Origin of the sequence: Sphingobium indicum BiD32, assembly GCF_000382885.1 — a bacterium.
GTDB lineage: Bacteria > Pseudomonadota > Alphaproteobacteria > Sphingomonadales > Sphingomonadaceae > Sphingobium > Sphingobium japonicum_C.
Genome location: NZ_CAVK010000057.1, coordinates 1 through 55,497, shown reverse-complemented (window position 1 = coordinate 55,497; position 55,497 = coordinate 1). Strand labels below are relative to the sequence as shown.

The 55,497-nt window shown below is 65.1% G+C and carries 53 protein-coding genes and 1 tRNA gene (1 of these 54 only partly in view); 32 read left to right on the top strand and 22 right to left on the bottom strand.

What is annotated here, in order from left to right; all coding sequences use genetic code 11:
- Both EBBID32_RS05840 and EBBID32_RS23470 read right to left on the bottom strand, forming a co-directional pair.
- Positions 1-191: the 5' end (the start) of a hypothetical protein gene (locus EBBID32_RS05840; protein WP_037489087.1), read on the bottom strand. It extends 253 nt beyond the left edge of the window; the window shows 191 of its 444 coding nt (coding positions 1-191); the start codon lies at positions 189-191; the stop codon falls past the left edge of the window.
- 160 nt (positions 192-351) lie between these two features.
- The gene (locus EBBID32_RS23470; protein ID WP_006952334.1) at positions 352-525 is read right to left on the bottom strand and encodes a DUF1674 domain-containing protein; all 174 of its coding nucleotides are present in this window, start codon (positions 523-525) and stop codon (positions 352-354) included.
- A 140-nt stretch (positions 526-665) separates the two neighbouring features.
- Here EBBID32_RS23470 and EBBID32_RS05835 point away from each other — a divergent pair, with 140 nt between their 5' ends.
- The 9 genes from EBBID32_RS05835 to EBBID32_RS05795 all read left to right on the top strand — a co-directional run bounded on the left by EBBID32_RS05835 (position 666) and on the right by EBBID32_RS05795 (position 11,395).
- Positions 666-1,955: an RsmB/NOP family class I SAM-dependent RNA methyltransferase gene (locus EBBID32_RS05835; protein ID WP_006952333.1), complete on the top strand. Its 1,290-nt coding sequence runs from the start codon at positions 666-668 to the stop codon at positions 1,953-1,955.
- Between the two features lie 184 nt (positions 1,956-2,139).
- Positions 2,140-2,631 (top strand): hypothetical protein, encoded by a 492-nt coding sequence (locus EBBID32_RS05830; protein ID WP_006952332.1) that lies wholly within the window; start codon positions 2,140-2,142, stop codon positions 2,629-2,631.
- A 78-nt stretch (positions 2,632-2,709) separates the two neighbouring features.
- Entirely contained in the window at positions 2,710-3,372 is a 663-nt protein-coding gene (gene rpe, locus EBBID32_RS05825) for a ribulose-phosphate 3-epimerase (protein WP_006952331.1), read from the top strand.
- 14 nt (positions 3,373-3,386) lie between these two features.
- On the top strand, positions 3,387-5,138 hold the full coding sequence (locus EBBID32_RS05820; protein WP_006952330.1) for a heparinase II/III family protein: 1,752 nt from the start codon (positions 3,387-3,389) through the stop codon (positions 5,136-5,138).
- 112 nt (positions 5,139-5,250) lie between these two features.
- Positions 5,251-6,840: a bifunctional phosphoribosylaminoimidazolecarboxamide formyltransferase/IMP cyclohydrolase gene (purH, locus tag EBBID32_RS05815; protein WP_006952329.1), complete on the top strand. Its 1,590-nt coding sequence runs from the start codon at positions 5,251-5,253 to the stop codon at positions 6,838-6,840.
- Positions 6,841-7,222: 382 nt separating this feature from the next.
- Entirely contained in the window at positions 7,223-7,555 is a 333-nt protein-coding gene (locus EBBID32_RS05810) for a UrcA family protein (RefSeq protein ID WP_006952328.1), read from the top strand.
- Between the two features lie 175 nt (positions 7,556-7,730).
- The gene (locus EBBID32_RS05805) at positions 7,731-9,254 is read left to right on the top strand and encodes an NAD(P)/FAD-dependent oxidoreductase (RefSeq protein ID WP_006952327.1); all 1,524 of its coding nucleotides are present in this window, start codon (positions 7,731-7,733) and stop codon (positions 9,252-9,254) included.
- A gap of 16 nt (positions 9,255-9,270) precedes the next feature.
- Positions 9,271-9,654, top strand: a complete 384-nt coding sequence (locus EBBID32_RS05800; RefSeq protein WP_037489084.1) for a GtrA family protein — start codon at positions 9,271-9,273, stop codon at positions 9,652-9,654.
- Entirely contained in the window at positions 9,632-11,395 is a 1,764-nt protein-coding gene (locus EBBID32_RS05795) for a hypothetical protein (protein WP_231382111.1), read from the top strand. Before EBBID32_RS05800 ends, EBBID32_RS05795 begins: the two co-directional genes overlap by 23 nt.
- Here EBBID32_RS05795 and msrB read toward each other — a convergent pair.
- The 3 genes from msrB to EBBID32_RS05780 are packed head-to-tail and all read right to left on the bottom strand — an operon-like array spanning position 11,376 to position 14,023.
- Entirely contained in the window at positions 11,376-11,852 is a 477-nt protein-coding gene (gene msrB / locus EBBID32_RS05790) for a peptide-methionine (R)-S-oxide reductase MsrB (RefSeq protein WP_037489081.1), read from the bottom strand. The two genes, EBBID32_RS05795 and msrB, sit on opposite strands and share 20 nt — an antisense overlap.
- An 18-nt stretch (positions 11,853-11,870) precedes the next feature.
- Entirely contained in the window at positions 11,871-13,061 is a 1,191-nt protein-coding gene (locus EBBID32_RS05785) for an ABC transporter permease (RefSeq protein WP_037489065.1), read from the bottom strand.
- Positions 13,058-14,023 (bottom strand): ABC transporter ATP-binding protein, encoded by a 966-nt coding sequence (locus tag EBBID32_RS05780; protein WP_006952313.1) that lies wholly within the window; start codon positions 14,021-14,023, stop codon positions 13,058-13,060. Before EBBID32_RS05780 ends, EBBID32_RS05785 begins: the two co-directional genes overlap by 4 nt.
- Positions 14,024-14,057: 34 nt before the next feature.
- Between EBBID32_RS05780 and queG the strand changes: the two genes are divergently transcribed.
- Positions 14,058-15,092: a tRNA epoxyqueuosine(34) reductase QueG gene (gene queG, locus EBBID32_RS05775; protein ID WP_037489062.1), complete on the top strand. Its 1,035-nt coding sequence runs from the start codon at positions 14,058-14,060 to the stop codon at positions 15,090-15,092.
- Here queG and EBBID32_RS05770 read toward each other — a convergent pair.
- Positions 15,089-15,463 carry a hypothetical protein gene (locus tag EBBID32_RS05770; protein WP_006952310.1) on the bottom strand — a complete coding sequence of 125 codons (375 nt, stop codon included), beginning with the start codon at positions 15,461-15,463 and terminating at the stop codon, positions 15,089-15,091. The two genes, queG and EBBID32_RS05770, sit on opposite strands and share 4 nt — an antisense overlap.
- Positions 15,460-16,128, bottom strand: a complete 669-nt coding sequence (locus tag EBBID32_RS05765; RefSeq protein WP_006952309.1) for an EI24 domain-containing protein — start codon at positions 16,126-16,128, stop codon at positions 15,460-15,462. The genes EBBID32_RS05770 and EBBID32_RS05765 overlap by 4 nt, the downstream gene beginning before the upstream one ends.
- Positions 16,129-16,238: 110 nt before the next feature.
- Here EBBID32_RS05765 and EBBID32_RS05760 point away from each other — a divergent pair, with 110 nt between their 5' ends.
- Positions 16,239-17,252, top strand: a complete 1,014-nt coding sequence (locus EBBID32_RS05760) for an adenosine kinase (protein WP_006952297.1) — start codon at positions 16,239-16,241, stop codon at positions 17,250-17,252.
- Here EBBID32_RS05760 and EBBID32_RS05755 read toward each other — a convergent pair whose 3' ends face one another.
- The 3 genes from EBBID32_RS05755 to tsaD are packed head-to-tail and all read right to left on the bottom strand — an operon-like array spanning position 17,253 to position 20,819.
- Positions 17,253-18,794, bottom strand: a complete 1,542-nt coding sequence (locus EBBID32_RS05755; protein ID WP_440590956.1) for a lipopolysaccharide biosynthesis protein — start codon at positions 18,792-18,794, stop codon at positions 17,253-17,255. It lies immediately after the preceding gene.
- A gap of 22 nt (positions 18,795-18,816) precedes the next feature.
- Positions 18,817-19,788, bottom strand: coding sequence for an NAD(P)H-dependent glycerol-3-phosphate dehydrogenase (locus tag EBBID32_RS05750; protein ID WP_006952290.1), 972 nt, complete (start codon positions 19,786-19,788; stop codon positions 18,817-18,819).
- Complete coding sequence (gene tsaD, locus EBBID32_RS05745; protein WP_037489078.1) at positions 19,785-20,819, bottom strand: tRNA (adenosine(37)-N6)-threonylcarbamoyltransferase complex transferase subunit TsaD; 1,035 nt, start codon at positions 20,817-20,819, stop codon at positions 19,785-19,787. Before tsaD ends, EBBID32_RS05750 begins: the two co-directional genes overlap by 4 nt.
- Before the next feature lie 44 nt (positions 20,820-20,863).
- Between tsaD and hemC the strand changes: the two genes are divergently transcribed.
- The 4 genes from hemC (at position 20,864) to EBBID32_RS05725 (ending at position 24,222) form a co-directional block, all read left to right on the top strand.
- Entirely contained in the window at positions 20,864-21,790 is a 927-nt protein-coding gene (gene hemC / locus EBBID32_RS05740; RefSeq protein WP_037489058.1) for a hydroxymethylbilane synthase, read from the top strand.
- On the top strand, positions 21,787-22,470 hold the full coding sequence (locus EBBID32_RS05735) for a uroporphyrinogen-III synthase (RefSeq protein ID WP_006952286.1): 684 nt from the start codon (positions 21,787-21,789) through the stop codon (positions 22,468-22,470). The genes hemC and EBBID32_RS05735 overlap by 4 nt, the downstream gene beginning before the upstream one ends.
- Positions 22,467-23,363 (top strand): hypothetical protein, encoded by an 897-nt coding sequence (locus tag EBBID32_RS05730; RefSeq protein WP_006952284.1) that lies wholly within the window; start codon positions 22,467-22,469, stop codon positions 23,361-23,363. The genes EBBID32_RS05735 and EBBID32_RS05730 overlap by 4 nt, the downstream gene beginning before the upstream one ends.
- Positions 23,364-23,472: 109 nt before the next feature.
- Complete coding sequence (locus tag EBBID32_RS05725) at positions 23,473-24,222, top strand: esterase/lipase family protein (protein ID WP_006952282.1); 750 nt, start codon at positions 23,473-23,475, stop codon at positions 24,220-24,222.
- Here the strand turns inward: EBBID32_RS05725 and gltX are convergent.
- Both gltX and EBBID32_RS05715 read right to left on the bottom strand, forming a co-directional pair.
- Positions 24,206-25,540, bottom strand: a complete 1,335-nt coding sequence (gltX, locus tag EBBID32_RS05720) for a glutamate--tRNA ligase (RefSeq protein ID WP_006952281.1) — start codon at positions 25,538-25,540, stop codon at positions 24,206-24,208. The genes EBBID32_RS05725 and gltX overlap by 17 nt on opposite strands.
- 95 nt (positions 25,541-25,635) lie before the next feature.
- The gene (locus EBBID32_RS05715) at positions 25,636-27,297 is read right to left on the bottom strand and encodes an NAD+ synthase (protein ID WP_006952280.1); all 1,662 of its coding nucleotides are present in this window, start codon (positions 27,295-27,297) and stop codon (positions 25,636-25,638) included.
- Positions 27,298-27,432: 135 nt separating this feature from the next.
- On the opposite strand from EBBID32_RS05715, the gene EBBID32_RS05710 reads away from it, so the two are divergent.
- Positions 27,433-28,368 (top strand): ribose-phosphate pyrophosphokinase, encoded by a 936-nt coding sequence (locus EBBID32_RS05710; protein ID WP_006952279.1) that lies wholly within the window; start codon positions 27,433-27,435, stop codon positions 28,366-28,368.
- 4 nt (positions 28,369-28,372) lie between these two features.
- On the opposite strand, the gene EBBID32_RS05705 is transcribed toward EBBID32_RS05710, so the two are convergent.
- Positions 28,373-28,609: a hypothetical protein gene (locus tag EBBID32_RS05705; protein ID WP_006952278.1), complete on the bottom strand. Its 237-nt coding sequence runs from the start codon at positions 28,607-28,609 to the stop codon at positions 28,373-28,375.
- Positions 28,610-28,657: 48 nt separating this feature from the next.
- Complete coding sequence (locus tag EBBID32_RS05700) at positions 28,658-29,080, bottom strand: VOC family protein (RefSeq protein ID WP_006952277.1); 423 nt, start codon at positions 29,078-29,080, stop codon at positions 28,658-28,660.
- A gap of 65 nt (positions 29,081-29,145) precedes the next feature.
- Between EBBID32_RS05700 and EBBID32_RS05695 the strand changes: the two genes are divergently transcribed.
- From EBBID32_RS05695 to pheT, 6 genes are all read left to right on the top strand, one after another.
- A complete protein-coding gene (locus tag EBBID32_RS05695) occupies positions 29,146-29,958 on the top strand; it encodes an inositol monophosphatase family protein (RefSeq protein ID WP_006952275.1) in 813 nt (270 codons plus the stop codon).
- Between the two features lie 132 nt (positions 29,959-30,090).
- On the top strand, positions 30,091-30,294 hold the full coding sequence (rpmI, locus tag EBBID32_RS05690; RefSeq protein WP_004208916.1) for a 50S ribosomal protein L35: 204 nt from the start codon (positions 30,091-30,093) through the stop codon (positions 30,292-30,294).
- Between the two features lie 13 nt (positions 30,295-30,307).
- Positions 30,308-30,670 carry a 50S ribosomal protein L20 gene (gene rplT / locus EBBID32_RS05685; protein WP_006952270.1) on the top strand — a complete coding sequence of 121 codons (363 nt, stop codon included), beginning with the start codon at positions 30,308-30,310 and terminating at the stop codon, positions 30,668-30,670.
- Between the two features lie 217 nt (positions 30,671-30,887).
- Positions 30,888-31,502, top strand: a complete 615-nt coding sequence (locus EBBID32_RS05680; protein WP_006952268.1) for a LysE family translocator — start codon at positions 30,888-30,890, stop codon at positions 31,500-31,502.
- A gap of 67 nt (positions 31,503-31,569) precedes the next feature.
- The gene (gene pheS / locus EBBID32_RS05675) at positions 31,570-32,661 is read left to right on the top strand and encodes a phenylalanine--tRNA ligase subunit alpha (RefSeq protein ID WP_006952266.1); all 1,092 of its coding nucleotides are present in this window, start codon (positions 31,570-31,572) and stop codon (positions 32,659-32,661) included.
- Positions 32,658-35,075 (top strand): phenylalanine--tRNA ligase subunit beta, encoded by a 2,418-nt coding sequence (gene pheT, locus EBBID32_RS05670; RefSeq protein WP_006952265.1) that lies wholly within the window; start codon positions 32,658-32,660, stop codon positions 35,073-35,075. The genes pheS and pheT overlap by 4 nt, the downstream gene beginning before the upstream one ends.
- Before the next feature lie 18 nt (positions 35,076-35,093).
- Here pheT and EBBID32_RS05665 read toward each other — a convergent pair whose 3' ends face one another.
- Positions 35,094-35,993, bottom strand: a complete 900-nt coding sequence (locus tag EBBID32_RS05665; RefSeq protein ID WP_006952264.1) for a DMT family transporter — start codon at positions 35,991-35,993, stop codon at positions 35,094-35,096.
- Positions 35,986-37,005, bottom strand: a complete 1,020-nt coding sequence (locus EBBID32_RS05660; RefSeq protein ID WP_006952263.1) for a threonine aldolase family protein — start codon at positions 37,003-37,005, stop codon at positions 35,986-35,988. Before EBBID32_RS05660 ends, EBBID32_RS05665 begins: the two co-directional genes overlap by 8 nt.
- Positions 37,006-37,143: 138 nt before the next feature.
- On the opposite strand from EBBID32_RS05660, the gene EBBID32_RS05655 reads away from it, so the two are divergent.
- Both EBBID32_RS05655 and EBBID32_RS05650 read left to right on the top strand, forming a co-directional pair.
- Positions 37,144-38,235 (top strand): branched-chain amino acid aminotransferase, encoded by a 1,092-nt coding sequence (locus tag EBBID32_RS05655; RefSeq protein WP_006952261.1) that lies wholly within the window; start codon positions 37,144-37,146, stop codon positions 38,233-38,235.
- A 188-nt stretch (positions 38,236-38,423) separates the two neighbouring features.
- Positions 38,424-39,632 carry an FAD-dependent monooxygenase gene (locus EBBID32_RS05650; RefSeq protein WP_006952260.1) on the top strand — a complete coding sequence of 403 codons (1,209 nt, stop codon included), beginning with the start codon at positions 38,424-38,426 and terminating at the stop codon, positions 39,630-39,632.
- 320 nt (positions 39,633-39,952) lie between these two features.
- Here the strand turns inward: EBBID32_RS05650 and EBBID32_RS05645 are convergent, their stop codons facing one another.
- Together EBBID32_RS05645 and acs are read right to left on the bottom strand one after the other, a co-directional pair.
- Positions 39,953-40,465, bottom strand: coding sequence for a cytochrome b (locus EBBID32_RS05645; protein WP_006952254.1), 513 nt, complete (start codon positions 40,463-40,465; stop codon positions 39,953-39,955).
- Between the two features lie 22 nt (positions 40,466-40,487).
- Positions 40,488-42,431, bottom strand: coding sequence for an acetate--CoA ligase (gene acs, locus EBBID32_RS05640; RefSeq protein ID WP_006952252.1), 1,944 nt, complete (start codon positions 42,429-42,431; stop codon positions 40,488-40,490).
- Between the two features lie 185 nt (positions 42,432-42,616).
- Between acs and EBBID32_RS05635 the strand changes: the two genes are divergently transcribed.
- Positions 42,617-43,288 carry a glutathione S-transferase family protein gene (locus tag EBBID32_RS05635; protein ID WP_006952249.1) on the top strand — a complete coding sequence of 224 codons (672 nt, stop codon included), beginning with the start codon at positions 42,617-42,619 and terminating at the stop codon, positions 43,286-43,288.
- A 23-nt stretch (positions 43,289-43,311) separates the two neighbouring features.
- Here EBBID32_RS05635 and EBBID32_RS05630 read toward each other — a convergent pair whose 3' ends face one another.
- Positions 43,312-44,469 (bottom strand): GGDEF domain-containing protein, encoded by a 1,158-nt coding sequence (locus EBBID32_RS05630; RefSeq protein WP_006952248.1) that lies wholly within the window; start codon positions 44,467-44,469, stop codon positions 43,312-43,314.
- A gap of 104 nt (positions 44,470-44,573) precedes the next feature.
- Positions 44,574-45,452: a LysR substrate-binding domain-containing protein gene (locus EBBID32_RS05625; RefSeq protein ID WP_006952246.1), complete on the bottom strand. Its 879-nt coding sequence runs from the start codon at positions 45,450-45,452 to the stop codon at positions 44,574-44,576.
- A gap of 335 nt (positions 45,453-45,787) precedes the next feature.
- On the opposite strand from EBBID32_RS05625, the gene EBBID32_RS05620 reads away from it, so the two are divergent.
- From EBBID32_RS05620 to EBBID32_RS05595, 6 genes are all read left to right on the top strand, one after another.
- Entirely contained in the window at positions 45,788-48,085 is a 2,298-nt protein-coding gene (locus tag EBBID32_RS05620) for a CDC48 family AAA ATPase (protein ID WP_006952244.1), read from the top strand.
- A gap of 126 nt (positions 48,086-48,211) precedes the next feature.
- Positions 48,212-48,856: a class I SAM-dependent methyltransferase gene (locus EBBID32_RS05615; protein WP_006952241.1), complete on the top strand. Its 645-nt coding sequence runs from the start codon at positions 48,212-48,214 to the stop codon at positions 48,854-48,856.
- 115 nt (positions 48,857-48,971) lie between these two features.
- Positions 48,972-50,072, top strand: coding sequence for a helix-turn-helix transcriptional regulator (locus EBBID32_RS05610; protein WP_037489054.1), 1,101 nt, complete (start codon positions 48,972-48,974; stop codon positions 50,070-50,072).
- Positions 50,073-50,208: 136 nt separating this feature from the next.
- Positions 50,209-51,594: a porin gene (locus EBBID32_RS05605; RefSeq protein WP_006952237.1), complete on the top strand. Its 1,386-nt coding sequence runs from the start codon at positions 50,209-50,211 to the stop codon at positions 51,592-51,594.
- 120 nt (positions 51,595-51,714) lie between these two features.
- Complete coding sequence (locus tag EBBID32_RS05600; protein WP_006952236.1) at positions 51,715-53,733, top strand: TonB-dependent receptor plug domain-containing protein; 2,019 nt, start codon at positions 51,715-51,717, stop codon at positions 53,731-53,733.
- Positions 53,734-53,784: 51 nt separating this feature from the next.
- Positions 53,785-54,819, top strand: a complete 1,035-nt coding sequence (locus EBBID32_RS05595) for a LacI family DNA-binding transcriptional regulator (RefSeq protein ID WP_006952235.1) — start codon at positions 53,785-53,787, stop codon at positions 54,817-54,819.
- A gap of 56 nt (positions 54,820-54,875) precedes the next feature.
- Here EBBID32_RS05595 and EBBID32_RS05590 read toward each other — a convergent pair.
- A tRNA-Thr gene (locus EBBID32_RS05590) sits at positions 54,876-54,950 on the bottom strand.
- A gap of 113 nt (positions 54,951-55,063) precedes the next feature.
- On the opposite strand from EBBID32_RS05590, the gene EBBID32_RS25090 reads away from it, so the two are divergent.
- Complete coding sequence (locus EBBID32_RS25090; RefSeq protein WP_006952234.1) at positions 55,064-55,192, top strand: hypothetical protein; 129 nt, start codon at positions 55,064-55,066, stop codon at positions 55,190-55,192.
- Here EBBID32_RS25090 and EBBID32_RS05585 read toward each other — a convergent pair.
- Positions 55,189-55,497: M24 family metallopeptidase C-terminal domain-containing protein (locus tag EBBID32_RS05585; RefSeq protein ID WP_037489052.1), on the bottom strand; the 309-nt coding region annotated here is incomplete at its 5' end. The two genes, EBBID32_RS25090 and EBBID32_RS05585, sit on opposite strands and share 4 nt — an antisense overlap.

The following is a 55,497-nucleotide window of genomic DNA, read 5'->3' as shown; positions in this document are numbered from 1 at the left end:
GTCATCAACTTGGCCATGGACGGGCGGGTGCGTGCGCCCACTGTGCGGATGTCGCCCATCTTCTCGCGCATCAGCCCGATCTTGGTTTCCAGGCTTTGTTCCAGCATCGTCCAGGCGCAGACCAGCCGCCCGATCGCGCACAGCAACGCCGCATCCTCGGGCGCATAATCCGAAACCGCTTTTCCACTCATATCCGCAACCAGATGTACGCCCACGCCCCATTCTCCTTATTGCCCCTGTCCTGCGCAGGCGGGGACGGATAGGCCAGAGCGGCGGGCACCATCGCTCGCGGCGGTGGCACGGGACATCGGAAATTGTGCAATATAGGCGGCGAGTCGAAAGCGCTACGCCTCAGAAATCAATCGCTAAACCCTTGCGCTCCCAATCGCCGTAGCGGACCGGGCTAAGCTCTTCCTGCTGCTGGGGCGGGTTGTCGATCGGGTCTGGCTGCGGCACAGGCGGGCTTTTGGAAAGATGGGCAGGCGGCTGCACATGCGCGGGGCGCTTGCCGTTATAATGTCCCATCAAGCCGCCTTTCGATTGCGGAGCGCCATGGCAGCGCCCTTGTCCACAACCCGTCATTTGGGCGGCAACAGGCCCAAGCGCAAGGGTATGTAGGGGAGGCAAGCTTTCTTATCCCTGCAAAATGGCCTAGGCGCTGCCCCATGGCTCAATCTCCCCGCCCCGCTGACGTCCCCGGCCTGCCTGCGCGTCGTTCCGCTCTCAAATTGCTCGACGCTGTGCTGCGGCGCGGCGATCCGCTTGAAATCGCGCTGCATGGCGCCTGTCAGGGGCTGGCCGACCGGGCCGACCGGGCGCTGGTCCATGCCATTGCCGCCGAAGTGCTGCGCCATCTGCCCGATCTCGATGCGCTGATCGACGGGGCGACCCGCTTGCCGCTGCCCGATGATGCCAAGGCGCGCATGGTGCTGCGCATCGCGCTGGTGCAGGTGCTGGTACTGGGCACCGCGCCCCACGCCGCGATCGCGACCGCGCTGCCGCTGGTCGATGGAGGGCCGCGCAAGCTGGTCCATGGCGTGTTCGGCACGGTGACGCGCAGCGCGCCGGTGCTGCCCGATCCGCCGACCCTGCCGCCCGCCGTCGCCGATCGCTGGGCCGCGCAATGGGGTGCGACGATGGTGGAGGCGGCCGCGCGCGCCTATGCCATCCGCCCGCCTGTGGACGTGAGCCTGCGCGATCCCGCAGCCACCGCCGACTGGGCGGCGCAGTTGGGCGGCACCAGCCTGGCGCCCGGCCATGTCCGCTTGCCCGATGGCGCCAATATTCCCGACCTGCCCGGCTTTTGCGATGGGGCATGGTGGGTGCAGGATGTCGCCGCCTCCTGCCCGGCGCGCCTGCTGGGGACAGGGGATGGCCGCCATGTGCTGGACCTGTGCGCCGCGCCCGGCGGCAAGACGATGCAGCTGGCCGCCGCCGGATGGCGCGTCACCGCGATCGACCAGTCGAAAAAGCGGCTGGAGCGGCTGACCGAAAATCTCGCCCGCACCGGACTGCCTGCCGACGTCGTGCAGGCGGACCTGCGCCAGTGGCAGCCGGACGAACCGGTCGATGCTATCCTGCTGGACGCACCCTGCACCGCGACCGGCATCTATCGCCGCCATCCCGACGTGCTGCACCGTATCGGCCCGCGCCAGATTGCCGAACTGGCCGAGCTTCAAGCCGAACTGCTCGCCCGCGCTGCCGACTGGCTGAAACCCGGCGGCAAGCTGCTCTACGCCACCTGCTCGCTGGAACAGGCGGAGGGGGAGGAGCAGATCGCCCGCTTCCTTGGCCAGCGCCCGGACTTCGCGCTCGTGGCGGCGCAGGCCGATGAACTGCCCGACGGCATGACCCCCACGCCGCAAGGCTGGCTGCGCACGCTGCCCGACACATTGGCGACTCAGGGTGGCGCGGACGGATTTTTTATCGCACGCCTTGCCAAGGCATCAAACTGATCCTTTGAAATGCGCGAAAGAGCGCATTTCAACCGCGCCAGCCCTCACCCCCATAAGATGCAGCCGCTGGCGTGGCCGGGTGCGGGTGAGGGCTGGTGCGACCGAATGTGCGATTGCACATTTTCAAACTAAGCCTTAACCATGAAGCACTTAAGATGATCATCCCTCGTCTTTAAGGTGCGCCGTGCGTCCGATCGAACCTTTGCCCCTGCACCATAGCTGGCCGCTCTACGACCTGCGTGAGCATCTCGCCCCTGTGATGCTGGACCCGTCGCTGGCGCGCAACGATGCGGCGTTGGCGGAGCGGGGGCTGGGCCTGTGGCATTGCGACCTGAGCGATGACAGCCTGACCTGGACCGCCGGCGTCTATGATATTTTCGGGCTGGAGCGGCATATATTGGTGCCCCGCGCCCTGTCGGTATCGCTCTATGCCCCGGACTCGCGCGAAGCCATGCAGCGGCTGCGCGCCTATGCCATTCGCCACAAGCGCGGCTTCACCGTGGACGTCGATATTCATCAGGCCGACGGCATGGGGCAATGTGCCATGCGGTTGATTGCCGCGCCCGTACTGAACGAGGCCCAAGAGGTGATCGGCCTGCACGGCGTCAAACAAATGCTCCCCCACGGCGCAGCGCCTTCCAAACGGCTCGATCCAACGATTTTCGTGATGTTATAAGGGTTTGGGTCGGTTCCAGACCCGACCACCAAATCACCCGTTGCCCTTGGACGGAGGCATGGCTAAGGCGAACGGTTAATGACACCCTCGATCTTGATCTCGCCCTCCATCCTCTCCGCCGACTTCGCCCGTCTGGGTGAGGAGGTGCGCGCCATTGACGAAGCGGGCTGCGACTGGATCCATATCGACGTGATGGACGGCCATTTCGTGCCGAACATCACCATCGGACCGGCGGTGGTCAAGGCGTTGCGCCCGCACACGAAAAAGACGTTCGACGTCCATCTGATGATCTCGCCGGTGGACCAGTATCTCGACGCCTTTGCACAGGCGGGCGCGGACATATTGACCGTCCATCCCGAAGCCGGGCCGCACATTCACCGCTCGATCCAATATATCAAGTCGCTGGGCGTGCAGGCGGGCGTGGTGCTGAACCCAGGCACCCCGGCCAAGATGCTCGATTATCTGATCGACGATGTCGACCTCATCCTCGTCATGAGCGTCAACCCCGGCTTTGGCGGCCAGAGCTTCATCGAAAACCAGCTGCGCAAGATTGAGGCCATTCGCAAGATGATCGACAAGAGCGGCCGCGACATCCGCTTGCAGGTCGATGGCGGCATTGATTTCACCACCGCGCCCAAGGCGATCGCCGCCGGGGCCGACGTGCTGGTCGCTGGCACCGCCACCTTCCGCGGCGGGCCGACGGCCTATGCCGACAATATCCGGAAGCTGCGGGGCGGGTGAACGAGGTCCGGCGCATGTCCGCCCGCAAGACGCCCGAACCCGCCACTCCAGAGAGTAGCGACGACGGCATCGAACAGGGCAAGCGTCTCATCCGCGTCGCGGATGACAAGGGGCTGTCGCTGGCGCAGAAAATCGCCAATCATTTCTATCTGCTCAGCTGGAAAACGCCGATCCACGGCCGCAAGCTGCGCGGCAAATATCCGCTCAAGCTGCTGGCCGTCCCCGACGATGAATTGCCCGGTGACACGCGCGCGGGGCAGGCGATCCGTGCGGGCTATTTCCTGTTTCGCGGCAAGAAACAGATCATCGACACACTCGATTTCGCCCGGATCGACCTCGACCCCGCCTTTGCCGACTATCTGCACAGCTTCCGCTGGCTGCGCGATCTGGCCAGTGCCGCCAGCCGCGAACAGGCCGCGCCGATTGCCGAAAGCGTCATGCGCAAATGGCTCGCCGCCCATGCTGAAACGCCCAGCGAACCGGCCTGGCGCGCCGACAATGCGGGCTGGCGGCTGTTCTTCTGGACCGCCCATGCGCCGCTGATCCTCTCGTCCAGCGATCTGGTCTATCGTTCGCTGGTTCTCAACTGCATTGCTCGCACCGCCCGTCATCTCGATCGTATCGCTGACAAGGCGCCGATGGGCCTGCCCCGCCTGATCGGTTGGAGCGCGATCGTCGCGGCCTCGATGCTGATGCCCGGCGGAGGGGCGCGCAAATTGTTCGGCGAAGCGGGTCTCAAGCGCGCGATCGACAGCGGCTTCTACCCCGATGGCGGCATCGTCTCCCGCTCGCCGCTGGCGCAGGTGGAAGCGGTGATGGCGCTGGCGATGCTGCGCGCGGTCTATGATGTGCGCCGCGAAGCCGCCCCGGCCTTCCTCAATGACGGCCTGACCCGCATCGTCCCCGCGCTGCTGGGCCTGACCCATGGGGATGGCGGTCTTGGCAGCTGGCAGGGTGCGGGCGCGATCGATCCCGTGATCGTCAACGCCGTCGTCGCGGCCAGTCGGATGCGTGCCCGGCCGCTGCGGCAGGCGCGCGACTGGGGCTATCAGCGGATCGCGGCGGGCGGCACCGTGGTGCAGATCGACGCCGCCCCGCCGCCGGTCGCGCGGCTCGCCGATGCAGGCTGCGCCTCCACCGGCGCGATCGAGATTAGCGACGGCGCGCGCCGCCTGATCGTCAATTGCGGCGGCGCAGGGCTGGAAGGGGCTTGGATACCCCGCGATCTGGCGCAGGGTCTGCGTACAACGGCTGCGCACAGCACGCTGGTGCTGGACGATTGCAACAGCACCGCGCTGATGCCCGACGGCACGCTGGGCCGGGGTGTGACCGAAGTGGAGCTGAACCGGCAGGAACTGGACAATGGCAGCCGGGTCGATCTGTCCCATGACGGCTATGTCCGCCGCATCGGCTATGTCCACCGCCGCCTGTTGCTGGTCAGCGGCGACGGCAAGGAAATTCGCGGCGAGGATATGCTGACGCCGGCCGAACGCCGCCGCAAGCCCGCCAAACTCCCCGCCCTGCTGCGCTTCCACCTCGCGCCGGGCGTCGAACCCACCCTGACCGCCGACAATCAGGGCGCGCTGCTGCGCATCGACATGGGTGCCCTTTGGCAATTCCGCACCGGCACTGGTGTCCTCACGGTCGAGGACAGCCTGTGGGTCGACGGCGACGGAAGGCCGCATCCGACCAAGCAGATGGTCGTGACCAGCGAAGCGCTGCCCGGCGGATCGAGCATCGGCTGGCTGTTCAAGCGGGTGGGGTGAGGGTGCGGCCTTAACCGGCTTTCGCAGTCATCCCCTTCCGGGGCTGTATTTTTCCGCCGTCAGCCCTTAAGGGACCGGCGCAAAGCCGTCCTGCAACCAGAAAGCCTCTCTTATGACCGATTATCCCATCAAGCGCGCCCTATTGTCCGTGTCGGACAAGGCTGGCCTTATCGAACTGGGGCAGGCGCTGGGGAAGCATGGGGTGGAACTGGTATCGACCGGCGGCACGGCCAAGGCGCTGCGCGACGCGGGCCTCACTGTCATGGACATTTCCGACCTCACCGGCTTCCCCGAAATGATGGATGGCCGGGTCAAGACGCTGCATCCCAAGGTGCATGGCGGTTTGCTCGCGGTGCGGAACAACCCGGATCATGTCGCGTCGATGGACGAGCATGAGATCGGCGCGATCGACCTGGTCGTGGTCAATCTCTACCCCTTCGCCGCGACCGTGGCCAAGGGCGCGGAGCGCGAGGAGATTATCGAGAATATCGACATTGGCGGCCCGTCGATGGTGCGCTCCGCGGCCAAGAATCATGAGAGCGTGGCGATCGTCACCGATCCGGCCGACTATGCCCGGCTGATCGCGGAAATGGACGAGAAGGGTGGGGCGACCAGCTACGACTTCCGCCGGATGCTGGCTGCCAAGGCCTATGCCGCGACCGCTGCCTATGATTCGATGATCGCCAGCTGGTTTGCCTTCGCCGATCAGGGCGTGATGTTCCCCGAAACGCTGGCCGTCGCCAGCACGCTTGGCACCACGCTGCGCTACGGCGAAAACCCGCACCAGTCCGCCGCCCTCTATCTGCCCACTGGCCCGACGGCGAACGGCATCGCGCAGGCGCGTCAGATCCAGGGCAAGGAACTGAGCTACAATAATTATAACGACGCCGACGCCGCGCTGGAGCTGGTCAGCGAATTTCGCGACGGCCCGCCGACCGTGGTGATCGTCAAGCACGCCAACCCCTGCGGCGTGGCGACCGGCGCGACCCTGATCGAGGCGTATGAAGCCGCGTTTGCCTGCGACAGCGTGTCGGCCTTTGGCGGCATCATCGCGGTCAACCGCCCGCTCGATGGCCCGACCGCCGAAGCGATCAGCGGCATCTTCACCGAAGTCGTCGCCGCGCCCGACGCCGATGATGCGGCGCGTGCCATCTTTGCCAAGAAAAAGAATCTCCGCCTGCTGCTGACCGGCGATCTGCCCGATCCCGCGCGCCCCGGTCTCCAGCTCAAGACGATCGCGGGTGGCGTGCTGGTGCAGAGCCGCGACAATGGCCGGATCAGCCGCGATGCGCTGAAAGTCATGACGAAGCGCGAACCGACGGAACAGGAACTGGCCGACTGCCTGTTCGCCTGGACCGTCGCCAAGCATGTGAAGTCCAACGCCATCGTCTATGCCAAGGGCGGCAGCACCGCAGGGGTCGGCGCAGGCCAGATGAACCGCCTGGAATCCGCACGCATCGCCGCGTGGAAGGCTAAGGATGCCGCCGAAAAGGCTGGCTGGAGCGAGCCGCGCACCATCGGTTCGGCCGTCGCTTCCGACGCCTTCTTCCCCTTTGCCGACGGCCTGCTGGCAGCAGTAGAGGCTGGCGCTACGGCGGTGATCCAGCCGGGCGGATCGATCCGCGACGACGAAGTCATCGCAGCAGCCGACGAAGCGGGCCTTGCCATGGTGTTCACCGGGATGCGCCACTTCCGGCATTAAGGGTCTTGTTGGAAGGCAAGAGAGCGAACTCACGGAGGCAATCGATTAAGGCATCCTCCCCTTGCAGGGGAGGTGTCAGCGCGAAGCGATGACGGAGGGGTGTCTAGCTATCGATAGCGTAACACCCCTCCGTCTGGCCTGCGGCCATCCACCTCCCCTGCAAGGGGAGGATGGCGAGCGTTGTGCAGTGGGCTGAATAGGAAGCGATCCTGACACAAGTGCGAAGCAAATCCCTTCGCACCCGCAAAATAACGGTTTTCCGCCACTTTTTGCCAACTGGCCTCTTTTCATTTTATCCGGTCAAGCCTATTTAGATGTGGACCCGGTGCCCAAGTCAGGTGTTGGGCAAAAGAACAGAAAAATGTTCGACAGGAGAAACAGGATGACTGCAAAGACGCTGGTGGCGCTGGCCGCCACGATGGCCCTTGCGCTGCCGGGTGTGGCGAGTGCGGGCAATGACAATATGGACGTGATCGTTGATGGTCGTTCGGGCACGGAAACCCGCTCGATCGCCGTATCGGTGGCGGACCTCAACCTCGCCAGCGCGGCCGGTCTGCGTCGCGCCGACTATCGCGTCACCCGCGCCGCCAAGCAGGTCTGCGGTTTCGTCAACGGCTCGATCATCCCGATCAGCGACGATTATCGCAATTGCTTTGGTGAAGCATTGACCGGTGCACGCAGCGATCTCAACGCCATGGCCCAGCGCCAGGGCTGACGATCTTCGCGAGTTCCCCTCACGAAGGGGACTGCAGGGGGCCGTTCCGCATCGCGGGACGGCCCTTTGTCATGCGGCTTGTTTCGTGTGCGATCCTTACCGCGCGTTAACCAGTCCTTAGAATATTTCCTTCACTCCCGAACCCACGAAAGACCATCCGGGGGAATTGCCTGTCATGCCGCGTACCGACCAAAGCGTGGACGTCGCCATCATCGGCGCTGGCCCGGCGGGCCTGACTGCAGCCTATCTGCTGACCAGGCAGGGCTATAGCGTCACGGTGATCGAGAAAGACCCGGTCTATGTCGGCGGCATCAGCCGGACGGTCGAACTGGACGGCTTCCGCTTCGACATTGGCGGGCATCGCTTCTTCTCCAAATCGCAACAGGTGGTCGACCTGTGGAACGAGATATTGCCCGACGACTTCATCCAGCGTCCCCGGATGAGCCGCATCTATTATGAGGGCAAATTCTACAGCTACCCCCTCCGCGCGTTCGAGGCGCTGTGGAACCTCGGCATCTGGCGCTCGACGCTCTGCATGGCCAGCTTTGCCAAGGCGAAGCTGCTGCCCAACCGCCATGTCCGCTCTTTTCAGGACTGGACCGTCAACGCCTTCGGCCACAAGCTTTTCTCCATCTTCTTCAAAACCTACACCGAAAAAGTGTGGGGGATGCCGTGCGATGAAATGTCGGCGGACTGGGCAGCGCAGCGGATCAAGGGGCTGTCGCTCTGGGGCGCTGTCACCGACGGGCTGAAGCGCTCGCTTGGCCTGAACAAAAAACCCAATGACGGCATGGCGACCAAGACGCTGCTGGAAAGCTTCCGCTATCCCCGGCTTGGACCCGGCATGATGTGGGAAAAGGCGCGCGACCATGTGGTCGATGGCGGCAATCAGGTGCTGATGGCGCACAGTTTCAAACGGCTGGAGCAGGATCAGGGGACCGATCGCTGGCGGCTGGTGGCGCAGGGGCCGGAGGGTGAGGTCATCATCAATGCAGGCCATGTCATATCGTCCGCGCCGATGCGCGAGCTGGCGGGCCGCATCCATCCGCTGCCCGCGACCCTGCCCGAAGCCATGGACCTGAAATATCGCGACTTCCTGACCGTCGCCCTGATGGTGAAGGGGGAAGATATTTTCCCCGACAACTGGATCTATATCCACGACAGCAAGGTGCAGGTCGGCCGCATCCAGAATTTCCGCAGCTGGTCGCCCGAAATGGTGCCGGACCCGACGCTGGCCTGCGTGGGCCTGGAATATTTCTGTTTTGAAGGCGATGGCCTCTGGGCCTCGTCCGACGCCGATCTGGTCGCGCTGGCGACGCAGGAAATGGCGTTGCTGGGCCTGTGCAACCCCGCCGATGTCGTGGGCGGCGCGGTGGTGCGACAGGAAAAGGCCTATCCGGTCTATGACGACGCCTATGCCGCCAATGTGCTGGCGATGCGCACCGAACTGGAGGCCCGCTATCCCACGCTGCACATGGTCGGGCGCAACGGGATGCACCGCTATAATAATCAGGACCATGCGATGATGACGGCGATGCTGACCGTCCGCAATATCGTTGCGGGCGCGCGCGTCCATGACGTCTGGTCGGTCAATGAGGATGCCGAATATCATGAGGCGGGCGAAGAGGGCCAGGACGCCGATGCGCAGGCCGCCCTTGCCAGCACCCGCGCCGTCCCGTCCCGCCTGAAGGCTGCCTGATCCGGTGCGCGTCCTGATGGCGCTGGTCGCGCGACTGATGTTCGCCCGCTATCTGCTGGCCAGCATCTGCGCGCTGTCCAGCGACATGGCCCTGTTCCTGATGCTGGACCATTTCGGCGCGGCCCCGATGCTGGCGGCGTTCGGCGGCTATGCCATCGGCCTCGCCGTCCACTGGACCATCAGCATCCGCTTCGTATTCGATACCGGGACCGGCCCGACCCATGCGCAGCGCGCCGGATTTGTGGCGAGCGCACTGCTGGGCATGGGTATCACGCTGGCCATGGTCGGCGGGCTGAGCATGGTCGGCGTTGCGCCGACGATCGCCAAATTGCTGTCCGTCCCGGTCAGCTTCCTCACCGTCTATGCGATCCGCAAATATGGCGTCTTTGCCCGCGTCTGACGGCAAGCGGGCGGCGCTGCTGGCGCTTCTCGCCTGGCTGCTATGCAGCGCGGCGATGCTATGGCTGTTCCGGGGCGATTTTTCGACGCTCGGCTTTCGCGACCCCGATGATGCGATGCGGCTGGCGCAGGTGCGCGACTGGATCGGCGGGCAGGCCTTCTGGGATGTGAGCCAGCATCGGGTGAACCCGCCCACAGGCGGCCCGATGCACTGGTCGCGGATCGTCGATATGCCGATCGCAGGACTGATCCTGCTGCTGCGCCCGCTGCTGGGCATGGCGACGGCAGAGCTGGTCGCTTGCGCCATTGTGCCGCTACTGCTGCTGGCCGGGCTGACGACAGCCTTGTTCATTGCAGCGAAACGGATTGCCGGGGCAGGGATTGCGCTGCTGGCTGTCGCATTGCTGCTGACTGCACCGTCCATTCTCGTCCAGTTCACGCCGCTGCGGATCGACCATCATGGCTGGCAGATCATGGCGGCCACGCTGGCGCTGTGCGGCGCGATGGACCCCCGCCCGTTGCGCGGTGGCATCGTTGCGGGGCTGGTGCTGGCGCTCTGGCTCCAGATTTCGAGCGAAGGCCTGCCCTATGCTGCCCTGTTTGCCGCCGTCTTTGCCCTGCGCCACTGGATCGACCGGGCCGAAACGCCGCGCTATGTCGGTTTCACTGTCGCCCTTGGCGCGTCCGCTCTCCTGCCGCTCATGCTGTTGCGTGGTCCCGCTGCGGTGCTGGCGCGCCACTGCGATGCGCTGTCCTTCGTTTATGTCTGGCCACTGGTAGCATTGGCCGCTGCAACGCTTCTGGCTGCGCGCCTGATCGGCCCGTTCAGCCCGCCGCGTCGTTTCCTGATCGCCGCCACAGGCGGCGGCGCGGCGCTGGTGACCTTCACGCTGACCGGCGGGCCATGCCTGTCAGGCGATCCCTTCGCCGCGCTGGGACCGCTCGCCTACAAGCTCTGGTATTTGCAGGTGATGGAAGGGCGCCCGATCTGGGAACAGAGTCTGTCGATGGCGGGCGTGATCCTGCTGCCCACGCTGCTGGGCCTGATCGCGACCCTGCTGGCCGCGCGCAGTGCAGGCGGTCCGGCGCGGATGCGCTGGCTGACGCTGGCGTTGCTACTGACCGGAGCCATGCTGGTTGCAATCATGGTGATGCGCGCCGTGTCGGTGGCGCATGTGCTGGCGCTGCCCGGCACTGCCTGGCTGTTGATCGCCTTGTTCCGCCGGGTGCAGGCGTCCGCCAGCGCCATCGTGCGGATATTCGGATCGGTCGCGCTGGTGTTGCTGACCCCGGCGGGCCTGTGTGCGCTCTGGGTTGCGAACGCTGCCACGCCCGAACCTGCGAAGAAAGCCAGCGCGAATTGTCGCGCGGCCAACCTGCTGGCTACGCTCCGTGGGCTGCCGCCCGCCACCCTGTTCGCACCGCTCGACCTTGGCCCCGACATTCTCGTCCAGACCCGCCACAGCGTCATTGGCACCGCCCATCATCGCAACGCCGCAGGCATCACGGCCGTGATCGGAGGCTTTGTGTATGCGCCCGATCAGGCCCGTTCCGTGATCGAAGCGACCGGCGCCCGTTACGTCGTGACCTGCGACGGCCTCAACGAATATCGCCTCTATGGCGAAGCCAATCGCAACGGCCTCGCCGCCCAACTGGCGCGCGGCGCGACGCCGGATTGGCTGGAACAATTGCCCAGCAGAGGCCCGCTGAAAATCTATCGGATCAGGCCGCCACGAAGCTGAGCGCCACCCCGTTCATGCAATAGCGCAGCCCCGTGGGCCTGGGTCCGTCATCGAACACATGACCCAGATGCCCGCCACAGCGTGCGCAATGGACTTCGGTGCGGGGATAACCCAGATCGAAGTCGCGGCTGGTACCGACCGCCCTGGGCAGCGGCGCATAGAAGCTGGGCCAGCCCGTGCCACTATCAAACTTGGTTTTGGAACTGAACAATTTTTGCCCGCACCCGGCGCAGGCAAAGACGCCCGCCCGACGCTCCTTGTTGAGCGGACTGGTGAAGGGATGCTCGGTCGCCTGTTTACGCAGCACATTATAGGCGAGCGGTGACAACCGCTTGCGCCATTCCGCGTCGCTCAGGGTAAAGGGATAGGCGGCTTCCGCCCGGTCAAGGCCCAGCCGCCACCAGCCCAGCGCCACCGCGCCGGTCGTCACGCCGCTCAGGAAAAGTCGCCGGTTCATGATGTCCTTCAACACCCGTCAACCTGTCGTGTTCCTGAACAGATTTTTCCACCAGCGCCCGCCCGACTGCATGACATGGCGGCGGAACAGCAGCACACCAACGCGGATGATCAGCGCCACGAACGCCGCCTGCCACAGCAGCGCCAGCAGATGCGGCCATAGCGCGTCATCCTGCGCCGCCCGCGCGATCATGGCGAAGGGCGAACTGAACGGGAATATCGTCGCGGCAACCTCCGCGGGCGATCCCATATGGTCGACGGCGTAGCTCGCAAAAAAGAAGATCAGCATCTGCCCCATCGTCACCGGCATGTTCAGCGTCTGCACCTCCCGCACCGTCGCAGCTTGCGCGCCGATTCCCAGGAAAAGCGATCCCAGCAGCGTGTAGGCCATCGCGAAATAAAAGACGGCAAGGATCAGGAAGATCGGCCAGCCGACCGCTGGCGCAGGCAGGCCCGCCGCGCTTCCATGCAGCGCCAGGAAGATGGCGAACGCCGTCCCGCCCCAGAAGGCGATGCCGACAAAGCTCATCGCCAGCATCGCCATCAACTTGCCCAGAAAAATCGCGTCTATCGGCACGGCAGCGGCCAATATCTCGATGATCTTGTTAGTTTTTTCTTCTACCAGATTGGACAGGATCATGCCCGCCAGCAGGATCGTCAGGAAGAACATGACCACCTGCGCCACCCGCCCGATCAACAGTCGCGCCTGCGCCTGCGCGCCCAGGCTGGTGGCGACCTCCTGCCGCTCCACCTGCACCAGCCGCAGCGTATTTTCCGCCTGCGCCGCGCTGGCGATCAGGCTGAGATCGCCCTGCATCTTGTCGAGATCATCGGGCTTGCCGGTCAGGATCGGGTGCGCCACCGAACCCGAAAGGATCGCCACCACCGCCGAATCGGCCCGCGCCAGCTGTTCGCGCGGTGCAGGGGCCAGCGGCACGCGCCGCAACCGGACCAGCGCCTGTTCTCCCATCCGTTCGGTCAGGCGCTGGTGCGCACGCTCTAGCCGCGCCGCCTCGCTCGCGGGCATGGCAATGCCGACCACCGGGCGCAGGTCGGTGCTGGAGATTTTCTCGCCCAGCCCGCCAAAGGCCATGCCGATCAGGATCGGCAGCAATGGTCCGAGCAGGAACAGGATGAAGGTGCGCGACAGCACCACCGCGGTGAAATCCCGCCGGGCGATGACCAGAGCGGCGCGCAGCATTTCCCTCATGCCTCCTGCTCCCGTGCCTGCGCGTCGTCCATCTGCCGTGCGGTCGCTTCGCCTGCAATGGCGACAAAGGCGTCGTGCAGGCCGGGCCGCTCGATCGACAGGCTCTCAATCCCCGCATGGCCGTCCAGCAGCGCGCGCAGCAGCGGCTCTATACCGTCGTCGGGCAGGGCGAAATGCCACGCACCGTCCTCCACCACCGTATCGCCGGGTAGCGCGCGCCGCCACGCCCCGTCGCTCGCCCTGGTGCGCAGCCGTACCTGCGGGCGCAACTGGTCGCGCGCATCGGCCACCGTCCCCTCGAACCTGATGCGTCCGCCCGCGACGATGGCGATGCGTTCACACAAGCGTTCGGCATGGGCGATGACATGGGTGGAAAAAAGGATGGTGACGCCCCGCCGCGCCTGCTCCCGGATCAGCGCCTCCAGCTTCTCCTGATTGATCGCGTCCAGTCCGGAAAATGGTTCGTCCAGCACGATCAGCCGGGGTTCGTGGATGATCGTGCCGAACAATTGCACCGTCTGGGCCATGCCCTTGGACAACTGGCGGATCGGCTTGTCGATCGCGCCGCCCATGCCATGCCCCTCCAGCATCGCCCGCGCCCGTTCGCGCCCTTGTTTCAGCGGCAATCCGCGCAGTGCGCCCATGAAGGCGATCGCCTCAAACGCCTTCATCGACGGATAGAGTCCGCGTTCTTCCGGCAGATAGCCCACCTGCCGCGCCATGCGCAGCGGCGCGGCATCCCCCAGCAGCGATCGCGTCCCTTCATCCGGGTCGATAATGCCCAACAATGTGCGCAGCAGCGTGGTCTTGCCTGCGCCATTGGGGCCAAGCACGCCATAGATGGCCCCCGCAGGCACGGCGATATCGACGCCATCGACCGCGCGGAAGCTGCCGAATGTCTTGACAAGGCCATGGCCTTCGAGCGCATAGCGGAGGGGCGGGGCCGGAGTGTCGCCGTTCATCCGCTCCTGATAGTGTCACCCCATGCCAACGCAAATGGAAAGCTTGGAAACCCGCCTGAAGGCGCAGGCCGCTGCGCTCGGCTTCGCCGTCTGCGCCATCGCGCCCGCCGATGTCGCGCCGCAGGCCGGGCAGCGGCTGGGCGAATGGCTGGACGCGGGCCATCATGGCGACATGCTGTGGATGGCCGAACGCGCCGGGCAACGCGGATCGCCGCGCGACCTGTGGCCTGATGTGCGCAGCGTCGTGATGCTGGGGATGAGCTATGCGCCGGGGCGCGATCCGTTGGCGCTGGCGGACGTGGGCGACCGCGCGCGCATCTCGGTCTATGCGCAGGGCAAAGACTATCATGATGTCGTCAAGAAGGGGTTGAAGGCGCTGGCCCGCTGGCTGGTCGAGCAGCAGCCGGGCGCGCTCAAGGTTTTCGTCGATACCGCCCCGGTCATGGAAAAGCCGCTGGCGCAGGGGGCCGGGCTGGGCTGGCAGGGCAAGCATAGCAATCTGGTCAGCCGCCAGCATGGCAGCTGGCTGTTTCTGGGCGCGATCTACACTGAAATCGCGCTGCAACCCGACGCGCCGGAGATCGACCATTGCGGCAGTTGTACCGCCTGCCAGACTGCCTGCCCGACGGATGCTTTCCCGTCCCCCTATGTCGTCGATGCGCGCCGCTGCATTTCCTATCTGACGATCGAGCATAAGGGGCCGATCCCGCACGAGTTGCGCGAAGGCATCGGCAACCGCATCTATGGCTGCGACGATTGCCTGGCGGTCTGCCCCTGGAATAAATTTGCCGAGTCGGCGGCGGCCAACAAAGCCTTCGTCGGCCGCGCCGAACTCGCCGCACCCGCCATCGCCGACCTGCTGGCGCTGGACGACGCCGCCTTTCGCGAAATCTTCTCCGGCTCCCCGATCAAACGCATCGGCCGCAACCGCATGGTGCGGAATGCGGCGATCGCGGCGGGCAATAGCGGCGACGCGCGCTTGCTGGGCCGGTTGCAGGCGCTGGCGGGCGATGACGATCCGGTGGTGGCTGAGGCGGCAATATGGGCGATCGGGCGGCTGTCGGTCTAACGCGCCCGCAACGCGGTCGCGCAGGCTGCCGGATCGACGTCGCTGCCAGCGGGCGAACGCGCATCCACATGGGTCACCACCGGCTCCTTGCCGCGCGCCGGGGCGTAGAGATAGGTGTCGAGGACGCAGCGGCCATTGGCAAATTGCAGCTTGCGCACCGTGGTTTCGCGAATGTCGAGCCGGGGCGTGCCGAACATCTGGGTCAGCGCGCGTGCGTCCGCGCCCATCAGCGGGCCGGGCTTGCCAAAGGCGCTGGCCGGAGGACCGGCGGGCGGCGGCGCGTAGCCGGTCTGCGGTACCACGCCGCCCGCGCCACAGGCGGCGAGCGGCAGCGCCAGCAGCGCGATCAGGGCAAGGCGGGGGGCGTTCATACAGGCTTCCTTCTGACGCCGTGCAGCATGTGGACCGCCATAGCCGCGCTCCAGATCGGCGCAAGCAGGTTGACCAGCGGGATGAGGAAGAGAAGCGCCGAAGCGAGACCCAGAAGCCACCGGCTGCCACGCGGGATCGGCGGATGACCCGGATGGCGCGGCTCGACCATGTCGGCCAGATCGCGGCCCAGAAGATAGGCGTTGAGCGCCAGAAAAAGCCCGATCGTCCCCACCCCCGTCACCAGCAGCGCGATGTAAGCGGGCAGCGCCAGCAGGTTCCAGCCCAGCGTGCGGGCCACCGACGCCAGCGCGTAACGGATACTGCGCGCCAGCCCGACGGGGCGCGCATCCGCCGCTGCATCCGGGTAGCGATCCGCCTCGACCGCCGCGATAATGTCGTCGGCGAACAGGCCCATCACCGCCATAGCGGTCGCGCGGAACAACAGCCAGCCTGCCGCGATGACGATCAGCGCGGTCGCCGCCGCCTCCGCCAGGCCGCCACCGCCCCAGCCATAATGGAGGCGCAATGCATGGAATCCGGCCCACAGGCCCACCGCCAGCAGGGCAAAGACCAAAAGTGTCAGCAGCAATGTCTTGACCAGCAACCGCCGGGCGGCAGCGTGGAAAATCAGAGGGAAGGCGCGCAGTGCGGCGGTCAGGACCATCGAACCATTATCCGGCCTGTGGCTGCACCCGTCAATCGCCCGCTGTTGCATGGCTGCGCGCGCGCCGATAGAGACGGCGGCCTGTCTTTCCCGCACCATAAGGATTTTGCGTGACCGCTTCCGCTCCAGTTTCGGCCCCGACGCTCGACGTCGTCGCCATCGGCAACGCCATTGTCGATGTCCTCGCGCGCAGCGATGACGCCTTCCTCGCCGAACATGCGCTGACCAAGGGCGGGATGCAGCTGATCGACGCCGCCATGGCCGAAACCCTCTATGCCGACATGCCGCAGGCCAAGGAAATCAGCGGCGGATCGGCCGCCAACACGCTGGCGGGCCTCGCCGCGCTGGGCAAGACATGCGGTTTCATAGGGCAGGTCAATGACGACCAGCTCGGCGCGGTGTTCAGCCATGACGTGCGCGCGCTCGGCATCCGCTTCGACACCCCCGCCATGACGGGCGACGTGCCGACCGCTCGCTGCCTGATCCTGGTCACACCCGACGCACAGCGGACGATGAACACCTTTCTGGGTGCATCGCAATTCCTGCCCGCAGCCGCACTCGACCTCGACATGATCCGTTCGGCCGGCATCCTCTATCTGGAAGGCTATTTGTGGGACCCGGAGCAGCCGCGCGCGGCAATGCGGGCGGCGATCGACGCGGCGCGGGGGGCCGGGCGCAAGGTTGCCTTCACCCTGTCCGACAATTTCGTGATCGACCGCCACCGCGCAGACTTCCTCGACCTGATCGACAATGGCCAGATCGACATCCTCTTTTCCAATGAGGGCGAAATCCAGTCGCTGGCGCAGGTCGATGATTTCGATGCGGCGCTGGCCCGTTTCGCGGCCAAGGTGCCGGTGCTGGTATCGACCCGCAGCGAAAAGGGCGCGGTCGCGATCGTCGATGGCGTGCGTTACGAAGCGCCCGCAGCGCCAGTCGCGCAGATTATCGACACGACGGGTGCTGGCGACTTGTTCGCCGCCGGTTTCCTCGCCGCCCATATTGACGGGCGCAGCGTGGCCGACTGCCTGGCATTGGGCGCAGCAGCAGCGGCAGAGGTGATCTCGCACTGGGGCGCACGGCCGGAGGATGATCTGGGTGTGATCCGCGATCGGCTATTCGCCTGATCAGTCCGCCTTCTGCTTGCGGAACAGGGTGCGGTCATCCGGGCCAAAGCCCCAACGCCAGATGACCACGCCATAAGCGCCCAATATCGCCCAGACGCCGACGACCAGTTCGACCCATTCGAGCCGCGGCGGCAGGGCGACGAAGGCGGCACCGACGATGCAGGCGACGCCCGCTGCGCTCAGCAACGGCCAGCGCCAGGCGTTGACCGGCGCGTTGAGCAGCCGGGCGAGCAGCCTCGCCTTGACGAAGGCGCCGACCGCCAGCGCCATGCACAGGGCGAGCGCCGGGGCGGCGGCGACGGCCATCACCGGCAGGTCGAGTTGACGGGCGAGCAGGATCAGCGCGAAGCTGAAAGCGGCCTGGCAACCGATCATGACGAGCGAGATCATCAGGTTGCGGTGGCGGGCGATATAGACCAGCGCGGATTCGCTGACGACAGCGGTGGCGGCGATCACTTCGGCCATCAACAGGAAGGCAAGCGCGCCGGTGCCGCCGACGAAATGCGGGCCGACCAGCCCCATCACCGCTTCGCCCGGTATTCCCAGCGCCAGCGCAATGCCTGCCTGCGCGGCGATGATCCAGAAGCCGACCTGGCTGACCTGCCGGGCGATCGCGGCCATATTGCCCTCGGCCAGATTGCGGGTGATGACCGGACCCAATATCGGGTCGAAGCTGGTCTTGAGTTTTTGCGGCAGCGAGGCAACCTGCTGGGCGATATAATAGATGCCGATCACCGCCGGGCTGACGAACAGGCCCAATATCGCCATGTCCAGCCGCCGCGATCCCCATTCCACCCCGTCGGCGGCCGCCAGCGGCAGGTTGCGCCGCGCCAGACGCCACAGCCGCCCGGCATCAGGCCGCCATCCCACCGGCAGGCCATAATGGCGCGCCATCGGGATGATAGAGGCGATGAAGGCAGCGATCATCGACACCGCATAGGACAGGATCAGTCCGTCGCGGGTCGAATAAAAGGCAAAGGCGAACGCGCAGATGCTGATCGCCCAGGGTTCGATGATCGACCGCGCCCGCACCGTTGCGCCGACGTCGAACTTGTAGGCGCAGGCGGCCAGCGCCACGTCCGACCCGGCGACCGCAATGACGATCAGCGCCAGCAGCCGGTCGAGACCGTTGATGCCGCTATTGGGGAACATCGCCTGCGGAAAGGCGACCAGCAACCCCGCACCCAGCAGCGCGGCGATCATCGTCACCAGCATCGCGTCGGTGACGACATGCGCGTGGGGCCGTTCGGTCTGGCTGAGCGCACCGGCCAGCCCGCGTTTCAGCCCCAGCGTGGCGAGTTGCGCGACAAATTCCACCACCAGCACGGCATAGGCGAAGCGACCCAATGTTTCCGCACCATAGACCCGGCCCGCGATGAACAGGAAGGGTAGCCGTGCAGCCAGGCGAAGGAGGAAGCCGAACACATTGGTCCGCCCGCCCTTGGCCAGGGCGGCGATGTCATCCTCGTCCTTCGACGCAGGAACCTGCGCGGCCAATCGACTCCCCTCTGTCGTCCCGTCTGATGACTGGAATGTAGCCATGATGGTGCGGACGCGCGACGGCTTATTCGGGCCGCAACGGACGCGCGAGCAGCGCGTCGATCACGGTCCCGAGCGGCGCGGCATCGGCCAGCAAAGCGCAGACGGCTTCGACCACCGGCATTTCCACCCCCGCCGCGCGCGCGGCATCGCGCAGCACCGGGGCGGTAAATGCGCCTTCAGCGACGGTGCGGCGGTTGGACAGGAGTTCAGCGGCGCTGCGCCCTTCGCCCAAACCTTTGCCCAGCGAAAAATTGCGCGAATTGGTGGATGAACAGGTCAGCACCAGATCGCCCAGCCCCGATAGCCCGCCGAGCGTTTCCGCCCGCGCACCGCGCGCCAGGCCAAAGCGCGTCATTTCGGCAAAGCCCCGGCTGATCAGCGCCGCGCGGGCATTGAGGCCTAGCCCCGCGCCGTCCGCGACGCCGCACGCGATCGCCAGCACATTCTTGACCGCGCCACCGATTTCTGCGCCGGTTACATCGTCGGACAGATAGGGGCGGAATGCCGGGCGGGCGATCCGCGCCGCCAGTTGCGCGCCCAGCACCGCATCCTCGCACGCCAATGTGATCGCGGTCGGCAATCCCTTGGCCACTTCATGGGCGAAGGTCGGGCCGGACAGGACGGCGATGGGCGATGTCGGCTGCGCTGCCCGCGCCACTTCCCCCATCAGCAGGCCGGTGCCCGCCTCTATCCCTTTGGAACACAGGATCAGCGGCACACCGGCGGGAGCCTGGCGGACGACGCTGCGCAGATGCTGCGCCGGGCTGACCACCAGCAGCATGTCGCAATCGCCAAGATCGGCCATAGCGCTGGTCGCGCGGATCGACGGGGCCAGCTTGATGCCGGGCAGATAAAGCGGATTTTGCTGCGTGGCATTGATCGCATCGACCACATCGGCCTCCAGCGCCCACAGTGCCACGACCTGCCCGTCAGCGGCCAGCAGCTGCGCCAGCGCGGTGCCCCATGCGCCAGCCCCGATGACTCCCGCTTTCATGCCTTCACTCCCGCTCCGCGTGCCTTTTCCGCCGCCGGATCCAGCGGCCAGCGCGGCCGGGCGGGGAAGGTCAGGTCGTCGATCAGTCCCACGGCAAAGCGCTCCGCCCCTGCCCAGGCGATCATCGCGGCATTATCGGTGCACAGCCACAGCGGCGGCGCGACGAAGGGCAAGTCGTGATCCGCCGCCAGCTTTTCGAGCGCGCTGCGAATCGCGCCATTGGCCGCGACGCCACCGGCCACAACCAGCGCGGTGATGCCGTCGGCCTGCGCCAGTGCGCGGCGGGTGCGGTCGATCAGGCAGTCGATCACCGCCTGCTGGAAGCTGGCGGCAATGTCCTGCGTTGAATATTGGCCGGACTGGACCGCGCGCATCACCGCGCTTTTGAGGCCCGCGAAGGAAAAATGCGGTTCCGCCGTGCCGATCAGCGGGCGGGGCAGAGGGACAGCCCTGGGATTGCCCTGCGCCGCCGCCTTCTCCACCTGCGGGCCGCCGGGATAGCCCAGCCCCAGCAATTTGGCGGTCTTGTCGAAGGCTTCGCCCGCTGCATCGTCTATCGTGGTGGCGAGGCGCGCATAGTCGCCAGGGCCGCGCACCAGCAATATCTGGCAATGGCCGCCCGACACCAGCAGCAGCATATAGGGAAATTGCAATGTCCGGTCGGACAGGCGCGGCGAGAGGGCGTGCCCCTCCAGATGGTTGACCGCAATCAACGGTTTGCCCGCCGCATGGGCCAGCGCCTTGCCGGTCACCAGCCCGACCATGACCCCGCCGATCAGTCCCGGCCCGGCGGTCGCGGCTATCACATCGACCTGATCCAGCGTCATTTCCGCGTCCGCCAGCGCCGCTTCGATCAGGGGGCTGAGCGCCTCGACATGGGCGCGGGCGGCGATTTCGGGGACGACGCCGCCATAGGGGCGGTGCGCGTCCTCCTGCGTGGCGAGGCGGTGCGCCAGGATCCGACCGTCGGCCGTCACCAGCGCCGCTGCGGTTTCATCGCAGCTCGATTCCAGGCCGAGGATGATTGTCATTGTCGCTTCCATCTAATGCCCGTGGTCATTAGAGCAAGCCGCATATGATTTTGTCCGAACGACCGTTGCGCCTCGGCACCAGGGGCTCGCCCCTTGCGCTGGCCCAGGCCCGCATGACCGCCCGCGCTTTGTGCGATGTCCATGGCTGGCCTGATAGCGCCGTGACGATCGTCACCGTCCAGACCAGCGGCGACCGGATACAGGACCGGGCGCTGGCTGATATTGGCGGCAAGGCGCTGTGGACCAAGGAACTGGACCGGGCGCTGGCCGAGGGCGAGATAGATTTTGCGGTCCACAGCATGAAGGATGTGGAGACGCTGCGCCCCGCCGCGATCCGTATCGCCGCTATGCTGCCGCGCGCCGATGTGCGTGACAAGCTGGTAGGGGTGGACAGTTTCGATGCGCTGCCCGCCAATCCCGTGGTGGGCACCAGCTCGCCGCGCCGTGCTGCGCAGGTGACGCGGTTGCGGCCCGACGCGACGATTACGCTGTTCCGGGGCAATGTTGCGACACGCCTTGCCAAGCTGGCGGCGGGGGATGTCCACGCAACCCTGCTGGCGGCGGCTGGTCTGGACCGGCTGGGGCAGGGCGATGTCGGCGTGACCATTCCGATCGACACGATGCTGCCAGCGCCCTCGCAGGGTGCAGTGGGAATTGAAGCGCTGGTTGGTAACGACGCTGTGCTGGCGGCATTGGCGGCGATCAACGACACCGACACGTTCGATTGCGTCATGGCCGAGCGCGCGGTGCTGATGGGTCTGGGCGGCACCTGCCATTCGCCGATCGCGGCGCTGGCGCTTGTCGATGGTGCGCGACTGCATCTGCGCGCCGAGATTATCAGCCCCGACGGGCAGGAAACGGTCAGCGAGGAAGCGCGGATCGACCGGCAGGACCAGGACGCCGCACAGGCTATGGGTCGTGCGCTGCTGGATCGGGCAAGTCCGGCGCTGCGGTCCCTGTTCGAGGCGTGAGGCGGGTTCTGATCCTGCGGCCCGAACCGGGAGCGGGCAGGACGGCGCAGGCGGTGGCGCGGCTGGGGCTGGAGGCGGTGACGCATCCACTGTTTGCGCCGCAGGCGCTGGACTGGACACCGCCGGTGGCAGCAGATTTCGACGCGCTGTTGATGACCAGCGCCCATGCGGCGCGGCTGACGGGTCCGGCGCTGGCCGCCTATCGTGCTCTGCCCGCTTATGCGGTGGGGGAAGCGACGGCGGCGGCCTTGCGGGCGCAGGGCTTTGACCGCGTCGTGGCGGGCGATGGGGACGCCAGCGCCATTGCGGCGCGGATCGCGGCCGACGGTCATCGCGCTGTGCTGCATCTGGCGGGGACGACGGTGGCACCGATAGCCGCCGGATCGCTCAATATCACGCGGATCGCGGTGTATAGCATGGCCAGCCTGCCGCCTGACCCGGCATTGTTGCGCGCTGCGGTGCCGGGATCGGTGCTGCTGGTCCATTCGCCCCGTGCGGGGGAGCGGCTGGCGGCGCATGTGCCGACGGCTGTGCGGGCCGGATTGCATGTTGTCGCCATTAGCGCGGCGGCATTGGCGGCGTGCGGCGCGGGCTGGGCTAGCGCCACCGCGCCGGACCAGCCGCGCGATGACGACATGCTGGCCCTTGTCCTTCGTTTGTGCGAAGGATCGGGGCGATGAACGGCGAAAGGGGCAGCATGAGCGACGAGGACGGCTTTGGCAGCATGACCCCGGTCCCGCCTTCTGCGCGGCGACGTAGCATGGTGCCGCTGCTGATCCTGATCCTCCTGGCCTTTGCCGTTGGGGTCGCCGTCACCGTCTGGGCCTGGCCGCAGATCCAGCGCCGCTGGGGCGATCCGCAGCCGCAGGCGGCCAGTGTGGCCCCGCTGCTGGGCGGCAATGCCACACCCACTCTGGCGCAGCGTCCGCTCACCACTGACGCCGCGCAGATGCTCGACTCGCGGGTGGTGCAGTTGGAAGAGCGGCTGACCCGGATAACCGTGGAGGCGCAGGCTGCGTCGGGCAATGCCGCGCGGGCCGAAGGGCTGCTGGTCGCCTTTGCCGCCCGCCGCGCGCTCGATAGCGGAGCGCCGCTCGGATATGTCGAGGGGCAGTTGCGGTTGCGCTTTGGCCAGGCCCAGCCGCGCGCGGTCGCGACCATCATCAATGCCGCGCGCGAGCCGGTCACGCTGGCTGACCTGCGCGGCGGGCTGATCGATATTGGCGACCGGGCAACGACGCCGCCTGCCGATGCGAGCTGGTGGAGTGCGCTGGAGCATGAGGCGCGCGAACTGGTGACGATCCGCCGTGCATCGACCCCTTCGCCCCGCCCGCAGGCCGGGTTTGACCGGGCGATCCATTATCTCGATGGCGGGCGGGTGAATGCCGCGCTGGCGGAGGTCGAGCGACTGCCCGGCCATGCGGTCGCTGATCGCTGGGTGCAACTGGCCCGCCGCTATCTGGAGGCGCGCCGCGCGCTCGACCTGATCGAGACAGCCGCCATATTGGAGCCGCGTGTGTTGCGCAGCGCAGAGGGCGCACCGGTCGCGCAGACGTCGCCACTGGCACCCTGATCCGATATTGCGATAAACAGTTTCTCTGCTGCGATGAAACCGATGGACGCGGGCTGCGTTTGTCACGACACTGTCATCTTTGCCTTCCGGCCAAAGGGATTTTGTCGTCGTGCCACCTTATGCCGCCGTTACCGCATTCTGGAAGGATCGCCTCGCGTCCGGCCCGCGCGCCGTCGCGCGGCCGTCAGTCCAGCATCTGGTCGGCAACATGGCACTTCCCTTCGATCTGGCACGGACGCGGGCGCAGGCCGGTGCGCTGGCCCGGCAGATGCGTGGTGACGGTCGCTCTGTGCTGTTGATCCCCGGCCTGCTGGCGTCGGACGCGCGGATGGAGCCGATGCGCGCGATCCTGAACGAGGCCGGGTTCGATGCGCATCATTGGGGCATGGGGCGCAATTACGGGCCGAAGGCGGACAGTCTGGAGGCGATCGACCGCCGGGTGGACGAGATTCGGCGATCGACGGGCGGGCCGGTAACGCTGGTCGGCTGGAGTCTGGGCGGCCTGTATGCGCGCGAATATGCCAAGCTGGCGGCGGCCAAGGTCGGCGGCGTGGTGACGCTGGGCACGCCCTTTTCCGGCGACCCGCGCGCCAACCATGCCTGGCGGCTCTATCAACTCGTATCGGGCAGCCCGGTCGACCGCCCGCCCTTTCCCTGCGCGCGGGAAACCAAGCCGCCGGTGCCGACCGTGGCGCTGTGGTCGCGCCGCGACGGCGTGATCCTGCCCGACTGTGCCAAGGGCCGCAGCGGTGAACGGGATGCTGCGATCGAGGTTGACTGCACCCATATGGGCTTTGCCGCCGCGCCCGAAGGCATTGCCGGGGTTGGGAAAGCGCTGGAGACTATGCGGCAGATTTAAGTCGCGTTAGCGCCGCGTCGCGGCCGATCAGGGGCAGCAGCAGGCCCATGTCCGGGCCATGGTCCAGCCCCGTCAGCGCGCGCCGTAGCGGCAGGAACAGCATCTTCCCTTTGCGTCCCGTCTCACCCTTGAGCGCTTCGGTGAGCGCGCGCCATATGCCTGCGTCAAAGGGCAAATCGGTGAGCAGGCGGTGGGCTGCGATCAGGAAGTCGCGATCCTCTGCTTGCCCAGCGGGCGCATCCACGGGGCCGGTGACGATCCGCCACCAGTCGGCGGCACCGGCGACCGTCTCCAGATTGGGGCGGATGGCGTCCCATGCCGGGGCGTCCATGCCATCGGGCAGTCGGGTGGCGACAGCGTCATAGGGCAGAAGATGCACGATCTTCTGGTTGAGCGTTGCGAGTTCGCCTTCGTCGAAGCGGGCGGGCGCGCGGCCGAAATGGACGAAGTCGAAACTGTCGATCAGCGGCTGCATGGTGGCGAACGGCTCGATCGGCTGGCTGCTCCCCAGGCGCGCCAAAAGCGACGCGATCGCCATGGGTTCCAGCCCGATCTCGCGGAAATGGGCGACGCCCAGCGACCCCAGCCGCTTGGACAGCTTGCCCTCGCTTCCGGTCAGCAGCGCTTCATGGGCAAAGGCCGGGAGCGGGGCGCCGAGTGCGGTAAACATCTGGATCTGGGTCGCGGTGTTGGACACATGATCCTCCCCGCGCAGGACGTGGGTGACGCCCATGTCGACATCATCAATGACCGACGGGAGCATGTAGAGCCAGCTGCCATCGGCGCGGCGGATGACCGGATCGGACAGCAATTTCGGGTCGAAGCGCTGGTCGCCGCGGATGAGGTCGGTCCAGGCGATGGGCTGGTCGTGATCCAGCTTGAAGCGCCAGTGGGGGCGACGGCCTTCGGCTTCGTAAGCAGCGATCTGGTCCGGGGTCAGCGCCAGCGCGGCACGATCATAAACCGGCGGCAGGCCGCGCCCCAGCAAGACCTTGCGGCGTAGCTCCAGTTCCTGTTGTGTCTCATAGGCCGGATAGACATGACCCGACGCCCTGAGCGCTTCAAACCGCGCTTCGTAGAGGGCGAAGCGTTCGGACTGCTTGGCTTCCGCGTCCCAATGGAGGCCCAGCCATTGCAGGTCGGCGCGGATCGCATCGGCATATTCGGAGCGCGAGCGTTCCAGGTCGGTATCGTCGAGCCGCAGCAGGAACTGCCCACCGCTCTTTTGCGCCCACAGCCAGTTATGCAGTGCTGCGCGGATATTGCCGACATGGAGGTGGCCGGTCGGCGAGGGGGCGAAACGGGTGATGACGGTCATGGGTTAATCCTAAATCCGTTCGCCCTGAGCGAAGTCGAAGGGTTCCACCGAGCGAAGCGAGGTGTATTCGCCTCCGCTCAGGGCGAACGGAAACATTATAATGTTCTGAACGCATTGGTGATCGGATAGCGGCGGTCGCGGCCGAAATTGCGGCTGCCCAGTTTCACGCCGGGCGGCGACTGGCGGCGCTTATATTCCGCGACATAGAGCAGCCGTTCGATCCGCGCGACCGTGTCGCGCTCGAACCCGCGCGCGACCAGTTGCTCGACCGATAGCTCTTCCTCGACCAGGCCATAGAGGATCGGGTCCAGCACCTCATAGGGCGGCAGGCTGTCGTCGTCGCGCTGGTCCTCGCGCAGTTCAGCGCTGGGCGGCTTGGTGATGACCCGTTCGGGCATGACCGCGCCGATGGGACCAAAGCCCAAGCCCAGCGACGGGACATTCTCGTTCCGCCAGCGGCAGAGGTCGAACACCGTGGTCTTGTAGGCGTCCTTCAGCACCGAATAGCCGCCCGCCATGTCGCCATAGATGGTGGCATAGCCGACCGACATCTCGCTCTTGTTACCGGTGGTGAGCAGCATGTGGCCGAATTTGTTGGAGAGCGCCATCAGGGTCAGCCCGCGGATACGCGACTGGATATTTTCCTCGGTCAGGTCGCGCTGGCGCTCGGCAAACACATCGCTGAGCATCGTGTCGAACGCGCCGACCGCCGGTTCGATGGGAATCGTGTCGTAACGAACGCCCAGCAGCCGCGCACATTCGACGGCATCGTCCAGGCTGTCCTGACTGGTGAAGCGCGAGGGCATCATCACGCACCAGACCCGGTCCGCGCCCAGCGCATCGACCGCAACGGCGGCCGACAGCGCCGAATCGATCCCGCCCGACAGCCCCAGCACCACACCGGGAAAGCGGTTGCGGTTCACATAGTCGCGCAGTCCCAGGAGCATCGCATTATAGATGTCGGCGGGCCGCTCGTCGGGGACGTGGCAGTCGCCGGGCAGGCAGACCCACTGGCCATCCCATTTCTCCCATTGGGTCAGCACCAGCGCTTCCTCCCAATCGGGCAATTGCGCCGCGATGGCGAAATCGGCGTTCATCACGAAGGATGCGCCGTCGAACACCAGCTCATCCTGTCCGCCGACGCGGTTGAGATAGATGAGCGGCAGGCCGGTTTCGCGCACTCGCGTCCCGGCCACCATGGTCTGGCGCCGGTCATCCTTGTCGACCTCATAGGGGCTGCCATTGGGACTGATCAGGATTTCGGCCCCCTCGCTTTTCAGATGCGCGGTGACGAAGGGGAACCAGATATCCTCGCAGATCGGCACGCCGATCTTTACGCCGCGAAAGTCGATTGGCGCTGGCAGCGGGCCGGGGGCGAAGAGGCGCTTTTCATCGAACGTGCCATAATTGGGCAATTCGCGCTTCTGGCGGATCTGCGTCACCGCACCGCCCTCCAGCAGCGCCACGACGTTGAACAGGACGCCATGCGCGGCGACCACGGTGCCGACCAGCATCGCCGGGCCGCCGTCAGCGGTCGCCTGCGCCAGCCGGTCCAGCTCCTGATTCGCGCGCTCGACCAGCGCGGGTTTCAGCACCAGATCTTCGGGCGGATAGCCGATCAGCTGCAATTCGGGATAGACGATCAGGTCCGCGCCGCTGGCCCGGTCCCGCCACGCCAGCATCGCGTCGGCATTGGCGGCAAGGTCGCCCACCGATTGGGTCATCTGGGCGAGGGCGATCACAAGTTTGTCGGTCATGGACGCGGCCGTTAGAGCATTTTGACGGCGGGCGCAAAAGCGCCTTTCCAGCAGGAACGGACGCGGCTAAAGGGGCGGCGTTTTCACGCAGCGTCATCAATTCGTCACGCCGCCAAATAGCAGGGGGACTTGGCCATGAAGCTCATGACCGGCAATTCCAACAAGCCGCTCGCGGCCGCCATCGCCGACTATATCGAAATCCCCCTGACCGACGCCAGCGTCCGCCGCTTTGCCGATGAGGAAGTGTTCGTGGAAATCCACGAAAATGTCCGGGGCGAGGATGTGTTCGTGATCCAGTCGACCAGCTATCCCACCAACGATAATCTGATGGAATTGCTGATCATGATCGATGCGCTCAAGCGCGCGTCGGCCAAGCGAATCACCGCCGTCGTCCCCTATTTCGGCTATGCCCGGCAGGACCGCAAACCCGGCCCGCGCACCCCGATCAGTGCCAAGCTGGTTGCCAATCTGATCACCAAGGCGGGCGCCGACCGCGTCCTGTCGGTCGATCTGCACGCGGGGCAGATCCAGGGTTTCTTTGACATTCCGACCGACAATCTGTTCGGTGCGCCGGTGATGTCGGCGGACATCCAGGCGCGCTTTGGCGACCGTAACATCATGGTCGTGTCGCCCGACGTCGGCGGCGTGGTGCGCGCCCGTGCGCTGGCCAAGCGGCTCGACAACGCGCCGCTCGCCATCGTCGACAAGCGCCGTGAGCGCGCGGGCGAATCCGAAGTGATGAACATCATCGGCGACGTGTCGGGCCGCTTCTGCGTGCTGATCGACGATATCGTCGATTCGGCGGGCACGCTGTGCAACGCGGCCAGCGCGCTGAAGGCCGCCGGGGCCGAGGAAGTCGTCGCCTATGTCAGCCATGGCGTGCTGTCGGGCGGCGCGGTGGCGCGGGTCGAGGCGTCGGACCTGCTGGAACTGGTCATCACCGATTCGATCCAGGGCACCGATGCGGTCAACAATGCCGCGCATATCCGCCATTTGCCGATCGCCCCGCTGCTGGGCGAGGCGATCAAGCGGATTGCGGATGAAAGCTCGGTATCGAGCCTGTTTGATTGAGTGTTCAGGCCGCCGGTAGCAACACCAGCGGCACGGACAGGATCATGATCAGCGCGGCGACGACGCGCTGGCCGCGCGATATGCCCAGTGGTTTGCCCTGCCAAGCCATCGGGCAGGCCAACACCGCCAGCGCGATCAGCAGGTTGGATAAAGTGGCGGCACCATCGACCGGCATGTCCTGCCGCAGGGCAAGGCCCACAAACAGGCCGACAAAACTCAGGAACCAGCCGATCAGCGCCATGGGCGTCTCCTTCGCCGCCAGTCTTAGCGCGGCGAGGTTGCCGAAGGCTTAAGCGGCCCAGGGATCATAGCTGCCAAAGCTCCAGACATTGCCTTCGGGGTCGAGCGTGCTGTAGCCGCGCCCCGGATAGCCGTGATTGTCATGGGGTTCATCGACCACGACCGCGCCTTCATTGCGGGCGTGGAGGCAATGGGCGTCGACATCGGGGACGACGATATAGACGCATCCTGTGACTCCGCCCAGGTCGCGCGCGGTGGACCAGGTGTAGAGCGATTCGGCGGCCATGTCCTGCACGCTGCCCAGCATGATCATGCCGGCACCCAGCACCAGTTGGGCGTGGTGGATGATGTCGGGGTCGGCATCATCGGCATAGACGGCGTGGCGCACGAAACCGAAGGCGTCGCACAGAAAGTCGATCGCAGCGGGGGCGTTGGTATAGCGCAGGCATGGGATTACAGGCGAGCCGGGCATTTTTCCCTCCTTCTCCATAGAGGCGCAGTCTAGCGCAAAGGCCGCGCAGTCGCTAGGCGAAGGGGATGACCACCCGCGATGACCTGACCCTTGCCAACCGCCTTGCCGACGCCGCTGGCGCGGCGGTCCGCCCCTTTTTTCGCGCCCGCTATGACATGGAATATAAGGCGGACAAGTCGCCCGTGACGGAAGCCGATCGCGCGGCTGAGGCGGCGATCCGGGCGATATTGGAGAAAGAGCGTCCGGGCGACGGCATCATCGGCGAGGAATATGGGTCGGTGCGCGAGGATGCCGAACGGGTGTGGATTCTCGATCCGATCGACGGCACGCGCAGCTTCATCGCCGGGCGGCCGATCTTCGGCACGCTGATCGCGCTGACGCAGGGTGGCTGGCCGACGATCGGCATCATCGACCAGCCGATCGCGAAGGAACGCTGGGCCGGGATGGCGGGCCAGCCCACGACCTTCAACGGCCAGCCGGTCCGCACCCGTGCCTGTCGCGCGATCGAGGGCGCAGGGATAGCGACGACCAGCCCGCATCTGTTCGATGACGGCGACGTGCCGCATTATATGGCGCTGGTCGCGGCGGTATCGGGCGGATCGCCGCGTCAGGGACCGGTCTATGGCGGGGATTGCTATAATTACGGTCTGCTGGCGTCGGGCTTTCTCGATATCGTGATCGAATCGGGGCTACAAGCCTATGATTTCGCGGCGTTGGTGCCGGTTGTCGAGGGCGCGGGCGGGCTGATGTGCGACTGGCATGGCGAGCCGCTGACGGCCGACAGCGACGGCCATGTACTGGCGCTTGGCGATCCGGCGCGGCTGGAAGATGTGCTGGAGGCGATGGCGGCCGTGACGGATCATAGCCACCATCATTGAAATTCCGCGAATCGCTTGCCTTTCCGGCAGCAGCCGCCTATGCGCGCCCTTCGCGATATTCAGTGGGACCGCCCGGCTAACTAGGGCTGCCGGGGCTGTCTGCAATCGTCGCGCTACGCAAAGGAGACGAAAATGCCCAAGCTCAAGACCAAGAGCGGTGTGAAGAAGCGCTTCAAGTTCACCGCTTCCGGCAAGGTCAAGCACGGCGTCGCTGGCAAGCGTCACCGTCTGATCAGCCACAACGCCAAATATATTCGCCAGAACCGTGGTACTTCCGTGCTGTCCGATGCCGACGTGGCTCACGTCCGCCTCTGGGCACCCTACGGCCTCAAGTAAGGAGTAAGGGACAATGGCACGCGTCAAACGGGGTGTAACCACCCGCGCCAAGCATAAGCGGCTTCTGGTACAGGCGAAGGGCTATTATGGCCGTCGCAAGAATACCATCCGCGTCGCTCGTCAGGCTGTCGAAAAGGCTGGCCAGTATGCGTATCGCGATCGCAAGGTCAAGAAGCGCAGCTTCCGTGGCCTGTGGATCCAGCGCATCAACGCGGGTGTCCGCGCTGAAGGCCTGACCTATTCGCAATTCATGCACGGCCTCAAGCTCGCCGGCGTGCAGCTGGACCGCAAGGTTCTGGCTGACATTGCGATGCACGAAGGCGAGGCGTTCAGCGCCATCATCGCCCAGGCCAAGGCTGCGCTGCCCGCAGCATAAGGCCTGCCGATCGCAAGATCGTCAAAAGGGCGCCGGGGCAGATGCTTCCGGCGCCCTTTTTGTTTGTTGCGACTCCTATCTCCCCGTTCGCCCTGAGCGAAGTCGAAGGGCATCACCGAACGGAGTGAGGTGCCTTCGCTACGCTCAGGCGCGGGCTTCGACAGGCTCAGCCCGAACGGATTTTGGGGTCGGCCGCTGATCCAAAGGACCCAATCCCATGTCGCTGCATCTCTGGTGGCTTTATGTGACCGCCGTGTTCCTGATCTCCGCCACGCCGGGGCCGAACATGCTGCATGTAATGACGCAGAGCATTGCCCATGGCCCGCGCCGCGCGCTGGCGACTATGGCGGGGTTGATGAGCGCGGTGCTGCTGTGCCTGATCGCGTCGGCGCTGGGGCTGGGGGCGTTGCTCAAGGCATCGCCGCGCCTGTTCGACGTGCTGCGCTATGCCGGCGTCGCCTATCTGGTCTGGCTGGGGATCAAGGCGTGGCGCGCGCCGGTTGGCAGTGCCGCCGTCGCCGTTCCCGCGCGCTCGCACCATGCGCTTTATGCGACCGGGCTGCTTACTGGCCTGTCCAATCCGAAGCTGATCATTTTTGCCGCCGCGCTGTTTCCGCAGTTCATCGATACGGGCCGCCCGTTCGGGGCGCAGCTGGCGATTTTGGTGGTCAGTTTCGTGGTGATCGAAAGCGTCTGGTACAGCGTCTATGCGCTGGGCGGGATCAAACTGGCCCGCTGGCTGGAGCCGGTGAACCGCCAGCGCCTGTTCAACCGGGCGACCGGCATGATGTTCATCGGCTTTGGCGGCGCATTGCTGGGCGCGCGGGCTTGAGCCTTCCATTGCGCGGCGTGCCTCGCTAAGGCGCGGCTATATTTCCGCTTCTCAGGAATGACAGTGAATGAGTGAAATTGCCAATCTGAAAGCCGGGCTGATCGCCGACATCGCCTCCGCCGACACGCTGGACGCGGTGGAAGCGCTGCGTGTAGGCGCGCTGGGCAAGAATGGGGTGGTAACCGGCCTGCTCAAGACGCTGGGCGGCATGTCGCCGGACGAGCGGCTAGACAAAGGGCCGCCGATCCAGGACCTGCGCGAATCCGTCACTGCCGCCATCACCGCGAAGAAGGCGGCGCTGGAGCAGGCGGCGCTGGATGCCCGGCTGGCGTCGGAAACAATCGACATGACGCTGCCCGCCGATCTGGGGCCGCAAGGGTCCGTTCATCCGGTTTCACAGGTGATGGACGAACTGGCGGAGATATTCGCGGACCTGGGCTTCTCGGTCGCCACAGGGCCGGAGATTGAGGACGACTGGCATAATTTCACCGCGCTCAACATTCCAGAGACGCACCCGGCGCGCGCGATGCACGACACATTCTACTTCCCCGATGAAGAGGGGCAGAAGCGGATGCTGCTGCGCACCCATACCTCGCCGGTGCAGATCCGCACAATGATGACGACGCCGCCGCCGATCCGCATCATTGCGCCGGGCCGCGTCTATCGCAGTGACAGCGACGCCACCCATACGCCGATGTTCCACCAGATCGAAGGGCTGGTGATCGACAAGGGGATCACGCTGGGCCACCTGAAATGGACGCTGGAAACCTTCCTGAAGGCTTTTTTCGAGCGTGAAGATATCGTCCTGCGGCTGCGGCCGAGCTATTTCCCCTTCACCGAACCCTCTGTCGAGGTCGATGTCGGCTATACGCTGGTGAACGGCCAGCGGGTGATCGGCGGGGACGGCGATGTGGCGGACGGCGGCTGGCTGGAGGTGCTGGGCAGCGGCATGGTCAATCGCCGCGTGATCGAGGCGTGCGGGCTGGACCCGGATGAGTGGCAGGGTTTTGCCTTTGGCACCGGGGTCGACCGGCTCGCCATGCTCAAATATGGGATGAACGACTTGCGGGCCTTTTTCGACGGCGATCTGCGCTGGCTCAAACATTATGGTTTTTCGGCGCTCGACGTGCCGACGCTGAGCGGGGGAGTGGGCGCATGAAGTTCACGCTGAGCTGGCTCAAGACGCATCTCAAGACCGATGCAGATTTGTCGACTATCCTCAAGACGCTGAACGCCATCGGGCTGGAGGTCGAAGGCGTCGAAAATCCGGCGGAAAAGCTTGGCGGGTTCAAGATCGCGAAGGTGCTGACCGCCGATCCGCATCCGCAGGCCGACAAGTTGCAGATACTGACCGTCGATCATGGCGACGGCACGCCGCTTCAGGTCGTGTGTGGCGCGCCCAACGCGCGCGCGGGGCTGGTCGGCGTGTTCGGGACCGAAGGCGCGGTGGTGCCCGCCAACGGCATGGTGCTGAAAAAGACCGCCATTCGCGGCGTCGAATCCAACGGCATGATGTGTTCGACCCGCGAGCTGGAGCTGGGCGACGATCATGACGGGATCATCGAACTGGATGCAGCCGCGCCGGTGGGGCGGGTCTATGCCGACTGGGCAGGGCTGAACGATCCGGTCATCGACGTGTCGATCACGCCCAACCGGCAGGATTGCATGGGCGTGCGCGGCATTGCGCGCGATCTGGCGGCGGCGGGTCTGGGGACGCTGAACGCCATCATCGTGCCGGAAATTGCGGGCGTGGGTCCGGGACCGGACGTGCGGACCGACGATGTGGAGGGCTGTCCGGCCTTCTTCGCGCGTACCGTGCGCGGGGTCACCAACGGCCAGTCGCCCGACTGGATGGCCAAGCGTCTGAAAGCGATCGGGCAGAAGCCGATCAGCACACTGGTCGACATCACCAACTATATCATGATCGACCTCGGCCGTCCGCTGCATGTCTATGACATGGCGAGTTTGAAGGGTGGACTGGTGGCGCGCAAGGGCAGGGCGGGCGAACAGGTCGTCGCGCTCAACGGCAAGACCTACGCCGTCGATGATACGATGACTGTCATCGCCGACGATGAAGCTGTGCATGACATTGGCGGCATCATGGGCGGCGAACATTCGGGGGCGCAGGACGGCACGACCGATGTGCTGATCGAATGCGCCTATTTCACGCCCGAACGGATCGCGATGACGGGGCAGAAGCTGACCTTGACGTCCGACGCGCGCGGCCGGTTTGAGCGCGGGGTCGATCCGGCTTTTCTGGACGATGGCCTGTCGATCGCCACCAGCCTGGTGACGCATCTGTGCGGCGGTAGCCCAAGCGAGGCGACCCGCGCGGGCGCGCCGCCGGTGACGCCCAAGGTTGTGGACTATACCCCCGACCAGTGCCTGACGCTGGCGGGCGTCTATGTGGCGGCGGACGAGCAGAAGCGCATATTGCAAAGCCTTGGCTTTGTCGTCGGCGGACAGGAAAACCGCACCGATTATGAAGATGGCGTACCGGTGATCGTGCCCGGCACCTGGTCGATCACCGTGCCAAGCTGGCGGCGTGACGTCGATGGATGGCCCGACATTGTCGAGGAAGTGGTACGAATCGTCGGGCTGGAGCATGTGCCTTCCACCCCGCTGCCGCGTATGCCCGGCGTTGCCCGTCCGACCGCGACGGCAGAGCAGCTGGTCGAGCGCCGGGTGCGCCGGACGGCGGCGGCGCGCGGCCTTGCCGAGGCGATCAACTGGTCTTTCCTGTCGGAGAAGGAAGCCGCTTCCGTTGGCGGGGGCGACTGGACGCTGGCCAATCCGATCTCGGAGGATCTGAAAGTCATGCGGCCGTCGTTGCTTCCCGGCCTGCTGTCGGCCAGCCGCCGCAACATGGATCGGGGGGCTGCGTCGGTGCGGCTGTTCGAGCTGGGGCGGCGCTATTTCAGGCAGGGTGAGCGGGCGACCGTTGGCTTCGTGCTGGCAGGCGAAAAGGCGGCGCGCAGCTGGCAGGGCGGCAAGGCGCAGTCCTTCACGGCCTATGATGCCAAGGCTGACATCATGGCGCTGCTGGCGGCGGCGGGCGCGCCGGTTGCCAATCTCCAGAGCTTCGGGGAAGCGTCGGCGGCCTATCATCCCGGCCAGTCGGGCACGTTGCGGTTGGGGCCGAAGGCCGTGCTGGCTGAATATGGCGTACTGCATCCGGGCCTGGCCAAGCAGTTCGGGCTGAGCGGCACGGTGGTGGCGGGCGAGATTTTCCTCGACGCGATACCGGGCAAGCGCAAGTCCGGCTTCATGCGCGCCCCCTATGCGCCGCCCGCCTTGCAGGCTGTAAAGCGCGATTTTGCCTTTGTCGTGGCTGACTCGGTGGAAGCCGATGCGCTGGTCCGGGCGATCAGGGGGGCGGACAAGAAGGCGATCGTCGATGTGCGCCTGTTCGATGTCTTTACCGGGCCGGGCGTGGAGGAGGGCAGCAAGTCGCTGGCCATCGAGGTCACGCTCCAGCCGGGTGAGAAGAGCTTCACCCAGGAAGAGCTGGACGCGACCAGCGCGGCGATCGTGAAGGCGGCGCAGAAGCTGGGTGGCGTGTTGCGCGGCTGAACGGACGCGAAGGCGGGGCTACCCCGCCTTCGCCCGCAGCGCGATGGCCATACCCGCGATGGCCAGCAAGGCACCACCGGCAGCAAGTTCTGTCCAGCGATAACCCTCTACCAGCGTGGAAATCAGCATCGCGATGATCGGGATCAGGACGCTGGTATAGGCGGCGCGACCCGCGCCCATGCGTTGGATCAGGCGAAAATAGAGCGGGAAGGTGACGACCGACCCGGCCAGGCCCAGCCACGCGACGCCCAGCCAATAGCCCGCGCGCCATTCGGTGACCGGCGGGCCAACCGTGACCAACGCATAGGCCGCGTTGATCCCCGCGCCGATCAGCATCGCCCAGGCGAGCACCGCGATCATCGGCAGGCGGCGGGCAATCTCCATCCCCTGCATGATATTGGCGGCTGACGCGCTTAATAATCCGGCGACAGCGAAGCCGACACCCACCAGCACGTCGCCCGGCGCGATGCTGGCGGCGCGATATTCGTGGGTCAGCATCAGCGCGATGCCGGTCATCGCCACCGCCGATCCGGCGATGAAGGCGCGGCCGACCGGCTGGCGGAAGATCAGGAAGGACAGGATGGAGTTGGGAATCAGCAGCATGGCGTAGATCACCGCGACGACGCCCGATGTCAGGGTGAGTTCTGCGCGATAGACGAAGTTGAAGTTGAGGACGAATTGCGCCGTCCCCAGCAGCGCCGCAAAAATCAGCCCCGCGCCGCCGATCCGCAGCGACACGCCGCGCATCCGGCAAAAGGCGGCCATGGCAACCCCCGCCAGCGCGAAACGGTAGCAGACCGACCAGCTGGCCGGGACGCTGCCAATCTGATCGCGAATGACGATCCAGGTCGAACTCCAGATCAGGGTGACGAGGATGAAGGGGAAAAGGATGCCGCCCTTTGCGGCGGGTTCAGCCATGGTCGAGCGCCCGCAGCGCGGCGGCGAGCGGTGCGACGCCAGCAGCGTCCTGCGACCAGTTGGTGACCAGCCGCACAGCCCCTTCGCCCCAGTCGTAGAAATCGAAATCCTGCGCCCGCAGTGTCGCCGCCTCTTGCGCGGTGAGGCGGATGAACAACTCATTGGCTTGAACGGGGTGGAGCAGACGATCCGCCACGGCCTGCGCGAGCGCCTGCGCGGCCTGATTGGCGGCGCGGGCGTTGGTTAGCCACAGATCATCCTCGACCATCGCCAATATTTGTGCTGCGAGATAGCGGCCCTTGGAGAAGAGATGCCCCGACCGTTTGCGCCAGCGGGCGGCCTCGGCGGCGCGGGCGTCCGCTTCCGGCCCGAAGAACAGCAAGGCTTCGCCGATCATCCCGCCATTTTTGACGCAGCCAAAGCTGAGCGCATCGACCCCGGCGCGCCAGGTCAGATCGGCGGGTGTGCAGCCCAGATGCGCCACTGCATTGGCGAAGCGCGCGCCGTCCATGTGGAAGCCCAGCCCACGGATGCGGGCGATGTCGCCCAGCGCCGCGACCTCATCAGGCGCATAGACGCGGCCATATTCGGTGGCGTTGGTGATGCTGATCGCGCGGGCTGGCACCTGATGGACGTCTGGGCGGATGATCGCCAACCGGTCGCTGACGGCATCGGGCGAGAGCTTGGCGCCCTCGCCGGGCAGCGTCATCAGGCTGGCACCATGGGTGAAGAAGCCGGGCGCGCCGCATTCGTCGACGACGATATGCGCTTCTTCATGACAGATTACCCCGCCATAGGGTGGGCAGAGCGTTGCGAGCGCGATGCTGTTGGCCGCCGTGCCGGTTGCGATCCACAGCGCGCGGACTTGCGTGTCGAACAGAGCCGAGAAAGCGCCATCCAGCCGGGCGCTCCATTGATCGCCATCATAGCCATGGTCGGCGCGGTCGGCGGCTGCCATCGCCGCCATCACCTGCGGGCAAACCGGGGTCGCATTGTCGGAAAAAAAGTGCATTGGCAGGCGATAGCGGGCGGACAGGGGAGCGCCAAGAGGCCAGCATGGGCACAATGGCTCAATGGGTCAGCATAGTTGACGTTGTTTTGCGCGCCTATTTGTGACATAGGCTCGCCGTCCAACCCAAGGAGACAGACTATGGACGTCGAGCAGACATCGCGCTTTACCGTCACCCCAAGCCCCAAGGCTGTGTCGGCGGACGAGCGTGCGGTATTGCTGGCGGACCCCGGTTTCGGGCGTATTTTCACCGATCATATGGTGACGATCCGCTACACTGAGGGGGAGGGCTGGCACAGCCATGCAGTCGGCCCGCGCGAGCCGTTCCAGATCGACCCGGCCTGCGCCGTGCTTCATTATGCGCAGGAAATCTTTGAAGGGATGAAGGCATATCGGCTGGAAGATGGCAGCATCGCCATGTTCCGCCCGGAGGAAAATGCCCGTCGTTTCGCCGAATCGGCTGAACGCATGGCGATGCCTGCACTGCCGCAGGACATATTTCTGGAGGCGGTCGAGGCTCTGGTGCAGATCGACGCTGACTGGATTCCGGGCGGGGAAGGTAGCCTCTATCTGCGCCCCTTCCTGTTCGCGAGTGAGAATTTCCTGGGGGTGCGCCCGTCCAACGAATATATTTTCTGCGTCATCGCCTCACCCGCCGGTGCCTATTTCAAGGGCGGCAAGAAGGCGGTGACCCTGTGGGTGTCCGAACATTTCACCCGCGCGGCGCGCGGCGGCACGGGCGCTGCCAAATGCGGCGGCAATTATGCAGCGTCGCTGGTCGCGCAGAAGGAAGCGATCGGCCATGGTTGCGACCAAGTCGTGTTTCTGGACGCGGCGGAGAATAAATGGGTCGAGGAACTGGGCGGTATGAACGTCTTTTTCGTCATGGACGACGGATCGATCGTCACGCCGCCGCTGGGCGGCACCATCCTGCCCGGCATCACCCGCAACTCCATCATCACGCTCGCCCGCGCCAAGGGGCATGAAGTGCGCGAAGAACCCTACAGTTTTGCCCAATGGCGCGCCGATGCGGCCAGCGGCAAGCTGCGCGAGGCGTTCGCCTGTGGTACGGCGGCGGTCGTCACCGCGATCGGCACGGTCAAGAGCGTGGATGGTGACTTCACCATCGGCAATGGCGATGGCGGTATCGTCACCGAAACCCTGCGTGCCGAACTGACCGGCATTCAGCGCGGGACGGTGGCCGATCCGGCGGGCTGGGTGCGCACGGTTTGACCGGCGGATTTCACCCACCTCCGTTCGCCCTGAGCCTGTCGAAGGGTCGTCCTTCTTGCGCAAGAAGAGCAGGGCTTCGACAAGCTCAGCCCGAACGGATTTTTGTTTGGCGTCGTACCCTGTCCTTTCGGGCGTAGCGCGCGCGCCGCTGCTTCCCAATCGCACGCCAAGCGCCTAGATAGTCCCGCATGGAACGCTTCGACGTCGTGATATTGGGTGGCGGCCTCGTCGGCCTGACCCTTGGCATCGCCCTTTCCGGCCATGGCGTGCGCTGTGCCGTGATCGACCCCGCCGATCCGGTGGATACCACTGCCACCGGCTTTGACGGCCGTGTGTCGGCGATCAGCTCGACCAGTTTCGCGATGCTCTCGGCCATCGGGGTCGCGCCCTTTCTGGAAGGGAAGGGCTGCCCGATCGACCGTATCTGGGTGAGCGACGGGCTGGAGCCGGGCGCTCTCGATTTCGTACCGGACGCCGATGATGGCGTGATGGGGACGATGATCCCCAATCGCGACCTACGGATTGCGCTGGCGCAGGCGGCAGAAGGGGCGACCCATCTCACCCGCTTCCAGCCTGATCGCGCTATCCATGTCGATCGCAATGCCGATGGCGTGACGCTGACGCTGGCGAGCGGTGCGACGATCCGGGGCGCGCTGCTGGTGGCGGCAGAGGGGCGCAACAGCCCGACGCGCGAGGCGGCGGGTATCAATACGACCCGCTGGCAATATAAGCATACTGCCATGGTCAGCGCGATCGACCATGAGGTGCCGCACGCCAATACGGCCTATGAGATTTTCTATGTCGGTGGTCCGTTCGCGCTGCTGCCGATGCTGCCGGGTACGCGATCGGCGATCGTGTGGACCGTTCCCACGGAGCAGGCACCCGCGATGCTCAAATTGTCCGAGCGCGCCTGGCTGGCCGAAGCACAGAAGCGGATTGGCGGTTTCCTGGGCGAGATCGCTCTGGCCGGGCCGCGATCCTCCTATCCTTTGGGCTTCCACCATGCCGCACGGATCACCGACACGCGGCTGGCGCTGGTGGGCGACAGCGCCCACGCCATCCATCCGATTGCAGGGCAGGGCTTGAACCTGGGCTTCCGCGATGTCGCCGCGCTGGTCGAGGTGCTGGTGGAGGGCAAGAGGCTGGGCCTTGATCCGGGCGATGCGCAGTTGCTGGCGCGCTACCAGCGCTGGCGCAGCCTCGATTCGCTGTCGGTCAGCGTGGCGATGGACGGGCTGGTGCGGCTGTTCGACGTGCCGGGGCGTTTGCCAGCCTTGGCGCGGCGCGCGGGGCTGGCGGCGGTGCAGCGGACCTCACTGCTCAAGGGGCGGTTCATGGCCGAGGCGCGCGGGCAGTCGGGCGCGCTGCCACGGTTGCTGACGGGCGAGATGGTTTAGGGAAGAGAGTGTGGCGAACGCCTGATCGACACGCTACTCCGTAGGCGCGGTGATTTCGCCGCGTAAGGAAAGGAGTAGAAAATTGTCTTTTGCTGATGCGTGCATTGCCCTTGGGGTGATGATCGCCTTTGCGACCTTGATCCTCAAGATCGTGGAGGTTTCGCGCTCCAAATAAGGTGTGCGACGGGCAGGAGGCGGGCGGCAACTCGCTTCCTGAACGAGTGAACCCCCGTCACGGCAATGACGGGGGTTCTGTAACGAAGGACGAAAATGCGTCTTTTGCTTCAGTCCATATAACCTAAACGCTCCTGAATTTCAACTCACAGCATCCGCCGCAGCACATTGTCCTTCAGCACCAGATGATGGCGCAGTGCGGCGGCGACGTGGACGATGATGAGCGCGGCCCAGGCGAAACCCATAAGTTCGTGACCTTCGCCGGAGATGCCGACGAGGACGTCCTCCTTGGTCACCGCGAATTTGGGGACGTCGAACAGGAAGAACCAGTTGAGCGGGCGCGTGCCGGCCGATGTCATGATCCAGCCGGTCAGCGGCACCAGGATCATGAAGGCATAGAAGATAAAATGGGTGGCGTGCGCTGCCGCTTTCTCCCAGCCGGGCATGGCGACCGGGAGCGGCGGCGGGCGGTGGCCCAGTCGCCAGCCCAGCCGCGCCAGCGTGAGCGCCAGAACCGTCAGCCCGATCGACTTGTGAACCGGCATCACCGCCCAGTCCTTGGGCAGCGCGTCATGGCCGATGCCGAGTATCAGATTGACGATGATCAGGACCGCCATGATCCAGTGCAGGGCGCGGGCGATGGATGTATAGCGGTCCACGAAAACTCCTTGGGCTTGTGCGTCAACCCTGCCGGTTCGCGACCAGATTGTCGACCACCGACGGATCGGCCAGCGTGCTGGTATCTCCTAGCGCCTGCGCGGATACTTCGCCCTCCGCAATTTTACGGAGGATGCGGCGCATGATCTTGCCCGACCGGGTCTTGGGCAGGCCCGGCGCGAACTGGATCGCATCCGGCGTGGCGATCGGTCCGATTTCGGTGCGGACCCATTTGACCAGAGTCTTGCGCAACTCGTCACTAGGTTCTTCATGCGCGTTGAGCGTCACATAGGCGTAGATGCCCTGCCCCTTGATGTCGTGGGGGAAGCCGACGACGGCGGCTTCGGCCACGCTCTCATGCAGCACCAGCGCGCTTTCGACCTCCGCCGTACCCATGCGGTGGCCCGACACGTTGATGACGTCGTCCACGCGCCCCGTGATCCAGTAATAGCCGTCGGCGTCGCGGCGTGCGCCGTCGCCGGTGGTATATTTGCCGGGGAAGGTGGTGAAATAGGTCTGGAAGAAGCGGTCATGATCGCCCCAGACGGTGCGCATCTGGCCCGGCCAGCTTTGGGCGATGATCAGGTTGCCCTCGGTCGCGCCCTCCAGCACATGCCCTTCCGCATCCACGATCTGCGGCACCACGCCGGGCATCGGCAGGGTGGCGGAGCCGGGCTTGAGGTCGGTCGCGCCCGGTGTCGGGGCGATCATCGCCGCGCCTGTCTCCGTCTGCCACCAGGTGTCGATGATCGGGCAGCGCCCTTCGCCGACAACGCTGTGATACCAGCGCCAGGCTTCCGGGTTGATCGGTTCGCCCACGGTGCCGAGCAGGCGCAGCGATTTGCGGCTGGTCGAATGGACGAATTCGTCACCCTCCTTCATCAGCGCACGCAGCGCGGTGGGGGCGGTGAAGATGGTCTGGACCTGATGCCGGTCGACCACTTCCCAGATGCGGGCGGGCGTCGGGTAATTGGGCACGCCTTCATACATCAAAGTCGTCGCGCCGTTCGCCAGCGGGCCATAGACGATATAGCTGTGGCCGGTGACCCAGCCGATGTCGGCGGCGCACCAGTAAATGTCACCGGGCCGATAGTCGAAGCAGAGTTCGTGGGTCAGCGACGCCCAGAGCAGATAGCCGCCGGTTGTGTGCAGCACGCCCTTGGGCTTGCCGGTCGATCCCGACGTGTAGAGGATGAACAGCGGATCTTCGGCGTTCATCGGTTCGGGCGGGCAGTCGGCGGACACCTTGGCCGCTTCCTCATGCAGCCACAGGTCGCGGCCCGGCGCCATCGTCACCGCGCCGCCGGTCGCCTGCACGACGATCACGGTTTTGACACTAGGGCAATCCTTGAGCGCGGCATCGACATTGGCCTTGAGCGGCACCGCCTTGCCGGCGCGGCAACCTTCGTCGGCGGTCACGACCAGCGTGGAATCGCAATCGATAATGCGCCCGGCCAGCGCTTCGGGCGAGAAGCCGCCGAACACGACGCTGTGAACCGCGCCAATTCGTGCGCAGGCAAGCAGGGCGAAGGCGGCTTCGGGGATCATCGGCAGATAGAGGGTGATGCGGTCGCCTTTGCGCGCGCCCGCCGCTTTCAGCACATTGGCGAAGCGGCACACTTGCTCATGCACCTGGGCGTAGCTGTAGTGGCGGGGCTGCGCGTCGGGCGAATCGGGTTCCCAGATGATCGCGGTCTGATCGCCGCGCGTCGGCAGATGGCGGTCGATGCAGTTGGCGCTGACGTTAAGTATGCCATCGGCAAACCATTTGACGCCAAAATCCGCCTCGGCAAAGCTGCTTTCGTTCGCGCGGGTAGGGGGCGTGATCCAGTCGAGCCGCTGCGCCTGTTCCAGCCAGTAGGCGTCGGCATCGTCGATCGAACGGGCATAGTCGGCAGCGCGGGCGGCGCGGTCCATCAGTGCATTTTTGGCCCAATCGTCCGGCACTGGGAAGAAATCGTCAGACATTGGGCATCCTTTCCGTAACGAAACCGTTGTTTGAATGGCCTTCTATCGTCCAGAGGCGACGACCGGAAGCGCTGTTCATGCCGTTTATCATCATCCTTTTGGTCGATATGACCGATCCTCTTGATCTGCCGTCTCGCATTTTGCCGCTTTCCCCCGCGCGCAGGCACGCCTAACAGGAATCGCCTATGTGGCTTCTCTATCAATTTCCGCTCTGCCCTTTCTCTCGCAAGGTCCGCCTGCTGCTGGGGGAGAAGGGCGTTGGCTATGATCTGGTGCGCGAATCGCCCTGGGCGATGCGCGACGAATTTCTCGATCTGAACCCAGCCGGCACCACGCCGGTGATGGAGGACGAGGAGAAGGGCATCACCCTGATCGACAGCCAGGCGATTTGCGAATATTTCGAGGAGACGGTGGAAAAATTCCCGCTGATCTCCGGCACGGCGGCTGGCCGGGCGGAAGTGCGGCGGTTGACCGCCTTTTTCGACCAGAATTTCTATGGCGACGTGGTCGGCCCGCTATTGCACGAGCGGATGAAGAAACGCCTGATCGAGCGCGCCCCACCCGACGCGCGCATCCTGCGCGAGGCGATGAAGCGGGCGAATGTTCATATGGATTATATGGACTATCTGCTGGACCATCGCAGCTGGATGGCGGGCGGCACGCTTAGTCTGGCGGATATTGCCGCGGCGGCGCATCTGTCGGTGGCGGATTATCTGGGCGGCATCGACTGGCAGGGGCATGAGCCGGTGCGGCGCTGGTATGCGGGTTTCAAATCCCGTCCGTCCTTCCGACCGCTCCTGTCGGAACGAATGGAGGTCATCACCCCGCCGCCCCATTATGAGAAGCCCGATTTTTAAGGGAAGCTGCGCGCTTCCCTTTCTCAATCGATTTCCGCAGCCAGATAGACACGGTTCCGACCATGTTCCTTGGCCAGATAGAGGGCGCGGTCGGCGGCTTTCAATGCGGTGCGCGGGTCGTCATAGGCCAGCACATTGGCCACGCCTGCGGAAAAACTGACCCGTTCCATCCGCTCGCCATTGGTGCGGTTAACGAGGCTGCGGGTGGCCAGATCCTCGCGCACGGCGTCGACGGCTTCACATGCTTCGGCAGCGGTCTTGCCCCGGAACAGCATGACGAATTCCTCGCCGCCATGGCGGGCGACGTGGCAATGGTCGTTCGACGCCTTGGCCAACAGCCCGGCGACGAATTTCAGCACCCGGTCGCCGGTGTCATGGCCATGCGTGTCGTTGACATGCTTGAAATGATCGATGTCGCAAAAGGCGACCGAGAGCATTTCGCCATTGTCCTGCGCCAGCTTCACTTCCTCGCGCAGCACGCCTTCAAAGGCGCGGCGGTTGGGCAGCCCCGTCAGATGATCATGTTCGGCAGCGCGACGGGCGTTTTCGAGGCTGGATTTGAGCGCCTGCGTCTGCTTCTGATTGTCCCGCAACTGGGTTTCGACCAGCCGGGTCTTTTCGACCATCGACCGGGTCAGGCCCACAAGGCGTGCCAGCACTGGTTCGGCATCATTGCCCTCGGCCAGCCCCTTGGCCTGTTCCTGCAACGCGGCACCATAATCCTTCGCCGAATTGCGCGATTCGTGCATCAGGCCGGTGAACTGGGTCAGATTTTCCTCGACCTTGTCCAGCATCGTGGCAAGCGAATCGGGGGTGACCTCATCGGTGCGTTGATCGGCAGCGACCGATTCGATCCAGCCATTGGTGATCTTGCCGCGCTCCATCAGCACCGCCTTGATCGCCTTTTCCACGCCGATGTTCGCGCCGGTCAGATAATCGAGCGCGACGCTGAAATTGATGGGCGTCAGATCCAGATCATGAGCGAACAGAAAGTCGCCAATCTCTTCGTAAAGGCGGCGACGACGGGTTACCTCGCGGTTGGATGCGGAACCGGAACGAGGACGCTGTTCTTCCGCGCTACCCTCGTCATCGGGCTTGCCCGACAGGCCTTTCGCCCATCGTGCCAAGCGGTCGGTCAGCCCATGCTGCGGGCTAGCGGAAGGTGAAATGGCCCCAGTCATGATGGCTATAACGGCAGTCGCGAAATAAGGTTAAGGGCGGTTACAGAGAAAATCCCTGTTGGCATTTTGAAGGTCGGCGCGGCGCGAATGGGCGAAGCCCATTCTCAAATATCGGCCGCGACCAGCCAGTCGCGGAAGATGCGCACGGCGCGGGTCTGGAGCGCGCGCGGGCGGCAGACGAAATAATAGCGATAGGGGCTTTCGACGCGGATCGGGAAGAGGCGGGCCAGCCGGTTATCGGCCGCTTCCTTGAAATGGCTGGCGTGCATGAAGGCGACGCCCAGCCCTTGGGCTGCGGCTTCCAGCATCAACTGGCCCGAATCATAATTGTCGATCGCCAGCGGTTGCAGGTCGGGCAGGCCGACCGCTTCCTTCCATGCGTCGAACGCCAGCGCCATGTCGCGGTGGAGCAGCACGGTATGCTGGGCCAGTTCCCCCGGCGAAGTCAGCGCATTGGGCGATTCGAGCAGAGAGCGGGCACCGATGACATAGACTTCGTCATGGTCCAACTCATGGGCATAGAGCGCCGCGTCGATATCCTTGGCCAGCACGATCGCGGCATCCAGCCCTTCGCCAAGCCGCGCGACGGCATGGGGTGTGGTTTCGATGTCGATATGCAGTTGCGGGTGCAGCGCCCGCAGCGCGCCCAGATGGGGGAACAGCCGCTGGGTCGCGAACAGCGGCATCACCGCCAGCCGCAAGCGCAGTTGATTGCCGCCGCTCTGGATATTTTCCAGCGCCTGCGCGAGCGAATCGAGGGCAGGCGCGATATCGTCGAGCAGCCTTTGCCCCTCGGCATTGATTTCCAGTGCCTGATGTTTGCGGTCGAACAGGGGGCGACCGATGAAGCGTTCGAGCGCCTGAACACGGCGACTGAGCGCAGGGGTCGAAAGCGCGAGTTCCTCTGCCGCCGCCTTGACCGAGCCAAGGCGCGCAACCTGAACAAAGGCCTCCAGGGCCGTAAGTGGCGGCAATCTGCGCATCTATAATCACTAATCCGAAGCCGGTGCGCTGCGTCGCGTCATGTCTTTTTGTCGATCGCAGTGCCAGCCGGTCCCAAGCATCCTGACCGTACTGAGCAGTAAAATCTGCGAAATGGCAAGATGCATTTTCTGCAACTCCTCTTTTCTTTTCGCACTTGCAATAATTTCTGCCGCGTTGCACATAGGGGGTGCCTTTCAGGCATCCTCTCCTAAAACTTTTCGGGCTGGCCTTCGGGTCGGCCCTTTTTTTGTGCAGATCGTTTCGGACTTGCCCCCTTTTTCTGGCTCCGGCGTTTCCTATCTCGTTACGGAAGCGACAAGGATAGGACAGCATAATGGCGCAAGAGGACAGCACGGGACGCCGGATTCAGGTCGCCAATGCGCGGCCCGAAGATGCGGGGCGCGGGCTGGCGCGGCTGCCATTGGCGGTTATGGCGGAATTGAGCCTGACCGAAGGCGATGTCATCGAGATCGTCGGCAAGCGATCGACCGCCGCGCGGGTGGTGCGCCCCTACAAGGAGGATGAAGGGCTGGACGTGCTGCGCCTGGACGGGTTGCAGCGCGCCAATGCCGGGGTCGGCTCCGGCGACTTCGTGCATATCGACAGACTGGATTCGCGCGCTGCCCAGCGGGTGGTGTTCGCACCTGCACAAAATAATCTGCGGCTTCAGGGCCATCCCGAAGCGTTGAAGCGGGTCTTCTTTCAACGCCCGTTGACGGCCGGCGATGTGGTCGCGACATCGGGGCAGCAGCAGGTGCCACCCGGCGACATGCCGCCACAGTTGCGCCAGATGCTGGCCGCGCCAGCCTATGCCTTGCAGGAAATCCGGCTGGTGGTGGTGTCGACCGTGCCCAAGGGCATCGTCCATATCGACGCCGAGACCGAGGTCGAACTGCGCCCTGAATATGAGGAGCCAAAGGAGGCCCGTCGCGCCGACGTGACCTATGACGATGTCGGCGGCATGGCCGACACGATCGACCAATTGCGCGAGATGGTCGAGCTGCCGCTGCGCTATCCCGAACTGTTCCAGCGGCTAGGCGTCGATCCGCCGCGCGGCGTCTTGCTCCATGGCCCGCCGGGGACGGGCAAGACCCGGCTGGCGCGTGCGGTCGCCAATGAATCGGAAGCCGAATTCTTCCTGATCAACGGGCCGGAGATTGTCGGGTCTGCCTATGGCGAGTCCGAAAAGCAGTTGCGCGAGATATTCGAGGCGGCGGCCAAGGCTGCGCCATCGATCCTGTTTATCGACGAGATTGATTCGATCGCGCCCAAGCGGGGGCAGGTGACCGGCGAGACGGAAAAACGGCTGGTCGCGCAACTGCTGACGCTGATGGACGGGTTGGAGCCACGCACCAATCTGGTCGTTATTGCGGCCACCAACCGGCCCGAAGCGATTGACGAGGCGCTGCGGCGTCCCGGCCGCTTCGACCGGGAGATCGTGGTGGGCGTGCCCGACGAGCGCGGGCGGCGCGAGATATTGGGCATCCATACGCGGGGGATGCCGCTAGGCGATACGGTTGATCTGTCTGAACTGGCGCGCATGACCTATGGCTTTGTCGGCGCGGACCTCGCCGCGCTCACCCGCGAGGCGGCGATCGAGACGGTGCGTCGTTTCATGCCGCGGCTCAATCTGGAGGATGGCACGATCCCGCCCGACGTGCTGGAGGAATTGTCGGTTACGCGCGATGATTTCATGGCCGCGATCAAGCGGGTCCAGCCGTCGGCGATGCGCGAGGTGATGGTGCAGGCGCCCAATGTCAGTTGGTCGGATATCGGCGGGCTGGACGAGGCGCAGATGCGGCTGAAAGAAGGGGTCGAGCTGCCGCTCAAGGACCCCGACGCCTTTCGCCGCATCGGTATCCGGCCTGCCAAGGGTTTCCTGCTCTATGGCCCGCCCGGCACCGGCAAGACATTGCTGGCCAAGGCGGTCGCGCGAGAGGCGCAGGCCAATTTCATCGCCACCAAATCGAGCGATCTGCTGTCCAAATGGTATGGCGAGAGCGAGCAGCAGATTGCCCGACTGTTCGCCCGCGCGCGGCAGGTGGCGCCGACGGTCATCTTCATCGACGAACTGGACAGTCTGGTTCCCGCGCGCGGCAACGGTATGGGCGAACCGCAAGTGACCGAGCGGGTGGTGAACACCATATTGGCCGAGATGGACGGGCTGGAGGAGTTGCAGTCGGTGGTCGTCATTGGCGCGACCAACCGGCCGACTTTGATCGATCCTGCGCTGCTGCGGCCGGGACGGTTCGATGAGCTTATCTATGTGCCGGTGCCCGATCAGGCGGGGCGTCAGCGCATCCTGTCGATCCATACCGGCAAGATGCCGCTGGCCGATGATGTCGATCTGGCATCGCTGGCGCAGCGAACGGAGCGCTTCACCGGCGCGGATCTGGAGGATCTGGCGCGGCGGGCGGGCCTGTTCGCGCTGCGCCAGTCGCTGTCGGTCGACAAGGTGACGATGGCCCATTTTGAGGCGGCGCTGGAGGAAACCCGCGCGTCGGTGACGCCGGAAATGGAGCATGAATATGAAAAGATCCAGGCGACGCTGAAGCAGAAGGCGATGCAGGTCGATCCGATCGGCTTCGTCGCGCCGGGCATGTTGCGCGGGCGGGAGCGGGATCAGGGCTAGGGCGTATGCAGGCGGCAGGGAAACCATCTGCCGCCTGCGCGTTCCTTGTCTTGCGCACGCAAAGCGGCTTGCCAGTCGGGCCGATATTTGCGACGCCCGATTTCGACTATAGACAGACGGATAGTGATGGCCTCCATACCCTTGAAAAAGAAAAACATTCCGGGCGCCAATCCAGGCGCGGGCCGGTTCTTCCAGCAATGGGGCATGTTTTTTCGCCAGTTCGTCAAGCATCCCGGCATGATCGGGTCGGTCATGCCCTCGTCAGCCGCGCTCGTGAACCGGATGCTGGATCGGGTCGATTGGCACAATACGCATCTGTTCGTCGAATATGGACCGGGGGTGGGGACTTTTACCCAGGCGATACTTGACCGGCTGCATCCTGACGCGACCCTGCTGGCGATTGATCTGAACCTGGATTTCGTTGCCTATCTGGAGGCGCAGTTCGACGATCCCCGGCTCAAGGTGGTGCATGGATCGGCCGCCGATGTGCGCCGCTTCATTCGGGAAGCGGGTCATTCCCAGGCCGACTATATATTGTCCGGTATCCCCTTTTCGACGCTGTCCGATGGCGTGGGCGCAGCGATCTGCGCCGAAACACGCGCCGCGTTGCGGCCGGGCGGGGCGTTCCTGGTCTATCAATATTCGCGCTATGTCCGCCGCCTGATCGACCCGATATTCGGGCGGGTCAGCGACGAACTGGAATGGCGCAATATTCCGCCCTGCCGGATATTCTGCGCCGTGCGGGAAGAGGCGCTGGCGCAGGCAGCCTGATTTGGATTAATCCAGATCCAATTCGACAAGAATTATAGTTGCTATTCTCTCCGTCTATTTGACTTCACCGGCATATTGCGCAACGGATGCCCACGGAACTGTGGGGGTTTTGGGGATGGCGTCATACGCCACGGATGAGGATAAATGGGCAGACCTTTTTCTGTCCGCCGCGCTTGACCCGCAAAATTGGGACGGGGCGATCAGGGCGATGGCCAATGCGACCGGGTCGCGTCATGGCCAGTTGATCGGCTTTGGCCCAGGTGCCAGCGGCTTCAACTGGATCAGCGATATTGATGACAGCATCATCGCCAAGACCGCCGCGATCGACCAGTCCCAGCCCGACCTGAATTTCCGCGTAGCCGCCGATGGGCTGGCCGACAGTCCCGCCATCGTCCACGAAGCCCATTATGACGTTGCCCGCCAGTCGCTGCGGTCGGACGACTATCTCGACCTGTGTGCGGATTTCGACATTTTTGATGGCTGCCAGACCCGCCTGCTAGCGGGGCGCGAGGGGATGATCGGGCTGGCGCTCCTGCGCGACAGCAAGGACGGGCGCACGACGCAGGAACAGCGCGACCTGTTCGGCGAGATTGCGGGTCACGCCCGCACCGCCGTGCGGCTCCAGCGCGCGATCGAGCAACAGGGTTTTTCGTTATTGTCCGGCGCGTTCGAGGCGATGGACCGGGCCTGCTGGTTGCTCGACGCGACCGGTAGGGTCGGGGGGATGACCGCGCGCGCTGAAGCGCTGCTGGCGACCAGCCGCATCCGGGTGAACGAAGGCTGGCTGACAAGTGAGCGGGCTGATGAAAGCCGCGCCATCACGCGCGCGATTCGCACCGCGATCGACCCGCCCGGCCGCGCCGCTGATCCGGTCGCGCTGGGCGATGATAGCGGCGGCGTGGGGATCATGCTGGAATGTTACCCCTTGCCTAACCGCCCCTGGGCGCTGCCCTTTGCCCCGCGCGCCATCGTCATCGCGCGGGTCGGAGCGCCCACCGACCGTCATGTCCAGTTGCTTATGCGGACATTCAGACTGACACCGGCCGAAGCGGACATCGCCATCCGGCTCGCGGCCGGCCAGTCCCGCGCCGACATTGCGGCGGCACGATCCGTGTCGGCAGAGACGTTGAAGGTGCAACTGCGCAGCATCTACGACAAGACCGGGTGTCGCCGGGAATCGCAACTGGTGCGGATCGTCGGCCTGATCAGCCATTGATCTGATTGTGACCTCGTTCCGCGCGCTTGTCCTGTCCGAAGGGATGAGAACCTAAGTCCAATTTTCCCGTCCGTCCGCACGCGCCACTCTCCTGTTTCAGCCGGGGGGAAACCGGCGTTGCGAACGGGAGGATGATATGAAAAGGACGTTGCGCCTGATGAGCGCGGCGGGCGCGCTGCTGCTCGCCGCCACCGCTGCACCCGCCATGGCCGGCACCACCGCCGATCTGCTCAAGCGCCTGCACGAAAAGGGTATTCTGACCGACGAGGAATATCAGGACCTGGTCAAGGGCCAGAGCGCCGAGGCCGCGCAGGCACCACCGGTCACCCCCGATGCGTCGGGCGGCAAGCCGCTCGTCCGCATGGCCGACAGCGGCGTGGGGCTGCAAATGGGCGACGTCACGCTCAAATTCTCCGGCTCGGTCAATGGCTTCTACGTCCATGACAATGGGGAGGCACCCAGCGCCACCAACATGGTCGTGGGCGGCGTGGCGACGGTCGGCGGCAACAGTTCGGCGATCCGTAACGGGCTGCTGCCCGGTTTCCTGAAGGTGGAGGCGATGACCAACCAGGGCGGCTGGGATGTCGGCGCGCATTTCGGCATGTATCCGGGCATCAACTCGGTCAATTATGCAGCGGCGGGCGGGGCAAACAGTCCTGGCAATCCGCGCGCGCTCCAGACCGCCGGGATCGACTTTCGCCAGACCTATCTGACCTTTGGTCGGGCGGGCTTTGGCGAAGTGAAGATTGGCCGCGATATCGGCCTGTTCGGCTCCGAAGCGATCCTCAATGACATCACCTTGCTGTCATCGGGCACGCCTGCGGGCAATGTCGCTCCATCCAACACGACGCTGGGGCGGATCGGCACTGGCTATATCTACACCGATTTCCAGCCTCAAATCACCTATACCACGCCCAGTTTCAACGGTTTCACCGCCAGCGTCGGCATTTTCGAGCCGCTTTCCTCCCTGACGGGGCCAGCCGAATCCAACAAGCAGCCCGGCTTCCAGGCCAAATTCGTCTACGACGGCAAGCTGGGTGGCGTCGCGACGCGGCTGTGGCTGTCGGGGATCAGCCAGAAACATAATGTGATTGCCGGTCCCGACTATACGGGCTGGGGCTGGGACGCGGGCGCGAAGGTGACGTTCGGGCCGATCACGGTGGTTGGCACCTATTATGATGCGTCGGGGCTGGGCACCACCGCGCTCAACCTGTTCGACACCGATGGCCTGGGCAATCGGCGCGACAGCCATGGCTTCTATCTGCAGGGGCTGGCGACCTTCGGCAAAATCTCGGTCGGGGGCAGCTATGGCGAAAGCCATCTGGACTATGCCAATGCCGCCGACGCGCTGGCCAACCCTCTGCTGGTCGACAAGAATGGCAGCTGGGTCGGACAGCTGCGCTATGGCCTCAACAGCTGGGTGACGTTGCTGGGCGAATATGTCCATACGACGTCGAAAGCGCATAATGGCAACAAGGCCAGTTCGGATGCGCTGGCGGCTGGGGCGATCCTGTTCTTCTGACCGCCTGATCGACCCAAGGACCAATGTCACGGGGCGGGGGCCATATCCTACACGGGATATGGCCCCTTTCCGTTTGCAAAGACGATGGAAAATGAGGAGAGGGGCGTCGAGAGGATCGCCATGAAATCTATCGTCCTGCCCCTGTTGTTCTTGTCCATTCCCGCGGCCGCGCTGGCACAGGCGCCGGATGAAGCGGGCGATGCGCCGGCCATCATCGTCACCGGTGCAGGTCTGCCCCTGCCGCCCGGCACCCCGGCCTATGGATCGGTGGTGATCGATCGCGCCCGCGTGCAGGACAGCGCGTCGGGCCGGATCGAAAGCGTGCTGGGCGACGTGGCGGGATTTCAGCAGTTCCGCCGGTCCGACAGCCGATCCGCCAACCCGTCGGCGCAAGGCGCGACCCTGCGCGCGCTGGGCGGCAATGCGTCGAGCCGGACGCTGGTGCTGCTCGACGGCGTGCCGATGGCCGATCCCTTTTTCGGCTATATCCCGTTCAGTGCGCTGGTGCCTGACCGGCTGTCTGTCGTCCGGGTGACGCGCGGCGGCGGCGTCCGTGCATTCGGCGCGGGGGCGGTCGCGGGCACGATCGAACTGGCCAGCGCCACGCGCGACCAGTTGCCGACCTTTGGTGCGAGCGCCTTTTACGGCAGCCGCGATTCCACCGAATTGTCCGCCAGCCTGACCCCCGACCTTGGCAGCGGCTATGTGTCGCTGTCGGGCCGGTGGGATCGGGGCGACGGGTTCCAGACCACGCCCAAGAGCCAGCGCGTCGCAGCCACGGTGCCTGCCGCTTATGACGGCTGGTCGACAAACCTCCGCGCGGTTGCGCCCATCTCCGCCACCGCCGAACTGCAATTTCGCGCGACCTTGTTCCAGGATAACCGCACCCTGCGCTTTGAGGGTGCGGACAGTATGAGCCAGGGCCAGGACGCCAGCATCCGATATATTAATCGTGGTCCGTGGCAGGTCGATGCGCTGGCCTATGTCCAGGCGCGCAACTTTTCCAACATCGTCATGTCCTCCTCGACCTTCCGCAGGTCGCTCGACCAGCGCAACACGCCTTCCACCGGTCTGGGCGGCAAGATCGAGCTGCGCCCGCCGGTGGGCGGCAATCATCTGCTGCGTATCGGCGTCGATACCCGCTTTGCCACCGGCGACATGTTCGAGGATGCTTATAACGCCAATATCGTCAGCAACCCGGCGACCTTCCGCCGCCATGCCGGGGGGAATGAGCTGACCAGCGGCGTCTTTGTCGAGGATGACTGGACGATCGGTAAGCTGGTGTTGACCGGCGGCGTGCGGGCCGATCGCTGGTCGATCCGCAACGGCTTTTACCGGCAGGTGAGCGCCACCACCGGCGCGGCGACCGGCAGCGCCTTTGCCGACCGTTCGGATTGGGAAGTGTCGGGCCGGGTCGGCGCGCTATACCGGGCGAGCGGCGCCATTGCCGTGCGCGGCGCGGCCTATACCGGCTTTCGACTGCCGACGCTCAATGAACTCTATCGGCCCTTCGTGGTCTTTCCGATCACGACCCAGGCGAATGCTGCACTGACCCCGGAAAAGCTCAAAGGCGCAGAGGGTGGCATCGATCTGACCCCGGCACCCGGTGTCACCCTGTCCGCCACCGCCTTCTACAACCAGCTGGACGATGCCATCGCCAATGTAACCGATCCTTTGGTCGCGAACACGCGCAAGCGTCAAAATGTCGACCGCATCGTCGCCAAGGGAATCGAATTGACAGCGGCGGCAGCGCTGGGCGACGTCCGCCTCTCGGCCTCCTACGCCTACAGCCACAGCAGCGTTCACGCGCCCGGCGCAGCCTTTGACGGTCTGACCCCGGCGCAAAGCCCGCGCCATGCCGCCAGCGCGACCATTGCCTACAGCCCGGCGCAGGGACCGACCCTGTCCACCACGCTGCGCTATGTCGCCAAGCAATATGAGGATGACCTGCAAAGCGATGTCCTGCCCGACGCACTGACGGTTGATGCCATTGCGCGCCTGCCTGTGGGCCATGGCGTGACATTGGTGGCGCGGGGCGAAAATCTGTTCGACGCAACCGTTGTGACCCGCAATGCGGGCGGGTCGATGGACCTGGGCACGCCGCGCACGCTGTGGATCGGGATCAATGTAACACGCTGACGCCAGCCAGCCTGATCTTGCCTGCATCGGCAGACAGGCTATGGCTGGTGCATGACAAAACAGGGGAATTGGGCGATCGGGGCCGATGTCACGATCGGGGACGTGGCCGCGCGGGCGCATGTTTCCATTCGCACCGTGTCCCGCGTCATCAACGGATCGCCCAAGGTCAACGCCCAAACCCGCGCGACAATCCTGGACGCTATCGATGCGCTGGGTTTCCGGCCCAGCGCGCGGGCGCGCGGGCTGGCGACCGGGCGGTCCTACCTGATTGGCATGATCCATAATGACAGGAATGTGCTGGTGCTTGGCGACGTCCAGCGCGGCATGGCGCATGAGGCCACCGCGCAGGGCTATGAGGTCATCGTTCATGCGACGCCGACCGGCGATGACGGGTCGATCGAGGATGTGCTGGATTTCGTGCGGCGGTCCCGTGTCGATGGCGTCGTCATCCTGGCCCCGGTATCGGGCGTTCCGGGACTGGCCGATGCCCTTCAGGACGTCAGCATTCCGGCGGTAGCGCTTTCGTCCGCCAGCCTTGCGGGATTCGACGCCATGCTGGTGTCCGACGAACGCGGTGCAGCCGCGCGGGTGGCGGAGCATATCGTCGCGCTGGGCCACAGGCGCGTTGCGCTTCTGTCGGGGCCGCCGACCATGCTGTCGGCGCAGGAACGGCGCGCGGGCTTCCTGTCGGCGATGAACGCTGCTGGCGGGACGCTGGTAGGCGAAGAGGCTGGCGATTATGGCTTTGAATCGGGCGTGGCGGCCGCAGAGCGATTGCTATCGCTTGATCCGATGCCGACCGCGATCTTTGCAGCCAATGACATCATGGCAGCCGGGGTGATCAAGGTCGCCGTGGCGCGCGGCCTTATGGTGCCGCGCGATCTGACCGTCATCGGCTTTGACGGCAACCTGTTGGCCCGGATGATCGTCCCGGCGCTGACGACGGTGCAGCGGCCGATGGGGGAGATGGCACAGATGGCCACGCGCTGCCTGTTCGATATCATTGCCAACAGGCCGACCGAGAGGCTGTTGCAGGTCGACCTGCCGCTGCTGATTGGCGAATCGAGTGCGCCGCCGCCGGATTGACGGATTGCAAAGGCCCGCAGGAGCGGGTTGATTCACGGCTATGTCGGGGGGAGAAATGGTGCTGCCGGTGAGGATTGAACTCACGACCTCAGCCTTACCAAGGATGCGCTCTACCACTGAGCTACGGCAGCACTATTTCAAGTCCGCGGGCCAGTTCGGCCTGCGGAGCCGGGCCTATGGCTGCGCGCGCCGCCCTTGTCAAGGCGGGTTGCGGCCGATGTCACATTTTGCTTAAGGCATCGCCATGACTAGCGAACAGGATGATCGCAAAGAGCGGCTGGCGCAGGCGTTGCGCAATAATCTGCGCCGCCGCAAAGCGCAGGCGCGCGAAACCGCGCCGCCCGCGCCTGCGCCCGATAGCCCGAAAGACTAAAGCGGCGCGCAGGCGCTTTCCAGCCACGCCCGTGCGTCGCCATCCAACTGCGGCCCGACCACCGACAAGACCTGGGCATGATAGGCGTCCACCCACGCCCGTTCGTCGGCGCTGAGCAGGTCGAGCGCGATCAGATGACGGTCGATCGGGGCGAAGGTCAGCGTTTCAAAGCCCTGCATCGGCTTTTCCGCGCCCGGTACGGCGCGTTCCTCCACCAGCACCAGATTTTCGATGCGGATGCCATATTCGCCGGTCTTGTAATAGCCCGGCTCGTTGGACAGGATCATCCCCGCCTGCAACGGCTC

Excerpts from the sequence above, each read along its gene's own strand:
- EBBID32_RS05610 (WP_037489054.1), top strand. The coding sequence starts at position 48,972 with ATGGCGTCATACGCCACGGATGAGGATAAATGGGCAGACCTTTTTCTG.
- EBBID32_RS05625 (WP_006952246.1), bottom strand. The coding sequence starts at position 45,452 with ATGCGCAGATTGCCGCCACTTACGGCCCTGGAGGCCTTTGTTCAGGTT.
- EBBID32_RS05680 (WP_006952268.1), top strand. The coding sequence starts at position 30,888 with ATGTCGCTGCATCTCTGGTGGCTTTATGTGACCGCCGTGTTCCTGATC.
- EBBID32_RS05695 (WP_006952275.1), top strand. The coding sequence starts at position 29,146 with ATGACCACCCGCGATGACCTGACCCTTGCCAACCGCCTTGCCGACGCC.
- EBBID32_RS05600 (WP_006952236.1), top strand. The coding sequence starts at position 51,715 with ATGAAATCTATCGTCCTGCCCCTGTTGTTCTTGTCCATTCCCGCGGCC.
- EBBID32_RS05810 (WP_006952328.1), top strand. The coding sequence starts at position 7,223 with ATGACTGCAAAGACGCTGGTGGCGCTGGCCGCCACGATGGCCCTTGCG.
- EBBID32_RS05620 (WP_006952244.1), top strand. The coding sequence starts at position 45,788 with ATGGCGCAAGAGGACAGCACGGGACGCCGGATTCAGGTCGCCAATGCG.
- rplT (WP_006952270.1), top strand. The coding sequence starts at position 30,308 with ATGGCACGCGTCAAACGGGGTGTAACCACCCGCGCCAAGCATAAGCGG.
- EBBID32_RS05710 (WP_006952279.1), top strand. The coding sequence starts at position 27,433 with ATGAAGCTCATGACCGGCAATTCCAACAAGCCGCTCGCGGCCGCCATC.
- EBBID32_RS05700 (WP_006952277.1), bottom strand. The coding sequence starts at position 29,080 with ATGCCCGGCTCGCCTGTAATCCCATGCCTGCGCTATACCAACGCCCCC.
- EBBID32_RS05650 (WP_006952260.1), top strand. The coding sequence starts at position 38,424 with ATGGAACGCTTCGACGTCGTGATATTGGGTGGCGGCCTCGTCGGCCTG.
- EBBID32_RS05660 (WP_006952263.1), bottom strand. The coding sequence starts at position 37,005 with ATGCACTTTTTTTCCGACAATGCGACCCCGGTTTGCCCGCAGGTGATG.
- EBBID32_RS25090 (WP_006952234.1), top strand. The coding sequence starts at position 55,064 with ATGACTAGCGAACAGGATGATCGCAAAGAGCGGCTGGCGCAGGCGTTG.
- pheT (WP_006952265.1), top strand. The coding sequence starts at position 32,658 with ATGAAGTTCACGCTGAGCTGGCTCAAGACGCATCTCAAGACCGATGCA.
- queG (WP_037489062.1), top strand. The coding sequence starts at position 14,058 with ATGGAAAGCTTGGAAACCCGCCTGAAGGCGCAGGCCGCTGCGCTCGGC.
- acs (WP_006952252.1), bottom strand. The coding sequence starts at position 42,431 with ATGTCTGACGATTTCTTCCCAGTGCCGGACGATTGGGCCAAAAATGCA.
- EBBID32_RS05705 (WP_006952278.1), bottom strand. The coding sequence starts at position 28,609 with ATGGCGCTGATCGGCTGGTTCCTGAGTTTTGTCGGCCTGTTTGTGGGC.
- rpmI (WP_004208916.1), top strand. The coding sequence starts at position 30,091 with ATGCCCAAGCTCAAGACCAAGAGCGGTGTGAAGAAGCGCTTCAAGTTC.
- EBBID32_RS05785 (WP_037489065.1), bottom strand. The coding sequence starts at position 13,061 with ATGAGGGAAATGCTGCGCGCCGCTCTGGTCATCGCCCGGCGGGATTTC.
- EBBID32_RS05770 (WP_006952310.1), bottom strand. The coding sequence starts at position 15,463 with ATGAACGCCCCCCGCCTTGCCCTGATCGCGCTGCTGGCGCTGCCGCTC.
- EBBID32_RS05765 (WP_006952309.1), bottom strand. The coding sequence starts at position 16,128 with ATGGTCCTGACCGCCGCACTGCGCGCCTTCCCTCTGATTTTCCACGCT.
- tsaD (WP_037489078.1), bottom strand. The coding sequence starts at position 20,819 with ATGACAATCATCCTCGGCCTGGAATCGAGCTGCGATGAAACCGCAGCG.
- EBBID32_RS05715 (WP_006952280.1), bottom strand. The coding sequence starts at position 27,297 with ATGACCGACAAACTTGTGATCGCCCTCGCCCAGATGACCCAATCGGTG.
- EBBID32_RS05755 (WP_440590956.1), bottom strand. The coding sequence starts at position 18,794 with ATGGCTACATTCCAGTCATCAGACGGGACGACAGAGGGGAGTCGATTG.
- EBBID32_RS05630 (WP_006952248.1), bottom strand. The coding sequence starts at position 44,469 with ATGACTGGGGCCATTTCACCTTCCGCTAGCCCGCAGCATGGGCTGACC.
- EBBID32_RS05835 (WP_006952333.1), top strand. The coding sequence starts at position 666 with ATGGCTCAATCTCCCCGCCCCGCTGACGTCCCCGGCCTGCCTGCGCGT.
- EBBID32_RS05805 (WP_006952327.1), top strand. The coding sequence starts at position 7,731 with ATGCCGCGTACCGACCAAAGCGTGGACGTCGCCATCATCGGCGCTGGC.
- EBBID32_RS05730 (WP_006952284.1), top strand. The coding sequence starts at position 22,467 with ATGAACGGCGAAAGGGGCAGCATGAGCGACGAGGACGGCTTTGGCAGC.
- EBBID32_RS05820 (WP_006952330.1), top strand. The coding sequence starts at position 3,387 with ATGTCCGCCCGCAAGACGCCCGAACCCGCCACTCCAGAGAGTAGCGAC.
- EBBID32_RS05750 (WP_006952290.1), bottom strand. The coding sequence starts at position 19,788 with ATGAAAGCGGGAGTCATCGGGGCTGGCGCATGGGGCACCGCGCTGGCG.
- EBBID32_RS05605 (WP_006952237.1), top strand. The coding sequence starts at position 50,209 with ATGAAAAGGACGTTGCGCCTGATGAGCGCGGCGGGCGCGCTGCTGCTC.
- EBBID32_RS05800 (WP_037489084.1), top strand. The coding sequence starts at position 9,271 with ATGGCGCTGGTCGCGCGACTGATGTTCGCCCGCTATCTGCTGGCCAGC.
- EBBID32_RS05795 (WP_231382111.1), top strand. The coding sequence starts at position 9,632 with ATGGCGTCTTTGCCCGCGTCTGACGGCAAGCGGGCGGCGCTGCTGGCG.
- pheS (WP_006952266.1), top strand. The coding sequence starts at position 31,570 with ATGAGTGAAATTGCCAATCTGAAAGCCGGGCTGATCGCCGACATCGCC.
- EBBID32_RS05615 (WP_006952241.1), top strand. The coding sequence starts at position 48,212 with ATGGCCTCCATACCCTTGAAAAAGAAAAACATTCCGGGCGCCAATCCA.
- EBBID32_RS05655 (WP_006952261.1), top strand. The coding sequence starts at position 37,144 with ATGGACGTCGAGCAGACATCGCGCTTTACCGTCACCCCAAGCCCCAAG.
- EBBID32_RS05635 (WP_006952249.1), top strand. The coding sequence starts at position 42,617 with ATGTGGCTTCTCTATCAATTTCCGCTCTGCCCTTTCTCTCGCAAGGTC.
- rpe (WP_006952331.1), top strand. The coding sequence starts at position 2,710 with ATGACACCCTCGATCTTGATCTCGCCCTCCATCCTCTCCGCCGACTTC.
- gltX (WP_006952281.1), bottom strand. The coding sequence starts at position 25,540 with ATGACCGTCATCACCCGTTTCGCCCCCTCGCCGACCGGCCACCTCCAT.
- hemC (WP_037489058.1), top strand. The coding sequence starts at position 20,864 with ATGATTTTGTCCGAACGACCGTTGCGCCTCGGCACCAGGGGCTCGCCC.
- EBBID32_RS05665 (WP_006952264.1), bottom strand. The coding sequence starts at position 35,993 with ATGGCTGAACCCGCCGCAAAGGGCGGCATCCTTTTCCCCTTCATCCTC.
- EBBID32_RS05780 (WP_006952313.1), bottom strand. The coding sequence starts at position 14,023 with ATGAACGGCGACACTCCGGCCCCGCCCCTCCGCTATGCGCTCGAAGGC.
- EBBID32_RS05595 (WP_006952235.1), top strand. The coding sequence starts at position 53,785 with ATGACAAAACAGGGGAATTGGGCGATCGGGGCCGATGTCACGATCGGG.
- purH (WP_006952329.1), top strand. The coding sequence starts at position 5,251 with ATGACCGATTATCCCATCAAGCGCGCCCTATTGTCCGTGTCGGACAAG.
- msrB (WP_037489081.1), bottom strand. The coding sequence starts at position 11,852 with ATGAACCGGCGACTTTTCCTGAGCGGCGTGACGACCGGCGCGGTGGCG.
- EBBID32_RS23470 (WP_006952334.1), bottom strand. The coding sequence starts at position 525 with ATGGGACATTATAACGGCAAGCGCCCCGCGCATGTGCAGCCGCCTGCC.